Consider the following 57671-nt stretch of genomic DNA (forward strand, 5'->3'; position numbering starts at 1 on the left):
CTGTTGGAGGCCGCTTGCGGGCGAAGGGTGGCCCGGCCGGTTCGCGAGCAAGCTCCCTCCAACAGGCGAATTCATCGCCGGCGCCGGACCGAAGGCCTGTCGGAGGCCGCTTGCGGGCGAAGGGTGGCCCGGCCGGTTCGCGAGCAAGCTCCCTCCAACAGGCGAATTCATCGCCGGCGCCGGATCGAAGGCCTGTCGGAGGCCGCTTGCGGGCGAAGGGTGGTCAGGGCAGTTCGCGAGCAAGCTCCCTCCAACAGGAAAATCAGCCCCGGCGCCGGATCGAAGGCCTGTTGGAGGCCGCTTGCGGACGAAGGGAGGCCTGGCCGGTTCGCGCGCGAGCGCCCTCCAACAGGCGAATTCATCGCCGGCGCCGGACCGAAGGTCTGTCGGAGGCCGCTTGCGGGCGAAGGGTGGCCCGGCCGGTTCGCGAGCAAGCTCCCTCCAACAGGCGAATCAGCGCCGGCGCCGGATCGAAGGCCTGTTGGAGGCCGCTTGCGGGCGAAGGGTGGCCCGGCCGGTTCGCGAGCAAGCTCCCTCCAACAGTCGAACTGAGCGCAGCGCCGGATCGAAGGCCTGCAGGAGGCCGGCGCTGCCGGGCGAACGATCGAGCCCTCGACCTTCAGAGGATGGACGCAACGGCGCAATGGGGCAATGACCGCAACGAACGACTGAACCCCGAAAACTCACCCCAAACCCCAAACCCCTGAACCCTGAACCCTGAACCCTGAAAACTGAACCCTGAAAACTGAACCCTGAAAACTGAAAACTGAAAACTGAAAACTACCAACTGAAAACTACCAACTGAAAACTACCAACTGAAAACTACCAACTGAAAACTACCAACTGAAATCTACCCTTCCCCCCCCTCGCCTAGCCTCACCCTCACCCCACCGACCTCCGCCACAACCCCCAGCAGCTCTTCCTGCGCCACCGACCGCCCGCCGCCCTCGACGCAGCGGTCATCCAGCGCCAGCAGCCGTTCGACGACGACCTCGTCCGGCGTCCCGGCGAGCGCAACCTCGGCCGCCTGCCGGGCCAGCGCGAACTGGTCGAGGACATCGAGGCCGGCCACGTCCCGCTCGCCGACGAACCCGGGCGCTGCTGGCACCGGCCGCTCGTCGTCCTGCCGCCGGTTCAGATCCGCCAGATACGCCAGCAGCGCAACGGCGTCCGTTTCCGTCGTCGGCATCGCTGCCGCCCAGTCGCTGTGCGCCAGCTGCTCGGCGCGTGCCTCGACCGTGTCCATCAAGCTCCGGAACGCCCGGTCCTGCCGCTGCAGGCGCCACCACGCCGCCACGCGCCGCACGCCGACCGCGATCGCGCCGCCCAGCCAGGCCAGCCCACGCACCAGCACGATGACCGCCAGCACCACCAGCTTCACCGCCACGACCACCGCCGAGGCCAGCATCGCCCCGACGTTCATCCAGGCCGCCTTCTTCCCGCGCACCTGCACGCCGAACAGCTTGGCCGACGAGCGCCCCGGGTGCGTCAGGTTCAACCGCCCGACGTCGCTGGCCAGCGACGCCGACAGGCCCGACTTCGACAGATTGAACCGAACCGGCCCGCTGCCGTACACCCCGCGCAGCACGAAGCGCCCGTTCTGCGCCGCCACCTGCGTGCCCGGCCCCAGCGCACTGGACAGCCGCAGGCCCTTCGCCGTGTTCGCCGTCAGCCCGATCCGGCCGGCCCGCACCTCCTGCCGCAGCGCCACCCCGCCGGTCCGGCTCGCACGCAGATTCCGCCCCCGGTGCTCGATCCGCACCTGGCGCCCGTCGCGGTCCTTCTTGCCGAAGTTCCCGATCATCGTCCGTCGAAACGATTGCCCAACCGACAGCGTACGCAACCCGGGTCCAGCCGCCGTCGCGCCGTGCCGGAATGCGCAATGTTTATGCAATGTTTATCGGAAATATAAAAGTTGATAAACATTGCGCAATCACCATACAATAATAATCAATTTCGGAAAAACTGATAAACATGCCTTTCGCTCCACCTCCCGACTGGCAACGCCACTTCTCCGCGCACCGAGAGCGACTGATTTCGCTGCTGGGTACGGGGCGTGTCGGAGCGCTGCCCGACGGCCAATATTTTCACTGGGACAAACTGCGCCATCGCTCGCCGCCGGAAGGCCTGTCGCCCGCAGACTGGTGGGCCGCGGTCAAGGCCGCGCGCTGGCCGCTGAGAAAGTCGGTTCCGATGCACGACCTGGCGGGAAACGCGTTCCACTTCTGCCCGGTCGAGCCGGTCCAGGAGCACCTGCACCGCATCGACAGTCGCCTGGCGGGCCGGATCGGCGCCGCCGAGAACATTGCCAACAGCGCCCAGCGCGATCGCTACCTGTTCTCCTCGCTGATCGAAGAGGCGATCACCTCCAGCCAGCTCGAAGGCGCGGCCACCACGCGGCGGGTCGCCGTCGACATGCTGCGCAGCGGTCGCCGTCCCCGCGACCACGACGAGCGCATGATCTTCAACAACTATCGGGCCATGGCCACGATTCGCGAGTGGCGAGACCGCCCGTTTTCGCCCGAACTCGTTCTCGACCTGCATCGGCAGATCACCGAAGACACCCTGGACGACCCCGAAAGCGCTGGCCGACTCCAGACCCCGGACGACGAGCGGGTCGAAGTCCGCGACAACCGCACGCGCGAGCTGCTCCACCGCCCCCCGCCGGCCGAAGCGCTGCCGGAGCGGCTGGAACGCCTGTGCGAATTCGCGAATCGAAGCCTGAGCGGCCGCGAGTTTCTCCATCCAGTGGTCCACGCCATGATCCTGCATTTCTGGCTGGCCTGGGACCACCCCTTTGCCGACGGCAACGGCCGGACCGCTCGCGCCTTGTTCTACTGGAAAATGCTGCAGTCGGGCTACTGGCTGTTCGAGTTCATCTCGATTTCCACCATCCTGCGGCAGGCCCCGGGGCAGTACAAACGGGCCTTCCTCAGAACCGAAAGCGACGACAACGACCTGACCTACTTCCTGCTTCACCAGCTGGAAGTCGTCGGCCGCGCAGCGGAGCAGCTCGATGCCTATCTTCAGCGGAAGACCGAAGAAGTCCAGTCGGTCGAACGCAGGCTGAGAACCCGCATCCCGCTGAACCACCGACAGATCGCCCTGCTGAGCCACGCACTGCGCAGTCCGCGGGCCGAATATACGTTCAACTCCCATAAGCGCAGCCACAACGTGGCCTACGCCACGGCCCGCAGCGACCTGCTGCACCTGGCCGAACTCGGATTTCTGGACCCGTCTGCCCCGGGCCGGAAACCGATCCGGTTCACCGTCCCTGCGGACCTGGCACAGCGCATCGAGTCCCATGAAGACCGGCACTGACCCCATTCACCTCGCCCCGAAGCCTGCCAGGCCTCTCGACTACGTGCCCGAGTCGTGCGCCACAAACCCGGCATCGCACCAGGTCCCGTCACTCCGGGGCTTGCACAGCCAGAACCCGTAACCTCCAACCCAACCCAGCCATCTTCAATCGTGTCATCCCGCACTCGATGCGGGACCCAGCGTCTTCAATACGTATGATCAAACTCGCGCTGCGCCCGCCGCCAACCGCTCCACGTCCCATCATTCCGGGGCTGGCCCAGCCAGAACCCGGAATCTCATCGAACAACCTCTGCACACCACCGATCCCCTCGTTTTTCCTGAGCCCTGCAACCTGAACCCTGAACCCTTAGTTTTTCACTGAAAACCGAAAACTGCCGACTGAAAACTTCTCTTCTCTTCTCTTCTCTTCTCTCCTCGCCTCTCCGCCCTTCCGCTTTTCCCGAACCCGGAAACCGGAAACCGCAGTTCACCGAGAACTGCCAACAATTGACAAGGAAACCCTCCTTGCTAAAGTAAGGACATGCCGAAGATCACCAGCAAACTCCAGGTCACGCTGCCCAAGCGCATTGCCGAACACCACGGCCTGCACCCCGGCGACGAGATCGAGTTCCAATCCGCCGGCGACGTCATCCGCATCCTCCCCGCCGGCACCGTTGCCGGATCGCAGCCGAGTGCCGCCGAGCGACTTCGTCTCTTCGACGAGGCCACCCGACGCCAGGCCCAGCGCCAGGCAGACCGCCCGACGGCCGGCACAGACCCCGCGCCGCGCGACTGGAATCGCGAAGACCTCTACCGCCGTGGCCACGAAGACTGACCGCCTGGTCGACACCAACGTCCTTGTCTACCGCTTCGATCCGCGCCACCCGGGCAAACAGCAGACGGCGACGGAGCTGCTTCGCGAGGGGCTGGTCCGAAATGACCTCGTCGTGCCCCAACAGGCGCTGATCGAATTCATCGCCGCCACCACCCGACCCCGCTCCGACCTGGACGGCCGCCCACTGCTCGAACGCGACGAAGCCATCGTTGAAGTCGAAGCCCTCATCGCCCAGTTTCCCGTGGCCTACCCCACGGAAGACACGCTGATCACCGCCATGCGCGGCATGGCCACCTACGGACTGTCCTGGTTCGACGCCCACCTCTGGGCCTTCGCCGAAACCCACGGCATCCCGGAACTCCTGTCCGAAGACTTCCAGCACGGCCGTCGCTACGGCCACGTCCGCATCACCAACCCCTTCGCCCTCGCCGAAGGCACCGTCCAGGAACTCCCCCCGCTCTACGCCTGAACTCCGATCTCCGAATCCGCCTTCCACTGAAAACCGAAAACTGCAGACTGCGGACTGCCTTCCTCGCCTTTCCTGAACCCTGAAACCTGGAACCTGAAACCGGCCTTTCCTGTTCACCATTCACCGAAGACTCCGCCAACCACGCGGCTTTGATGCGGCACCCAGCAACTTTCGATGTTCAGGTGTCATCCCGGCCTTGAGCCGGGACCCGGCGGCGTAGTTACGTAGGTGTCATCCCGCACTTGATGCGGGACCCAGCGGCGTTATCGATCAGGTGTAACCCCGACCTCGAGCCGGGATCCAGCCTCTGAAAACTGACGACTGAAAACCGAAAACTCGAGCCTTGTCCCCCTGGCCGATCCACACCCGGAAACTACTCGAATCCGTCGATCCAGCCCGCCTCGACCCATTGTTCTATATTGAAACGCAGTGTCCACCCCAGGAACGAACAGGAAGGAGCATGCGCACCAAACGATCGGAAAGAATCGCGTGGCTGCTCTATCACCTGCCCAGAGCGCCCAAGACCGGTCTCACGGTCAATGAACTGGCCGACCGTCTGGAGCGGTCCGGCTCGAGCGTTGCGCCCAATTCACTCTATCGCGACCTGCAGGACATCCAGTCGGCCCTGGGCCCCGGCATCGTCGAATGCGAGGATCCCGGGAACGGCCGCGCGCACCGCTGGCGGCTGACCGATGCGTCGGACCTGTCCCTGCCCGGCCAGTCGCTCCAGATCGCCGTCGCGCTCAAGGTGCTGGAGCGGGACGGCAGCCACCTGATCCCACCCGGCGTGCTCGATGAACTCGCCCCGCTCTTCGGAAAGGCCGACCGCGTTCTCGACATCCTGAAACGCAGCGATCCGCTGGCCGGGTGGCCGGAACGGGTTCGACTCAACCGTCCCTGGGTCCGCCGGGCGATCGAACGGCACCCACCGTCCATCGACGCCGAGGTCCGGCGCACCGTCAATCGGGCCGTGGCGCGCCAGCAGTGTCTTGCCCTCGAGTATCGATCCCGATCCGCCGATTCTCGTATCGAACTCGTCGTCCATCCGATCGGAATCGACAGCGCGATGACGCAGGAAACGCTTGTCGGCACCGTCGAGCATCCCGACCCGGCACTGCCGGAGAAGTACACCCGCCCCTACGTGCAGCTGGTTCTGCACCGGATCGAGCGAGCGCGCCTTCTCGATCGCCCGATCGACGCCGATGTCTCCAGGCGCTCGATGCGTGAATACTTCGACACCGGTGAGCACAACCTGCCCCGCGGCGGCGGCCGGTTGACGGAAGGCAGAACGATTCGACTGAAGGCGGACCTTTCCGACTGGGCCTTTCGGGAGCTGGACGAATCACCGCTTTCGGACGACCAGATGCTCACCACACTTCCAGACGGCCGTCACGCGCTCGAAGCAACGGTTTCACAGTCCGATAATCTCAAGTGGTGGTGTCTTTCCATGCTGCCGGACCTTGTCGTCACCGGACCGTCGGATTTCAGGCAAGAAATCGCCGATGCGGTGCGCCAGTCGCACATCGCCTATCAGCAGGGCCGATGAAATGACGGCAGAGCTCTGCAAATAGTGCAAACCACATTGGCTATCCTGCGGTCCGGTCGATTGAATAGGAGATCACACATGAGCCTGGGATGGATCATTTCACTACTCGTCTTCATCGGGAGCTTCAAGGCCACCAGCCGATTCCTGGACCCACGCCGATGATCGACCATCAGGAACAACCGCTGGAAGTGCTGGAGCAAGTGATTCCGATTGCGCGCTTGCGGCTCCGGGCATGGTGGGTTTGCGGGAGCGTTTCGACGGTTACTCTCGTCGGAGCGCTGACCTGGAGCACGGAACCGAAGCTGGTGCTGCTTGGCGCGCTGGCTGCATGGGTAACCGCAAAGGGCGCGGAACAGACGGCACTGCATGCAGAGATCATCAGCGACTGCAAGGAGGAAATCGAACGACGCGGCCACCCGGAAAACACCTGAACCGAGGGTAGTGGTGCAAGTGGCAATTCGACACACTGACTTCACGAGTTCGAGCAGCACACTCGCTGCGACAGTGACGAACAACGATCGACAGAGGGCACAGACTTGCGGCTGAAAACACTGAGATTCTTCTACAAAAGTCTCTACGGACGATTCGAACGGAAGATCGACCGACGGCTCGCCTACGCGATCTGGATGGAAGACGAAGTAATGGTGGAGGACGCGCTGAAGAACGGCGCGAATCCCAACGCGAAGGACTTCGATGGAAAACCGATCGCTGCGATCGCGCTGACTGTAGAGCGAAAGCACTGCATGCCCGCCCTCCTGGCCGCCGGACTGCAGGTCGAAGACTTGTCGAAGTGGAAAACCTTGATTCACAGCGTCGCGAGCGAAGGCCATCCGGCACTACTGGCCTGGTGCATTGGGATCGGCGTCGATGTCAACGCGCGAGACAGCCAGGGCATGACAGCGCTCATGTACGCCGCGCAGTTCGGCGACGAGGAATGCTGCAAGCTGCTGCTGGACGCCGGCGCATCGCCGGGCCTGAAGTGCCCGGACAAGAAGACAGCCTCCGATTATGCAGAAGGGATGTGCATGACGGAGAATGCCGAAATCATCCGCGCCGCCGTGAAACGACGTGGGGGGAACGGAAAATGACAACGACTTCAGATACTGCCGGAATGACCCGCCGACCTCGTTGGCTGACGAAATCCCGCTTCGTGCTCGGCATGGAATGCCCGACGAAGCTCTTCTACCAGGGCAAGGAGGCCTACGCGAACCAGAAGCTCGACGACGAGTTCCTGGAAGCGCTCGCAGGCGGCGGCATGCAGATCGGCAAGCTGGCCACGCTCTGCGATCCGGAAGGCATCGAGGTCGAGACCCTTGATCACGAGCGGGCGCTCGCCGAAACCGCCGAGCTGCTGGAACGGGACGAAGTGACGATCTTCGAAGCCGCCCTCGCCCACGAAGGCCTGTTCGTGCGCGCCGACGTGCTCCGCAAGAAGGGCAACCGGATCGAGCTGATCGAAGTCAAGGCCAAGGCCTGGGACAAGGAGTCCGGTCGGATCTTTACCACCAGACGCGGACGGGGGATCGACTCGAAATGGCGCCCCTACATCCGTGACGTCGCCTTCCAGACCCATGTGGCCGAACGGGCACTCGAAGGACACGACATCGTCCCGAGCCTGCTGCTGGTCGACAAGACCTTCTACTGCCCCGAAGACCAGGTGAACCAGCGATTCCTGCTGGTCGAAAAGAACGGCCGTAAGCACGTGGAGCTGGTCGGACCGATCGACACCGAACTCGCCCGGAGCCTGCTCGTGACCGTGGACGTAACCGAAGAAGTCGAACACGTGCGGTCCGAGCCGGTGTCCGACGGGCCACTGGAAGGCCGCTCTTTCGACCAGTCGATCGCCATGCTGCGGGACCACTACATCCACGACACCCGGCCCGAGCACTCGCTCGAGAATGCACCCTGCCGGGCCTGCGAATTCCGCACGACCGAAATGCAGCGCGACCGCGGCAAACTGGACGGCCGATGGGAATGCTGGGCCCGGGCCTTCGGATGGGAGGAAGCCGACCTCCAGGAGCCGAACGTGTTCGACCTGTCCGGACGGCTCACATCGCCGACCCGTTCCGAACTGATCCGGTCCGGGCAGATGAAGCTCGTGGATCTGGACCCGGACATGTTCCATGGACCGGTCGATCTTCTGAAGGCCGCGCTGCAACGGCCGATCGTTCGCCAACGCCTGCAGATCGAAGCAGCCCGGAATGAGCGGACCGGGCCCATCTTCCTTCCGCACGGGTTCCGCAGCCATGCCGACCCGTGGGAATGGCCGCTGCACTTCATCGATTTCGAGACCTGCACGCCCGCGATTCCGCTTCACGCAGGCATGCGTCCCTACGAAACCATCGCGTTCCAGTTCTCGCACCACATCCTCCACGAAGATGGACGCGTGGAACATCACTCCGAGTGGCTGAACCCGGATCCCGGCGTCTACCCGCATTTCGCGTTTCTGCGCAACCTGCGGCAGAGCCTCGGCGAGTCGGGAACGATCTTCCGCTGGGCACCGCACGAGAACACGGTCCTGAACCACATCGCGGACCAGATCGAGCGCGATGACCATGGCGAGCCCGATGCGGCGGAGCTGATCGAGTGGATTCGGCAGCGCACACAGCGAGGGCACGGAAAGGACCGAGTATTCGGCGAAAAGAACATGGTCGACCAGCGGCAACTGGCGATGGAGCTGACCTTCGATCCCGCGATCCAGGGGCTGACCGGGATCAAGCGCGTCCTGCTGAGCACGATCCGGCACAGCGAGCATCTCCAGGACCTGTACGGCAAGCCGGTGTATGGCACCGCAGCCATGCCGAGCAGGAACTTCGAGGCGTTCCAGTGGTTCCAGCCGACCGAGCACGGCATCAGGGACCCGTACGAGCTCCTCCCGCCGATCACCCTCGGACCCGATGGACCCGACATCGCGCACCTGGACGAAGAATTCGAGCCGGCAGATCAGCTCAAGAACGGCGGCGCTGCAATGAGCGCCTATCTCGAGATCGCCGCGCCGGGCACGACGGAAACCCGAAGAGCCAACCTGCGCGTCGCGCTGTTGAAGTACTGCGAACTCGACACGCTGGCCATGGTGATGATCATGCAAGACTGGCTGACACGTTCTTAGACAACATGAAACACGATTCGCCGGGAGCCAGTGTTTGACCTGGCTACGATCGGTATCGATAAAGACACTGACTGGGAGATTTTCATGATCGATGACATCATCAAGAAGGCGTTCGAAAATCAGGAAGGCCGCCTATTCTATATTCTCACGCCGGAGGAGACCGTCGGAAATGGCGCCGAGAATTTGTTCAAGATCGGAGAAGCGAAGGGTAAGGACCTAAGTGCCCTCGCCGGTCGCATCAGTGCAATTAACTATGGGACCAGACCGAACAGCTTTGCGGAAAACGGCTGGGCTCGGGGAAAGTGGAAGGCCGTAAAAGCCTGGTCTTTCGATCGGTTTGGAGTCCCGAAGGAAATCGAGCACCTTGTCAGCAAGGTACTGGTTCAGATGAAGCATGAATCGGTCGGGAAAGATTATTTTATTGGTGATGTTGATCAGGCGATCCACGCAGCTCAAAGAGTAATCAGATTGCTGCCGGAAACCGCTGAACCTCAGGAGATTTCTCTAACTCCAACTCGCGGGGAAAATCATCAGCTGGACCCATGGGGTTCTCGGTTCGACTCTGGGGCCCATGTAATCAATCTGCTGCTCGCCGCTTCGGAATTCCCGATGACGATTTCCGAGATCGAACGTCGATCAAACGCGCTTGCGGATGAGATTGGACTGACCGCGCGGAGGGCTGTCAGAAATCACGTACACAAGCTGCGAGACGAAAATCGCGTGAAAAAAAATGACAACCATGAATGGCAAGCGACGGACCGCGCTCGAATGCTTTGGAAAGCCGAAGAATAAAAGACCGAAACTTTCCCCGCGAAGGCCACGACTGAAGCGAAGAACACCCCAGCTCGACATTCAGCCTCACCAGGGCCTCCTGCGATTGCGAGGGGCCCATTTCACCCCTCGGGGCTGAGAAACTCGAAGCGACATACGTCCGGCACCAATCGAAGAACGCGGCGGGTTGTTCATGTAGCTTAGTCGGGGGGCGGTCGCTGGAAACGACGAGCCCCCAACCTCTGGAACCACGCCCAGCATCTCCTCCTGCGCCACTGACCGACCGCCGGCCGCGACCCGCCACACCTAGGCCAGATTCTCGAGCATTACGTCGGCCAATGTCGCCGGCCAGCAACGCCCCCCCTAAATCGGAATATTCAACCAGATTTGCCCGCTGCCGTCGCCCCTCCGAAGCGCGCGGCTTTCTACATACATCGCACTGGAATCCTTGACCCACCGCGGTCAACAGCCGAGCCCTGTGAGCTTTCGGCGTCACTCCGGCTGCTCTATGGTCGCCACATGATCGACAGCGGCAGCGCAGGCGGGCAGTGTGAAATCCATACAGATCCGAAACGCATCCGGGCTGCGCTGCGCAGCGCACGTCGTCCGGACCTCGAACAGCAGAGCCGAATCCGGCAGCAACGGCGTCAGGACAGAAGGCACGAAGGACTCGAGGTCCTCGGTGGTCATGACCGCATCGAGCCTGTGGAGCACACTGGTGATCGCATCGATCGATCGCTGCAACGCCGAAGCGGCCGGCTCCGGCAGTTTGTCGGACCGTGCATATACCTCGCCGGTTTCGGTGATGGCGAAGAGCAGGAACGGCGAGATCCCGCCTTCGAACGATTGCTCGACGTCCCCGCAGACCGGCAGGCCGGTCAATGGGCAGTGGAAGAGTACGGGATCCCGGGCATGCGGGATTTCCACGACGGTTGCAGTCATCGGATTCTCCAGGTCTGATTCGACTTCCCATTCTCCGGACCGCACCGACCGATCGTGTCGCATCGACGACCCGGACTCGGTGCCGGCAGCGCAGAGAAATGATGCTTCCGGAGCGTCATGCCGCTACCGACAGCTCGTCGAACTCGAAGGTCTCTGACCAGCGCAGACGACGACGCCGTCCGCAGGCGAACTGCTGGTGGGCGATCCGCTGATCGATGCTGACGCAGGTCAAGGGTCCACCACCGTATGCGAAGGTATCGGCGACGATGTTGCCCTCGTCAACGAGCGGAACGTGATCGTGCCGGGCCGTGTGCCCGCAGAAGATGCGCTTGCCGGAGGGATGCAATGGACCCCCATGATTCGTCCGCCACAGGAGGTCCGCCTCGTCCTGATCGGCGATGCTCCTGTGCGAAGCGAGACCACCGTGCACGAAGACCAGGTCCCCGTCCTCGATGCACGGCTCGCAGCCGTCCTCCAGGAAGCGCCAGTGCGCCTCGGGGATGCTGTCGACCCAATCTCCGTTCTCGATCGCCTCCCTCGTTCCCACGCCGTAGGACGCCAGCGTCTCCATGCCGCCCGCATACAACCAGAAATCGAGCGTGCGGGCATCGTCGCGGGCATCCAGCATCATCCGCTCGTGGTTGCCCAGCAGGAATCGCGCCTCCACATCCGGTGCCCGATGGAGTTCGAGCAGGAATTCGAGAACCGCCCGGCTGCCCGGGCCGCGATCGACGTAGTCGCCGAGAAACACGACCCGGTCGGTCGCGGCCGGTGCCACCCATTTCCACAAACACTCGAGCTGAGCGTACATCCCGTGGATGTCGCCAATTGCCAGTCTTCTCTTCATTCGCACTCCTTCCCATCCGGATCTGCCGCGCAGAGCGGCCTTCGATGTCGACCATTATCCCGGCAGGGGCGACGGATCCTGTCGGGTTAGCACCGGTCGGGCCCGGAGCAGGATCGGCGCCACACGAAAAACCCCACGGGCAAACCCGCCGCAGACAGGGCCCTAGGGCAGATTCAGAACGGATCGGCGCCGGATGACGCAACGGCCGGCCGCGACGAACGCCGGCAGCCGCTCTGCTGGCGTTCCAGGGTGATTCTTCACGAGATCCGGCGGAAGCGACAGGATCGGTCGGGTGGCTCCGTACTCTTGGCCGCATCAGGAAACACGAGGAGGAGATCCAGCAACCATGAGCAACGAAAACGACAGCAACGACGGGTACATCTTCCACCCGATCATCCATATCATCTTCGCGCCGGCGGTGTTCTTCGGAATGCTGGCCCATTCCGCGAACAATCCGGTGACCTTTCTGATCGGTATCGGCGGGATGATGGTCTGCATCGGCTTCTATGCGATTGCCGGTACCGCACTGATCGTCTTCATCATTCTCTCGGGCTTCCACATGATCGGGATGATCCTGTTCGAGTGGATGCCATGAAAAACGGGGAATCGAGATCGACGATCAATCACCCGGAGTGGCTTCGATGAACGAGAACACTCCAAATTTCAATGGCCTTCTGCGAACGGCCGACAACATCCTGGGCACCTGGATGAGCGGGCTGGGATGCTTCACCATCCTCTTCTTCCTGGCCTGGCCGTTCGTCGCGATCATCTATCTGATCGGCGTCTATGTCTTCGGACTGCCGGACTGACGACACGCAAAGGGCATCCTCCGACGGCCCCGGAAACCGCAACGGAAAACCTGATTCGCGCCGCACATCAAGAGAAAACAGATCGAACATGAACAACGAACACAACGGACCGTTCCACCCGATCAGCCATATCATCATGGCACCGGCCGTCTGGTTCGGGCTTCTGCCTCATAGCGCCAAAAACCCGCTGACAAACCTGATCGGACTAGGCGGGATGATGTTCTTCATCGGCCTCAACGCGATTGCCGGAACCGCCCTGATCGTCTTCATCATCCTGTCCGGCTTTGATATGCTGGGGATGATGCTGTTCGAATGGCTTCCCTAGAGTGAGAACGGGCACACGGTTGGCGTGAACCCGAGCTCGGATCCGAGATCGAAGCGAGTTGTCAGCGCACCTTGGAGCAGGATGCAGTCGACTGCAAGCGGCTGACCCACTACGCAGCGGGTCGATCAATCACTCCACGTCGCAATGAACTCCTCGCGTAGAGAATCGAGCTCTTCGGGCAGCGGACCGGAAGAAATACCACCAAAGTACGTGGCGGCTCTGGTCGCACCCACATACAGATACTTTCCGAAGAGTTCTGGAAACCGCTGGCGCAGCGCATCGAGACCGACGAAGAACACCGCTTCGAACTCCAGCCCCTTGATGTGGGCGACGTCGAAGACCCGGACGCTGGCCTGTTCCCCGAGCGTCTGGCCTTCATGGCACGCCATCGCCTGCAGGCTGATGTCCTCGAGCATGACGTTCATGGCTTCGGCCATGGGGCCGACCTCGGCCTCGTCGGTGACGAGAATAGCGATCGACGGAATGTTGCCGGGGCCGACCATGCGCTCGACCTCGGCAATCCGCTCGTAGAGCCACATCGCCTGATCCTCGAGATCATGGAGATGCTCGACGAGCACCGGCTTCACCCCGTCGTGAATGACATGTTCGGGGAGCTCGGCCGCAAGGTCGGTATCTCCACCGAAGGTCTCCAGGAGACGGCGCGAGAACCCGTTGAGGTGGCGGCTCTGGCGATACACCGTCTCGATCGAGCGTGTTTCAAGACTGCGGATCGCCCAGTCGAGCTGCTCTGCGGTGGCCGTGCCTCCGGTCCGGATTCGCTGATTGAAGTCACCGCAGGCGAAGAAGGAGTCCGTCTCGGGTGATGCCAGCGCGTGCATGCAGGCGAGCTGCAGCGGCGAGAAATCCGTGGCCTCGTCGACCAGCACCTGCGCACGAAATCGATTGGCGATGGGACTCAGGTACTGGAACGACTGCTCCTCGATCCGCCGGCCCAGCCGCGTACTGCGAACAACCGCCCGTGCGTTATGCAGCATCGCGAGGACGATGGCATCCAGTTCGGTCGGCGAAACGTGTCGTGGGTTGTCAGGAAGCGTCCGATACCAACGCCCATCTCGGTCCTGCTGACGACGGAACATCCGATAATTCACGGGCACATCCATCACGAATCGCTTGTGGGCGTTCAGGAATCGTCCGAGTGCGTTCTGGATGGTGGTCCGTTTGCCGATCTCGACCAGCACATCGTCATCCGGCAGACGATCACCGAGCCACTCCGCGACCGCGGCCGCTGTCGAACCCTTCGGCAGCGATCGTTTTCGTGACCGAGCGCGAGCGATCGTGCGGAGCGTACGGGTGTAGATCCGCTCCGCCTTCTGTGCCGAAGTCTGCTGGATGGGCTCTTCCTCTTCTTCCTCATCGTCGATTTCATCATCGATCGACTCGTCATTGTTGGTACTCAGCGAATCGACGAACAGGCCCAGCTCATCGAGGAAGGATCGATCCTGATTGAAGTTGCGAACGAGCTCTTTCCTGATCTGCTCTCGAGTCTTCTTCCTCGATTCGGCAACGATCGGCTCCAGATCGCGCTCGAGGGCATCCAGCGCCTCGAGGATCGAAACGATCGCGCCAGGACTCCGGCCATCGAAGATGTCCGAAATGCGGGCGAGGATGGTTTCGTCAGCGTCCGCCTCGACCGAGCGAAGAACATCGAGACCCTGCGCGAGTCGATCGAAGATGCGGCCGGTGTGAAAGGCGTGGAACTCGTCGAACCATTCTCTCGGATCACGCGCGGTGGTTTCGTCCAGAAGTTCAAGGCTGTCCTTCAGGACGAACTTCCCCTTGCTGTCCGCGGACTGGAGCACGCCCAATACCTGCCGTGCCAGCTCCATCCGCATCGCTTCCCAGGTCCGGATCTGGCGCTCGGACGCGGGCACCTGCTCCCGATTGAACGCCTCCTTCACGTAGTGCTTCAGCAGCTCGGTCGGCGTGAACATCAACCAGCTCTGGGCGAAGGGGAGTTGCGAGCTGCCCGCTCGATCGGCAATGAGCCGCTCATCGGCGGACAGGAACTCCGGATCCAGCTTCTGCCCGAGGCGCTTGATCAGCGTCGTCGTCTTGCCGGTGCCCGGAGGTCCGAGGATCATCAATCGGCTGTTCAACGGCAGGCGGAAGATCTCGTCCTGGAAGCGGTCCAGGATCGGCTGTTCCCGCAGCGCCATGGCCGACCGGATCTCATGGCGCAGCCCCTCGCTGAGCTCCGAAGCCGCCTCGCCGGCGAGCAGCGCCTCGAGCGCAGCCTCGGCATCGTCCTCGACGACACTGCCCGCAAGCAGCCCTCGCAGCGAGGGGACACTTCGAATGCCGGAGTCGAAATCCTCGAACGACACCGGACAGGATTCCCAACCCTTCGGGTCCTTCGTCGGACGGAACTTGGTAACCTCCAGCACTTCCAGAACGCGCTCCGCACCTTCACGAGGCACGAGAAGTTCCTCCCCAGGCGGCAGACTCGCGAGACGCCCGATCGGAGAGCGGTAGCTTGCATGGAGTCGGCCACCATCGAGCGGAATGCTGGATCGGCCGGAAATGAAGATCGTGATCTCCGTGCCGTCCTGGTCCCGGGCAAGTACCCGGGCAATCGCGGGCTGCTCGGTCAATGCGCGGTATCCGTCCCGTTCCGCCGCACGACTCCGATCCACATTGTCCACGGCACCAGCGCCGGTGAAGGTATTCACCGATGCCATGACATCCGCTCCCGAAGACACCGGCCCCGAAATCTTCTCCGAGGCCTTTGCGGCAATTTCATCGAACACCTGGACCGACTCGCTCGCGATCTCGGTGAAATGCGGATCTACAGCTCCCATTCGGTACCCCTCCTGTGCCATACGCTGAATCGTGCAAGGAGTATGTCCCGCCGTCGCAATGCATGTCCAGTCAGTGCAGAAACAGCCCCACATCGAGCCCGCGCATGGCCGCCTCGGACCCTCGACATCGGCAACTAGCCCGTCGAACCGACCCCGGCATCCGTCGAGACGGGTAGTTCCGAGTTCGCGGAGGTCGCATCCCGGATCATCCCCGCCAGCGTCTCGATGCACACCTCCGGATCGTGCCTTAGCGCACATTCCCAGACCGTCAGCACCCGCCACCCGGCAGCTTCAAGCTGCTCCTGCTTCCTGCGGTCGCGCTCCACGTTGGCTTCGAACTTCGCCTTCCAGAACTCGGCGCGTGTCTTCGGAGTGGTCGCGAACCTGCAGCCCGGGTGGCGGTGCCAGAAGCAGCCGTGGACGAAGATTGCGACCCGGTACTTCGGAAGCACGATATCCGGCCTCCCGGGCAGCTTCCGGGGGTGCAGTCGGAACCGGAAGCCGAGCCGGTGCAATCCGCGCCTGACCACGAGCTCCGGCCTGGTATCCTTCGGCCCGATTGTCGCCATCATCCTGGAACGGGTCTGTCTCTCTACGTTATCGACCATGGAACCCGGAAATCACTGAAATAGCCATGCCACCAATCAGCGCCTCACCACCGATGTACATCGTGGGCCAAACCTACTCTCGACACGACATCTACGAAATTCTCCGTATACCGGAAAACAGGAGAGGCGGCGACTGGTTGAACGGCTATCATCGCCACGGATCGGACTACTACATATTCTGCAATGTCGGCACACCGGGACGAACAGGTGACGACTACGACAACTGCTGGCATGGCGATCGTTTGATCTGGTACGGCAAGCATCGATCCAATTTCGAACAGCAGACGGTAAAGAACTTGATTTCAGGCCACTATCGGATATTGATCTTTTGGCGCGAGTCGAATAAAAACGACTTCATCTTCGCGGGACTCGGAAGCTCAGAGCCTGACTTTGAGACCCGAAATCCGGTTCGCATCGACTGGAGCATCAAACCGATAGACATCGTTACTCCATGATCTCAGCAAGCCCTGACTTTTCTGCTGCGGCTCAAAGTCGATCTCCCATTGGGCTATTGCCGATCAAGCAGACATTTCTAAAGAGCACTTGCGCAGGCCAGAATGACATTCATTGCTAGCCGAGGTGGCACCGCGTCGCCAATCACCTTTGCAAGGTTCGCTCTGCGAAATCCCAACTCGCCAATTCCTTCCCAGTACCAATCAGGAAAGCTCTGAATACGCGCGGCCTCCCTTGCGTTTATGGTGCGTCGTTCAGAGGGATGTATGAACCTACCTCGTCCCGGCGAAGTGAAACCGGTGGTTATGGTTGGCGAGGGAATATCGCCCTTCAGCCGACCATAAACAGCAGGGTACGTGTGATCCTTCTGGTGGCATTCAGGCCGCCGGTCGTTGGGCAATTCATACTCGCCATTTTCGAAAAGGTAGCGTATTCGCTCTACATTTTGAGCAGACAGGTTTGGATTCGACTCAAGGAGATCTTCGTCATAGGAAAGATCCGGTAGGTCACCAATTACATCGTTAACCGACACCTGAGGCAAGGCAAGCGCATTGAGCTCTTGTTCAAGGCCAGGCAGCTCGGCTTTTGAAGCAACAAGGAAATGGCGCTGCCGGCGCTGAGCCACTCCATAATGGGCGGCATTCAAGACAAAATCCGAAACATGAAACTCACTGTTTCGCAAGAGGGCTTTCCCAACCTCCACAACATTCTCCGATGACGACAGAATGGAGGGCACATTCTCGATTATGATCAATCTTGGCCGCAGCGCAATCGCGCAACTGATCATAGAAAAATAGAGAAGATTACGCTGATCTCTTCGGCGAGTGTGGTTGTTCAAGTTCGAATGCCCCTGACATGGGGGGCCACCGACCACGAGATCAACTTTGCCAGCAAACGGAGCCAGCTCCGCATCCGATATTGTCGGTCCGGTAACAAATCCTTCGTGACCCTCACGAAAGGTAAGTTGTGCCGAATACAGGTCGTCAACGGAACAAGCTCTAGGAACCAATGGGTCGAAACGACGCTTAACCAGGGACAGCGCCACGGAGTCCTTGTCGACAGCCGCGATCATCCGAGGCGAGTAGCCCAAGAATCTCAACCCCTGCTCTATTCCAAGAGAGAGACCACCTCCTCCGCAGAAAAGGTCGACGTAAGTGACGCGTCGCTGCCGCTCACTAGCATGGTACTTAACGGGGTGGGCGAGCGCTCCGCGCAAAAACTCTGTGGAAACCTCTTGCTGCCCGGAGCCGTTGGCTGGCACAGTAGCAAGAATGTGGCTTCCATCAATGCTGACGCGGTGCTGAACTACGCCACTTTCCTTACAGAAAGAAGCTGAAATCGGCATTTTCTCAAAGACCCTCGTTGTGAAGGTTTTCTATAAGGGTCGCGCACTCTTGATAGGTCAGATGCGCGAATGACCCTAGAGCAGTCCAAGCCCGCAATGCCGGTATAAGCTTTTTTCTCAGCTCATCACTCGAAAGCTTCTTGGCTTCCAGATAGTCGAGAAACGCCTTTACGAATTCGCGATCTCTTCCGAATTCCTGACGTAGGATATGGGATCGCCAGACATCTCCCCCGCCCTTTTTTGCGTACTCGAGCGGGTCCTCAAGATCGGGATCGTACATCAGATGCCCCCTCAGCCAAGCGCGAAGAAAGTAGACTTCGCGAGCATCGGCAGGCGGAGCTATTCCCCAATTGATCTGCACTTTGTTCGGAAATCGCCAAAGTAGAAATTCCCAGAAGTAACCCCGGCTGGATACAATGCTCAACCAGCGCCAAAATGCAAGATCGGAAAGCGCTTCCACAGGAAGAATCTCAGAAAAGAATCGATAGACGCATTCAACGATCAGCGCATCGAACTTACCGCCTTGCGACTTTGGCAACGCGTCGGGATACTTTTCCATAAAAGGACAAACGATATTTTCGAAATCACGACGGAAGTCCTCAATTTCGAGGTCTGTCAGCTCATCGTCACCCGAGCCGCTTGCGTATATCGACAACTTATCAAACGACGGATCCTCACCAGAAGCGCGAGCGTTCCAAGCGTAGATTGCAGGATCTAGATCAAGACAAGGGTATTTCATGAGGTTCTATATCCCCCGAACCGAATGGTGGCAAGGTCACCACCGACACTGAAGAGAGACTGAACTCGAGCATTCAACATCGCCAGAGTGTTAGCTCGAACCTGGCTATCTTCATCCAGAGCGGCCCGGCGTATCTCATCTGCATCGAGATCAAGCTTCTGGCACAAGGCAAGCACCTGGTAATGGAGCGAATCTTGCTCTGGATCTTTCTCGAAGTTTGCCAACTGAAGGCAACGCCAGGTTATTTCTGAAACGAGAGGTACAGCCATGTTCTTTAGACAGAAGTGCCCGAAATGGCTATTGGATTCCAACCGGACAAACTGCTCTCGCAATCGAAGATTTCCCAGAACTTGAACGACCTCGAAAGAAGGAAGGATAGATACGTTGCTATCCAACCACCGGGTTTTCAAGATGACATTATTTGACTCTCGTGGATCTCCGAAATCGACCCAGTTGACCTGAAAAAGCGCTTCATCATGCGAGATCCTTGCCGTAAATCTCTTGAGAAAAACGACTTGCGATCGATTCCATATTTTGAAATTCGCCCTATCGCGGTCTCTTCTAAGAGTGACAAATACGGAAATCTCGAATCCATTACTGAACGAACATTCAGCCAACTCGTTCAATCGATAATTCAGATCCTGCTCGCCGCCTATCTCTTCAAGCGCTTTCACGAAAAGCACGATCCTTTTGTTAAGGCAGTAATCGGTCAGGACAATCACCACCTGAAGATCCTCTAGATTTACGAGTGAATCGTTGTTTAGCTTGATTGCTTTCGGATTGATTCGAACCTTGAGAACGCATTCATTCTTGAAGTCGAAACCATAGTCCTCTACGCAAAGAGTCTCCTCTTCCGATACAGGCTTTTCCGGATCCTGGCTTACTGCCACGAAACCGTCAAAGCTACCGACATCATCAATATAGAAGTCTTTTCGACGAACGTTGAACGAAATCTCAGACTGCATTTTGGACCTCACTCAACTTGGCTTTGCAGTGGCACCTGACAACGTAATTTCTTTCCCCTGGATTGAAGTACTGAATATAGAAATCCAATGGCTTTTCTTTGCAGAAGTTCGTCATTATTCTTGGCGCAGTTCCTTCCTCAATGACATTGTCTTTGGAGTCAAGAACGCGAATATTCATATGCTTGATGGAAGTAAGCTTGGAGTCGCCCATGAGTGAAATTCGGGGTTCCAAAATGAGTTGGAAAGGTTCGTTCGGTGTGTGTTCATTCTCCACAAGCTGAAGTCTCCACGTGCAATGGGCACCCGATCTTTCCTTTTTTCTGAGATGAACGGAAACGGGATTGTCGAAGTTTTTCTCAGGTTGCGGATCACCAGGTTTCCCGGAGAACGCCTTTGACATCAAGCGGGAGAGAAATCCAACCCTGCTTCTTGATGACTTGACCACGGGTTGCAACGACTGCTGGAACTTGAGAAACCTCGAGGCGATCACGCTATTCAGATGTTTGACGATCTCAGGCCCGACTCCAGGGTGGATTTCCCTCAAACGCTGCGCATGTTCCGACCATTGTGAATGTGCTTGATTTTCCGAGTATTTCAAGTAAGGCTTCACGTCATCATCTGCCTCGAAAACTCCGATCGCCGGCTCATAGGCTTCAGACCCTACCTTGGAATAATTAATGACCATGCCGGTTCCTCGCAGGAGAGCCACCGAATTCTTTCTTGGATTTTCTTGCGAATCGGGATCACAAGCTGCTGCGGCAAACCACCCGGTGTTTTTCCCCCGGCGGCGATTGAGCTTGCTGACAACGAGTTCCGAGTCGTCAACTTCTACCTTTCTCTGAATTTTATGGAAAAGCTCTATGAAGGGCCTCAGATCATCCCGAGAAAGAGGCTCGGGTGGCTTGATCTCGCCCGAAAAGTGATGGAACGAAACTTCGAGCTGCTTGTCGAGAATCGCTGGGAAATAATAATCCTCGATTGCCTTTTTGAGGCTATCGAAGTCAATCCCACAACAGAGAATGAGGATATCCGTTCCGTGTTGATTTTCCGTTCGGTGACAGTCAGACCCGAAGCAGGACATTAGCTCCGACCACTTTGACGAAGCTTCTTCGTTCTGCAGAGGCCTTACGATTTTATCCTCACCATCATTGATCGTCTTTCCAAAGTAAGCGAAGCCACCATATTCGACGCCATCTATGGAGTGTCTTGGATAGACTCCCGAGACCATGAGCCTCTGGAAGGCGCCGTCTTTTTCCTCAGGTTTAAACACAGAGTGATAAACTACGGAGTGAATTTTTGAGTTCCCAGCGAACGCGGTCTTTCCGAGACCGAAGGAACCTCCGGTCTCATCATCGGCGTCGGATTTATCGTCAAGATTGAGCGCACATACCAGTCTGGCAAAATGATCCGTTACTTCGTATCGGTCCCAGCGTCCGCTCAGTCCGCTTGTATTGAAGTCTCGAATAAGTAGAGCTTGCATCTCCTTGCCCGTAGACAGAAACTCCTCGACGGAAGCAACGAAGTTGCTGTTCTTAGGGGACTTCTTGAATGCATCCAACCGTGGTGAAAGCAACTTTTCGAGCTGCAGAAGGTCAATCAACCTCCTCTTCTCGGACGATACAGCCTTAAGCTGATGGAATTCGATCCGTGTGATTCCTGGAGCATCACGGCCAGCATCTCCCGCGTTCTGAGCACTTTCTCTCGCTATCACTTCAGCGGGAGAAAATTCCCGCTGGTCATACGCTGTAAGGAAGCCGCCTGTATGAACGGGATTCTTCCCGTCCATCGTATTTAGCTCCCACGCTTCTTCGTCAATTCCGCTTGTCTTGTTCACTTTTTCTTCCTTATACATGCCTTGATTTCGGACAACACAGACCTCTAACGTTCAAGTGTTTGCCAAGAGTCTATAAAGGAAGCCGAGGGCCGAACCGCCCCACCCCGCTTCCTCGGTTTTTCGATAACGCCTTTGCTGATCAGCGCCGAAATCGCGCTATTCGCAGCATTTCTCAACGTCCGGTTCGCTCGCACGTTCGTCAATGCCAGTGAACCGGCCACGACGCTCGAGCGCTTTCGGGCCTTCGCATTGGGATTGCCGACGAATTCGTTGATCAGGAAGATCGCGACCCGCTCCTGGTGGCCTTTCGAGATTCCCCACTCGCTACGGAATTCTTCCGGCAGTTCCGTCATCGGTCGGGCGAGATCGTTCAGCTCGAAGAACTCGAGATACCGCCCCGGATCGGGAAGTTCCCGCCGGTCGAGAATTCCCAGAATCCCGTCACGCAGGCTGCCCGGGATCCCCTTCGGAATCTGCTCCGCGATCTCGCCAAGCGTGCGAGCGACGCCCTGCCGACTGACCGGAGGCGCGCCCGTCCAGAGGTGAACGAACGACGCAACGATACCGTACAGATCGACGGATCTGTTCGCTCCTCCGACTGCGGCCTCCGGGGGTGAATAGGGAACGCCGCCGCCGGACACCGAATCGGGGCGAAGCGCGAACTCGACCAGACGCGGGCGATCGTCGGCGATGACCAGCGCGTCGGGGCAGATGTTTCCGTGCGCCAGGTCGGCCAGGTGAACCGCCTCCAGCGCCGAAAGCGCATCGCGGAACCATCGGATACCGCGATCGATTTCGACCTTCCGCCCCTCCTCGATCACATCGGTGAGCGCCGGCCCCTCGTGCCACTCCGCGACCAGATAGAAACGATCGTCGCCGGGCACCTGTCGCAGATCGAACGCGCGAGCGACGAGCGGGTGCTGGACATTGGCGATCTCGGCGAAGCGCTGCCGCACTGCTTGCTCGTCGACCACCGGCCCACCGGTGAACTGCAGGGCAACGGGATAGCGACCACGCACGTGCATCGCTCGCCAGGTGGAGCCCGAAGCCGACTCGCCGAGCTCGGCTTCGAGCCGGAAGGTATCCCGAAGGGTCGCGCCCTCCTCAAGCTCGAACGGCGCCTCGGTCTCCGTCGCCGCTCGCGGGCCGGCGTCCGCGTCGGCCGTGCGAAGGACGGCGAACAGCTCGACGAGATCGGGACCCTCTCCCGCCTCCTGTTCGGTGACCGCGTCGAGCCATGCCCGGATACCGGATACCGCCTGCTCTTCTTCAGCGGTTACGGTCCTGAACCATGGGCGGAAGATCGACGCCAGCGCCCGGATATCGTCCTCTGGACCAGGGAGACGTCCATGGGCGGCGTCGGATGGAGCAGCGGCGAAGTCCGCCAGTTGGACCTCGTCCTGTTCGGAAACCACGATGGTGCTCGCATCGATCCCGCCGTGCACGGCGCCGCGGACATGCACATCGCGCAGGATCCGGGCCAGAGCGCGCAGGAGCCCGATCCGGCGCTCGACCGGGATGTCGGCGGGATCGAGATCGGCCAGCATCCTGCCCTCGGGGATCGCCACGGCCAGGGCGATGCGCTCATCGTCCTCGATCAGCGGGGCGGCATACGGAATCCCCGCCACGCCGGACAGCTCCTGGAGGAGCCGGAATTCATCGACCAGCCGGTTCTCGAACCAGCTGGCCAGGCCGCCGTCCGGATCCGCGGACCGGTCGACGATGCGAATCAGGAACCGGCGCTCGAAGTCACCGTGCGAGTAGGTCGCGACGCGGACCTCGTAGGGACCATTGCTGGAGATCACGTCACCCAGCTCGAATCCCTGGATCCGATCCGCCACCTGCGAAAGCCGACCCAGCCCGCCCAGTGCCTCGAGGACGAAGCGGCGCTGCGCTGGCGTGATCGGATCTCGATACCTGCTGCCGACGTACTCGGGATCGGTCAACCGCTCGACGATGTCCTCTGGGCCAGCGACCTGCCCGGCGTTCGGCTCCCGGACGAGCTCGATGTTCCGACCCTGCGCGCCCGTGAGAAAGACGGCTGCCTGGCACCAGGGGATGTGCATCCTGCCAGTCACCCTTTCCTTCAGACGCCCCGCCAGCACACGCGCCTTGTGGCCGGTGAGGTCGAGCGGACTCCTTTCCTGCATGCCATTGCCGATGTCCCAGAGGTGCTCGCCAGCGACGATGCGACCCGTCCAGCCCTTGAACTCGAGCACGTGGACGGCCCATTTTCCGATCAGCAATGCGTCGAGCTCGAGCCGACGGCCGTTGCGCTCGGTGATATCGATGTTCGAGATCAGCAGATCGTCGTCGGGCAGGTTCTTCTTCAGGAACTCGATCGCCCAGCGTTCCGAGGCCGTCCTCGGCCGGCCACCTTCGATGTGCTTCGCCATCAGCGGAGGCCACCGACCGGCCTGCACGTCGCGACGAGAGCCACGCCAAGCACCCATCGCGCCGATGGACCCTGCGCTTTCCCGTAGCCACTACCGTTACCGAAGCTCACGATCCCCCTCCTGTCGCAATCCACGTCCGAACGCTGCCTGCCAGTGCAGCCCGAGCCCTTCCAGCCGACCTCGATGCCCGAGACTACCAGAGAGCCTCTCGCCGCCGGCGCCCTCGGGCCAGTCACCCGGTAGCCGATGCCGCGCTCTCGATTCCGGCCTGGATTCACCATTTGCGTATGCACAGTGTACAGCGTATCATTACGTATACGCAACGCGCAAGGACCATTCGATGGCCGACCAGGCGAAAGAGCTCGAACGGGCGTTCCGGGCACTTAAGCAGGCACTCAAGGCCGCGAACATCGAGGCGCTGGAGCAGGACGCATTCGGCACCAGCCGGGAGCTGACCGGGATCATGGAACAGCTCGCCCGACTGCAGGCGCACGCGGTGTCCTTGTACACCGGTGCGCCGGCCCTCGCGCCGACCGCCCCCGCGCCTGCGCTGTCCGAGGACGCGACCTATCCGCGTTTCTTCCGCACCGGCTCGACACTCTACAAGGAGGGCCTTCGGCAGGATGGCGAATCCATCTACGTCCAGAAGGTCGATCGAAGCGCCTTCGAGGAGATCTTCCGGTCGATCACCGGGCAGAACCGCAGATTCAAGCCGGCGAAACTGATCAAGGAAGGGGCACACCCCAGCTACCAGGTCTACATCCTGCTGAACGTGATGCAGGAGGCGGGACTGGTCGAGAACCCGGAACGCGGTGTCTACCGGCTGACCCCGCAGGCGAAACAATACGATCCTCCTGGTTTCTGGAAGGCGATCGAGGAGCGGACAGCGCACTGAGCTGCCGGAGGGGAGCACGCCAAAGGTGATCGTTCGTTTGTGACGTGTCACAAAGCCATCGCGCATCGCACCCTGGCTTGCCGGCTTGCCGGCTTGCGCAGGCTCTTCCCGGTTGGTCCCTGTGCAAGGCACGCGAGGCTGGCCCGATCCGGCATCCGGGCACTCGAAACCGGTCATCGACAACGACAGGACCCGCAGAAGAGCGACCGGCAGGACCCTTGCGGAAGTCGATTCCGCGACGCGGGATCCGGAATGCGAATTCCTCTTCCTTACCACGAGCGTCGGGCCGCATTCCTGTCGACGACCACAAAGCGACAGGAACCGTCCGGGGCATGTGCAGAATGAAGGGCTGACGTGCCGTGGGGCGGCGCGAAAGCAATGACATCGGGAGGACGACATCATGACCACACGACTGCTCGCCGTCGGCGACATGCATCTGGGCCGCAGACCGTCGCGGCTGCCGGACGAACTGGCGCGCGATGGCGCTGCCTACGGCTCCGCCGAAGCCTGGGAACGGATCGTGCGCCACGCGATCGACCTCGGCGTCGACGCCGTGGCGCTGGCCGGCGACCTGGTCGACCGGGACGACGACTTCTTCGAGGCCTATCGACTGCTGAAGGATGGCATCGCGCGGCTGGGCCGCCACGGCATCCGCGTCGTCGGCGTCGCCGGCAATCACGACGTAGAGGTGCTGCCACGCCTGGTCGAGGAGCTGCCCGATTTCCATCTTCTCGGCGAGGGCGGCGAGTGGGCGAGGCTTGACGTGGGCGAAGGACTGACCCTGCACGGCTGGTCGTTCCCGACCCGACGGGTCGATCGGTCTCCGCTGGCCGGACACGCCTTCGACCGCGGCCCCGGGGTGAACCTGGGCCTGCTGCACTGCGACCGGGACGTGCGCGACTCGCGCTATGCGCCGGTCTCCTCGGCCGAACTCGATGCGGCCGGCCTGGACGGCTGGCTGCTCGGCCACATCCACGTGCCGGATGCGCTGACCGCGCAACGACCCAGCGGCTATCTCGGCTCCATCACCGGCATGCACCCCGGCGAGCACGGCGCGCGAGGCCCGTGGCTGATCCGTGTCTCGGGCGGGCGAATCGAGTCGGTCGAACAGCAGCGCCTGGCGCCCCTGCACTGGGCACGGATGACGCTGGACCTGACCGGTATCGAACGGGCCGAGGACGTGGAGAACCGCCTGCTGCGTGAACTGGAGTTGCTGGATGACGCCCTCGACGGCCACTTGATGCCGCCCGAAGCGCTCGGCATCCGACTGCGTCTGACCGGCAGCACCGACCGGACCAACGACGTGGCCGCCCACCTGGAGGAACTCGAGAAGCGCAACGTGTCGGGCCACGGCACCCGATTCGCGTTCATCGAGAAATTCGAGCTCCACACGAAACCCGAGCGCGACCTGCATCGCCTGGCCGAGGAGACGAACCACATCGGCCTGCTCGCCCGGCGGCTGCTGGCGCTCGATGGTGCGCCCGGGAATGACGCCCGACGCGAACTGATCGAACGGGCCCGGGATCGACTGCGCGGTACGACCGAGGAATCCCGATGGCGCAAGCTGGAATCGCCACCCCTGGACGACGAGGCGATCGCCGACCGGTTGCGTGGCTCCGCTTCCCGTCTGCTGGAGCGTCTGATCGAGCAGCAGAACAAGGAGGTGACGCAATGAAACTGGCCCGCATCGACATCCGCAGCATGCCCGGCATCGGCCGGGGCTTCTCCATCGACGAGTTCGACGCCTGCACCAACTTCATCACCGGCCCGAACGGCATCGGCAAGAGCAGCGTCATCCGGGCCCTGCGCTATCTGCTGAACCCCGGCAAGGGCGACCCGCGAGATATTTCGCTGACCGCTGAATTCCACGACGGCGGATCGATCTGGACGGTCCACCGCAATGGAAGCAGCCCACCTGCGTGGGAGCGCGACGGACGGCCCGCCGAGCCGCCGCCACTGCCGATCGATGCGATCGCCAGCCACCTCATCGGCGTCGAGGACCTGATGAAGGTACAGGGCACCGACGAGCAGCGACTCGCGGCGGCGCTGCTTCGCGAACTGCAGGGCGGATTCGATCTCGAAGCGCTCCGGAACGAGCAGGAGCGGCAATCGAAGGTCGGAACTGCCCAGAACCGCGCGCTGGAAGCTGCCGAGACGCAGCTCAGGGATGTCGAGCGCGAGCAGGCGCAGATCTTCAGGGACCAGCAACGGCTGCCGGAGCTCGAAGAAGGGATCCGAGACGCCGAGGGTGCTGCCCGCGATACCGATCGGCTCCGCCAGGCCCGCGAACTCCTCGTCGCGCGTCGCGAACTGACCGGCCTCGAAGAGCGGCGCCAGCGCCTCCCCGAAGGCATGGACCGGCTGCGGGGCCACGAACTCACTCGACTGGACGAACTGGACGAGCGCCTGCGCCGCATCGCCGACGAGCAGCGCGAGCGGGAACGAACGCTTCAGGACGCGCGGCAGGCCCTCGCATCGACGGATCTCGAAGACGAGCGCCCCGGAGCCGAAGAACTGGACCTGACGCAGGAACGACTGAGGCAGCTCGGGAACCTGGAAGAGAAGCTGACCGAGCAGCGGGCCACCGTCACCGAGGCCCGGACCCGCAGCCGGAGCGCGCGCGAACGCCTCGGTTCGAGGACCGACGAAGCGGCAGCGCTGCCCCGGATCGACGAGGACAGCGTCTCGAAGGCGCGCGAACTGGTCGGCCGCATCGACAGCGCCGAGCGGCGCCGCAGCGAGTACGAGAGCCTGCTTCGGGAGCGGACCGAGGAGACCGCGGGCGCCGACGCAGATTCACTGGTTCGCGGCACCACGCTGCTGCGCGACTGGCTCGCCGCACCCGTAGCGGGCAGCGTGGCCGGGAACCGCCCGCCCTGGCTCGGAATCGGCATCGCGGTGCTCGGTGCGGCCGCTGCGGCAGCGCCGGGCCTGGGCGCACCCGGCTGGCTGGGCCTCGTCGGCGCGGGCCTGGTGGTGGTCGGCCTGGTGCTGGTCGGAATGACGCGCCCGCGCACGACCGCGAGCCCGGCCGACGCCGAGGCGGAAAAGTACCGTGCCCTGCAACTGCCGCAGCCCGAGCGCTGGGACCGCGACTCGGTGCGACAACTGCTGGCCGACCTCGACCGCAGGCTCGCCGCGCGGAAGGTCGAGGACGAACGCGGGCAGCGACGCGAAGGCTGGCGTAAGGAAATGGAACGCGCGGAGCGCGAACTCGGAGCACTGGAAACCCAGCGAGAGGCCCTGGCGACCGAACTCGGATTCGACCCCGCTCTGCTGCGCGAGCACGGCGACTTCCTGGGGCGCCTGCACGCCTGGCAGCAGGCCGTCGATTCGAAGAACGTGGCCGAAGCACGGGCCGAAGCACTGGAGCGCGAGCACACTGGGACGCGAGAACTCGTCACCGACTTCCTCGCCGGCCGACCGGGTGTACCGGAGACGCTGCCGACGCGTCATGACGAACTGACCGCCGTGTTCGAGGAACTGCGCGAGCGCTGCCGTCGGGCCGAGGAGGCGCAACGGACCATCGACAGCACCCGCCGGGAACTGAAGGGTCTGCGCGAACGCGCCGAAACCGAAGCACGGAGCCGCGCGGCCGTGTATCGCGATGCCGGGCTGGAGGACGGTCAGCGCCGCGAGCTGGAGGAGCGCATGGAGCGGCTCGACGACTGGCAGGCGCTCGACCGGGACCTCGACGGCGCCCGGCGCATCGTCGACGATCGGCGCGCGAAGCTCCAGGATCATCCCGAGCTGATCGAGATGGCGGAACGTGGTGCACTGGAAGACCTCGAGCGCCGTCTCGAGGACGCGGTGCGAAAGAGCGAGGGACTGGAAGGACTGAAGGATGAGCGGGCCCGGATCCAGGAACGGGTCCGAGTCGCGGAATCCCGGCACGATCGCGAGTCCGCGCTGGCCGAGGTCCGCGCCCGTCAGGAAGAGCTCGAAGACGTGCGCGAACGTGTTCTGGACGCGGATACCTGGCACTTCCTGATCGAACAGATCGAGGACGAGTACCGTTCCGAGAAGGAACCCCCGGTGCTCGAAGCCGCCCGCGACCACTTCCGCCGGTTCACCCACGGCCAGTGGGAGCTCGACCTCGACAAGGACGGCGACGATGCCTTCCGGGCGCGCGACACCGTGCAGGAGAAGTGGCGCCGCCCCGCGGAACTGTCCACCGCCACGCGCATGCAGCTGCTGCTGGCGCTGCGCATGGCGCATGCGCAGGTATCCGAGGGCCGGAGCACCGAGGACGGGCATGGCGCAGCGCTGCCCCTGCTGATCGACGAAGCGCTGACCACCAGCGACCACGAACGGGCCGGCGTCATCCTGCGCAACTTCGACCAGCTGGCCGCCGAAGGCCGCCAGATCATCTACCTGGCCGCCGGCGATCACGAGCACCGCCTGTGGGCACACGCCACCGGCCACGCGCCGAAGCGCATCGACCTGGGCGAGATCCGGGGACGGACGGATCGGTCCGCTTCGCCGGACTTCGAACCGCCTGCGAAGCGGGAGATTCCGGAACCCGGCGATCGCTCCCCGGCCGACTACGCGAAGGCGCTCGACGTGCCGGCGATCGACCCGGGGGCCGAGCCCGGCGGAATCCACGCCTTCCACCTGCTGCACGACGAACTGCAACTGCTGCACGCACTGATGCAGGACTGGCGCATCGACAAACTGGGCCAGCTGGAATCCCTGCTGGAATCCGCCGCAGCCGCACGCGCGATCCCGGACGGCGATCTGCGCGAAACCCTGCGCGAGCGCTGCCGGATCACCCGGGACTGGGTGGACGCCTGGCGCGTCGGGCGGGGCCGGTCCGTCACCCGTGAGACGCTCGAGCTGGCGAAGGAAGCCGGCGCCCTGTCCGACAGGAACATCGAGGGCGTCGCTCACTGCGCGGAAGAGTGCGGCTGGAACGCCCAAGCCCTGCTCGAACGGCTGGAAGAGCCGTTCGACTGGGACGCGGACACCCATCGTCGATTGAATGCCCCCAAACGCAAGGAACTCGCCGAACTCCTTCGCGAGCAGGGCTACGTCGACGACCGCGAGCCGCTGACCGCCGATGCCCGACGCCAGCGCGTGCTGCTCCGGCTCGATCGGAACACGCCCGTGGCGAGCGCGCAGGCACAGGTGGATTGGTTGGAGGGTGCAAGCCACAACCATGTTCGCCCACCAGCCTGATGCAGGGGGGGGGCGGCTTCGATCGGACGAGAAATCGACGGTGACGCCAACGCAATTCTGGAAAAACCGCACTGCTCCGCGCTACCATGCAGCGGGGAATGGCACCCTCGTCCGGAAACAAGGTGAGTAGCGAAGGGGAAGGCAATGTCGGATTTCAGGCTTCCTGAATGGCAGGAGCTTTCGCGGGACGAGCAGATCCCGATCATCAACCTGCCCACGGACAAGACCTACTTCGTCCGTGGCGGACCCGGAACGGGAAAGAGCATCCTCGCGATCCACCGCGTGGCAAGGCTTCGCGATCTCGAACCCGACACGCCGGTCAAGCTGCTGGTCTACAACAAGCCGTTGCAGCTCCATCTCGATGACGCGCTGAATGCTGTCGGCCTTGGCTCGGGAACCGCTCAGACCTGTCACTCATGGCTCTGGCACATGACCCGATTCAAACCGCCCTCGAATGTCTGGAACTACGATTGGAAGCGGGTCCGCGAAATCATCGACAAGAAGGCCAACGGAAACAAGATCATCGGGCACCTCATCATCGACGAGTGCCAGGATGTGCCCGCTCCCCTGCTGGAAATACTCGCGACCTGTTCCGAGAACGCGACCATTTTCGTGGATGACAAACAGGCCATCAGTGCATCGGCGAGGGAGCATGGACTCTGTCAACTTGCAGAGATCCGTACGATCTTCGATCAGGGGCCGAACCGGACGTTCGATCTCAGTCGCAACTTCCGCAACAGCCAGCCGATTCTCGACGCGGCACACGCACTCCGACCTCCGCAGACCTACGAGATACCCGACAACGCGATTCGAAAGGAGGGTCCGAAACCTTCGCTACGACGAGCGGACATCGATGAGGTCGTCGAGCGGGTCGAGACCTATCATGCGAACAATCCGGCAGACAGGATCGCGATCGCTGTTCCTCGGAGTCGTTCGCGCGCACTTCTCGGCAAGCTCGAGGCCTCGGAAGTGCCGACGCAGTTCTACAGCAACAAGAACGCCAACGATGGCACCTACAGCGCGACAGCCAAAGGGGCAACCGTACTTGCCCACGACATGATGAAGGGCCTCGAGTTCGACGCGGTCTTCATGCCGTTTCTCGAAACGCCGGAGCTTCATGCGGAAACCGACCCGGAACTGGTGGAGACCAACCAGAATCTCGTCTATGTCGTTGCCACGCGAGCACGAAGCTACCTGGAGTTTTCGCATTCGGAAGATCTTCCGACTTCATGGCTGACCCGAGCGCTCGAAAGAGCGTGCTCCGAGGGGCAGATACGCCGAGCTTCCGACTGAAGCGACTTTGTGGACCAACCCGGAATACAAGATGACCCTGATTACCGCCTGGCTGGAGATCGACACCAACAGACTTTCGGACTGCATCGTCGCGATGGTCTTTTCGGTCGATCCATCCTGCCGATCCTGGTCGAGGCTCGTCCTCGACGATACGGCTTCACCCGGAGACGCTCCCCCACTCGCCCATTCTTCGGAAAGCACCGCGATCGTCCGTTTCCAACTACCCGGCGACATGGAGTGCGCGCTGGGCGATACGCTTCGACAGGTCGACTCGGTCGGCAACGCCGTCGGTTCGGCGAAGCCGGAACCATCAAGCAACAGACCCCTTGTGACCGTCGCCGTTCCGTGTCTCCCTGCGGCATTTGCCAACGAGATCCACTTCTGTAACGAAAGGAGCGAGAAAGAGTTTCAAAGCACCCTGAGGCGCCTTCTCCCCGGCCGTGGCGAGTGGATCCGAACGCGCTCTTCGAGCGATGCCGGAAATGACGTTCCAGGCCCGGGTCCAGGTTCCACTTCCCTGCCCCCAGGCACGAGGGATCGAGCAGCGGAGAAACACGAAAGGCTTGCTGCTGCTGCCGCGACGACCGCTCTCCTCGCCAGAACCGAGATCGGTGATGCGCGGACCGTCACCTTCGACATCGGCAGCGTCGCGCTTCTGAGACAGCTCGTTTCCGGCGATCCTTCGGTCCCCAAGCGGAAGCTGCTGGAAGCCGATGCAAAAGAACTCCTCAAACAGTTGCTGGCTGCTGCGAGGAAGCAGGATCTGAAGCCGGGCACAGCGCCGAGGGTGCTGCCGCCGGAAACATCGTTCGGACTGCAGGTTGCCGGGGCGCTCGAAGCCGAGCTGCGCGCAGTGGATCAGCCCGATGGTGCCCAGGCGGCCTTGCTCCCGGCGGACTCGAACAACAGCCGATCAGAGCCCGAATCCGTCGATCAGGCCCTGTTCACCCATATCTTCAAGAGCCTGGTCGACTCGGCGGAATTCCCCTCGACGGCCCGCTTGCTTGAAACCATCCGGTCAGCGGAACAGAGTCTTGCGGCTACGACACTCGATCACCCCGAAGCACAGGGACAGGCGACCGAGGCTCTCTCGGTCATCCTGGAGAACATCGAAACTGCAGAGCAGCGCGTCGACCACTTCGCGGAGCACTTCCATGACTTCCCGGCACTGGTCGGTGTTGCCTACGCGTTCTGGGGATGGTCCAGCAACCCGCTCCAGAATTTCGAACAGCGGGTCCAGCTGCTGAAGGAGAAATCGCCCGGTGCTCATCAGGCCGCGCTAGCTCTTTTCGCGGCTGCCGCAGGCAGCAGCAGACTGCGGCCTGCCTACCTGCGGAGTCGACTCTGGATGGCAGTCTACCGATCGACCTGGACGCTCCTTCTTTCTCACAGGAACGAAGGGGATTCGAAGCGTGCTGGCAAGGCAAGATGGAACGTCACGCATGGAAACCTCGATCTGAAGGAAACCGGACCGGTGGTAGAAGTCAGGCTCGGCGAATTCGAGATTCCGCTCGGCCTGCAGATCATCGATCATCGGCTTGTCGTCAAGAAGAAGGCCGAGGTACTGCTTCGTGGTCCACACGCTGCGGCGAAGGCCGCAGATGCGATCCTCGCCGCCGTAGACGGTGTCCTGTCGGCGTTCACCCTCGACCTCAAGAAACTCGTCCGGAGGGATCTGACGATCGAGCTCGGCCGGAACGTAGTCGGCCGGATCTCCGGGTCCGCGATCACATTCGAGAATGTCGGAGAAAAGGAACTGACGACCGTTCTTCGCTGGGAGGACGCCGAACGGGCCGCAGAATTGCTATCCCGGGGAAAGGCACTGGATCGCATCCTCGAAGGCCTCCCGGACTCGGTGCTCGAGAATCTCGCTTCCGAATTGAACGATCTGGCGCCGAAAACCACCAACTGAGCGACAGGAATCATGGCGAGCGCAACCCCGGCCACGGCGATCGAAACGCTCGAACGACTTCGAGCCGGCGGGCACTGGAAAACCGCGTTCGAGACCGCGCGGGCAGCAGAAGAGGGTGCACGCCCGGAGGGATGGAATGACGCCTCTCTGATCGACGTCTATCAGGAGTGCCTGGTCAGGGGACTGACGTTCGATTCGGATCCGGTCACGTTCCTCGACGCCTGCAGGAGACTGTCCCGACTCCTGTTCCGTTACGGAAGGTCGCGAGAAGCGAGCAACTACCTCCTGCTCCTGCGCGATCTCTCTGCCGACAAGGCAAGCGTTCCGCCGTGGGCGTGGGCGTATTCCGCGAAACTGGCGTATCAGGAGGACCTCGACTACTGCATCCGTAAACCCCGCGAGGTCACCGAGCCGATCGAGAATGCGCTTTCAGCGAATCCCGAAAGCGCCCAGGCGTCAGCGGTGCTGGCCGATTTCATCAACACCGCGACCCGGCGCCTCTCGGAACAGGCCGATGGACGACTGGCCGAGAATCTTTCGGCCGAAGTCACCCGATTTCTCGATGGCCGACCCCTTCCCGACAGAGGGCGGATCGAGGAAGCGCTGGCTCGCCTCGATCGGCTCACCGACGGAATCGAGGGCCCTGCGGCAGAACCGGACATCGAGCCCGATCGGGACCGGACCGAAGCACGGGAATGGCAAGCAGAGGTCGACGCACTCGGGGAACGACTCGCCCGCGCAACCGAATCGGCCGACGAGCTCGAAGCGCGCAATACGACGCTCGAAAACGAGAATCAGGAGCTTCGCTTGCAGCTTCACATGCTGCGGGAACAGGCCGATCAGCGATCGACGTCGGTGGGCCGACTGACCGATCTGATCCTGCGTCTCGAGGATCGCCTGAAGGCACTGGAACACGACTGGAAATCTGCGCAGCAGAGCACGCCCGTCGAAACTCCGCCGGAGGAACCCGCTGCTCCGGAGCCATCGGGGGAGCTCCTGCCTCGACGCTCCCGCATCGTGGTCGTGGGCGAGTCGCGGGTCGCCGAGCCGCAATTGGCCGGCATCTGCAAGAGCCTGGGCATCGAGAAGGACCGGGTCGAGTTCCACCTTTCCTACAAGGCGTTCGACACACTCGATATCAACACCTTGCAGTACAACGATTCCGTAGCGGGCATCCTGATCGGGCCCGTTCCGCACAAGGTGCCGGGAATGGATGATCCCGCTCAGGCCCTGCTGACGAAGGAGGGCTTTCCGCCTACCGTGAAGATCCTGAACAGCAGCGGCGTGCTGAAGATCACGAAATCGTCCTTCCGGGAGTCTCTCCGCGGCCTGCTCACCCTGATCGCATCGGTGGAGCCCGGTGGCAACTGACCGGGAACAGCCCGTACCGAAGGTGACACAGGAATGAGCGGCCCCGACCAGGACCGGCCCGGGACCGAGCTCGCGGCGACGCTGTTCGAACTCGATCCGCCAACCGCGTGGAGCAACGGTCGGGAGTTGCTGGACGCCCTGCTCCATGACTGTGCACGAGCATCGCGAGGCGAGCTCGCATCGATCGACAGCGACCGCCCGACCCTGGTCCTTCCCTCGTGGGGCCGAAAGGACCACCCGACGCTCGGACTCCATCGCCTGGTCGATCTCCGCTTTCGGGTCCTGTGGCCGGCAAGTGACTCACCCGGGCTCGAGGTCTGCGCCGGCAACCGCTTCATGCTGCACTCCGAGCGCGCCGGCACGGGTGCCGAACCGATATCGCCCGCGAAGATCCACGCGCGATTTCCCGAAGCAGCGCAGTGGCTGCGGAGTGCCAGCGACCTCTCCCTGACGACCCATCTGCACGCAGCTTCGGTCTGGTTCCGCGCGGCACGGGCTGCCGGATGGAATCCCGAACGCATTCCGCTGGAGCCGGTCGATCAGCCGGCCCTCGCGATTCGGAACGGCAAGGGTAGCAGTGCCCTGGAGGAACCCTTCAAGTCGATCGTCATCGGCCGCGTACCTCTCCGCAGCCCGAGCAGGGTCGATCTGACGATCGTCGGCCGAACCATGAACGGCCAGGCCTCGGCAGCGATCGAAGCGGCGTTCCGCAAGTGGTGGCCGGACCTTTCGATTTCGATCCGCAAGACCGAGATTCTCCGTGATCGCCTCATGGAACCGCCCGCGATCGGCGTGCTCATGATTCCGGACAACGAGGACATATACGACTCGCCCTGGATCGACTGGCTGCGGGCCAGCGAAGCTGCAGGGCATCGGTTCCGGATCGTGCGCGAATCGACCCTGCGGTCTTCGAGCGCATGCACCAACCTGGCCTTCGACCTGTTCATGCTCGCCGGCGGCATTCCGTGGACTGCTGCCGTGAGCGAACGGGACGGAGCGGTGCTGGGACTCGATGCCGGGCACGATCGAGACCGACGACGTTCCCGCTGGGTGTGTTCACGAGTGGAAATCGACGAGAACGCGATCTCGTGCAGTATCGTCGGCACCGAGCTCGCTGAACATCTGCCGGGGAGCGCCATCGACAGGCTGCTGCCCGAGGACCGCGCTCGGCGAGCGCTGACCGTATTCCGCGATGGTCGCTTCCATACCGAGAGCCGCCAGGAGATCTCGCCCAACGGCATGACCGTATCGGTCGTCAAGCATCCACGGGCCGTGCTCTACCGGAACCGCGACGGAAAGCTGCATCCGGCACGATTCGGTGATGCCCTGATCTATCCGGACAGCCGGTTACTGCTGCAGACCAGCAGCAACAGGGATACCGTCTCCGGCTGGAAGATGCCGATCCGGATCGGCGTGAACGATCCGAACCTGATATCGAGGGCGACCTCGCTCACTACCCTTCTGTGCCGGCAACCTGCGCTGGGCGTGTTCCACCAACCCCGACTGCCTGCGCCCGTCTACTGGGCCGATCTGATCTCGAAGACCACGGCCGATGGCTGGCCCAAGGTGGTCGGGCGTGGCCTGGGCCTCGAATCGATCATTCCCGAGCGCAAGTAGCCATATCCGGGCTTCCGTAAGCGCCACCGCACCTTCACCGTTTATCATCGGACCTTGGACCTCAGAGAATCGGGCATAGGGGCCATCCATGGGGGCACGGCAGTTCCTCGAAGAAATCCAGCTGAGACCGGCTCAGACCGAGATCGGCGCATTCGAACCGATCGGGCTGGCGCTGGGCAACGGCAAGCAGGCACTGGAAGTGCTGGTCGTCCGGGCCGGCACCGTTCCGGCTGCGGGCGCGATCCGAAAGGTCTGGGCCGAGCGGAACGGCGGGCGGGCGGCCCCGCTGCTGGTGGCCGTGCTGGTCGAGGACCGATGCATCCTCTGCGGCCCGGGCGGCGACAATCCGCCTGTCTCGCCGCTGCTGGATGCTGCCCAGGCCGAGCGGATCTGCCTGGCCGCGCTCGAAGCCCCGGACCGCCACGCGGCCCGGCGACTGCTGCAGGAGCTGCTGCCGACGCTCGAACAGGACGTGCCGGGACTTAGGAACGCCGGACTGTTCGCCACCCATGAGCTGTTCCACGGTGCACGTGCGCTACCCGAGTGGGAAACGGCCGAAACGAAGGCCCGCGGGATCCGGGGCCGGCCGGAAGGTGCCGCGCTGCTTCAGGCGTTGGACTTCGAGCTCGAGCACACCGACCGATTGATCAATTTCCTGTATGCACGCGGCAAGCGGCGGGCCGCCGCGGTGGTCCTGAACGCCTCGGAAGCCCCGGAAGCCGACCTCGATCGGTTCTCGGGCCAGTCGCCCGTGGCCTATGCGCTCCACATCGCCGACCGCGAGGGGCTTCCGTACGTCATCGTCACCCAGAAGGGCCGCTTGCGCCTCTATCCGACCGCCATCGACGCGGGCGTCGGGCGGCGCGGGCGGACCGAGACCTTCGTCGAGCTGAACACGGACGTCCTGTCCGAGGAGCTGGCCGCCTATCTCTGGCTGCTGTTCTCGGCCGACGCGCTGTGCGAGGGCGGCACGATCGAGCGGCTGCTGGCCGATTCCGAGCGCTATGCGGGTGATCTGGCCGAGAACCTGCGCGAGCGGGTCTATCACAAGGTGGTGCCTGCGCTGGCCGAGGCGTTGATCGCCGCGCGCGATCTCCAGGAGCCGACCGAACGCGAGCTGGACGAGACCTACCGCATGACCATGCTGGTCCTGTTCCGGCTGCTGTTCATCGGCTACGCCGAGGACAAGGACCTGCTGCCCTACCGCTGGAACGAAGCCTACCGTGCCCGCTCGCTGACCCAGAAGGCCCTCGAACTGCTGGCCCAGCACGAGGAAGGCACGGCCTTCGACGACGACGATTCGCTGTGGCAGGAAACGATGCGGATCTTCCATGCGATCGACCGCGGCCGGACCGAATGGGGTATCCCGGTCTACAACGGCGGCCTGTTCACGTCCGATGTAGCGATCTCCCCGATCGGCCATGCGCTCGAGTCGATCGCGTTGCCGAACACGGCCTTCGGCCCGGTACTGCGCGACCTGCTGCTGATGGACACGGCCGAAGGCCTCGGCCCGGTCGACTTCCGTAGCCTGGGCGTGCGCGAGTTCGGGACGATCTACGAGGGCCTGCTCGAAAGCGAGCTGGCCGCCGCGCCCGAGGACCTCGCCGTCGACAAGGACGGCAGCTACCGGCCGGCGAAGAAGAAGGACGCCGTCGTCGTGGCTCGCGGCGAGGTCTTCCTGCACCGCTCCGGACAGCGCAAGTCGACGGGCAGCTATTTCACGCCCTCCTACATCGTCGACCACCTGCTGGATATGGCGCTGGAGCCGGCCCTGCGCGACCACCTCGCGCGGCTGGAGGCGCTGGACGACGACGAGGCCGCCCGCGCGCTGTTCGACTTCCGCATCACCGACATCGCCTGCGGCTCGGGCCACTTCCTGATCGGCGCGATCGACCGCATCGAGCGTGCCTTCTCGGGCTTCCTCGCCGAGCGCAACCTGGCCGCCGTCCGCAAGGAGCTGGCCGACCTGGCCGGCTCCGCAAGGCGCCAGCTCGGTCGGCTCGAGGACGAGATGCCGATCGAGGACGGCCAACTGCTCCGCCGCCTGATCGCCCGGCGCTGCATCTACGGCGTCGACATGAATCCGGTCGCGGTCCAGCTGGCCCGGCTGGCGGTCTGGGTCCACACCTTCGTGCCGGGCCTGCCACTTTCGCTGCTCGATCACAACCTGGTCTGCGGCAATTCGCTGGTCGGCATCGGCGACGTCGGCGAGATCGAGGACGCACTGGCCGGCGACGAGGCCGACCTGTTCTCGATCTCGACCCGCGAGCTGGTGGGTGATGCGATGGAATCGCTCGAACGCCTCGGACGCATCGCCGATGCCTCCGCGACCGAACTGGACAGCGCCCGCGACGCCCACGAGGCAGCCCGCAACGCGATCCTGCCGGCGAAGCACCTCTGCGATCTGGTCACCGCGACCCGGCTGGAGGGCGAGGACTTCGCGCTGCCCCCCGGTTCCTGGACCCAGGTCCGCGAGGAGATGGAAAAGCTGGCCTCGGAATACGCTTCCGTGGCTCGACTGTCCCGAATGAACCCGCTGCATTTTCCCGTGGCCTTCCCGGAGGTCTTCCTGCGCGAGCGACCGGGCTTCGACGTGATCCTCGGCAATCCGCCCTGGGAAGAGGCGACGGTCGAGGAAGACGCCTTCTGGGCCCGGCACCGGCCCGGACTGCGCGGATTGAAGCAGAGGGAGCAGGAGGAATTGAAGAAGGACCTCCAGCGCACCCGGCCCGATCTGGCGAAGCAGTTCGAAGCAGAGAAGCAGCAGGCAGAAACCCTTCGCAAGGCGCTGATGGCCGGCCCCTACCCGGGCATGGGTACCGGTGATCCGGATCTGTACAAGGCCTTCTGCTGGCGCTTCTGGGGCCTGCTGGCCGAGGGTGGCCGTTTCGGCGTGGTGTTGCCGCGCTCGGCGCTGATCGCCAAGGGGTCGACGGAGTTCCGGCAGCGGCTGTTCTCCAGCGGCGGATCGGTCGAGATCACGATGCTGCTGAACAATCGTCAGTGGGTGTTCTCAGAGGTCCACCCCCAGTACACCATCGGTCTCTGTGCCTTCCGAAAGGCTCCCGGTGAGACCACCTCGATCGAACTGCGCGGGCCGTTCCATTCGCGGGATCGCTTCGAGCGCTTCGGCGGCTTCGAGGGCGAGCGCTTCGACTTCGACGAGATCGGCCGGATGTCGGCCTCCTGTGCGCTGCCGTTGCTTCCCGACGCCCGCTCGCATGGGCTGCCCGCCGACCGCTCGCGCCGGATCATGAGCCGGATGAGCGAGCACCCGGCGCTCGGCGACGAAGACGCCGGCGACTGGTCGATCCGGCTGGCGACGGAGTTCCACGCCACCAACGACAAGAAGCACTTCGACATGAAATCCGTCGACTGCCCGGACGGCTTCTGGCCGGTCTACAAGGGCGCGTCGTTCGACCTGTGGACGCCGGATACCGGGACGTACTATGGCTGGGCGGATCCGGAGCACGTGGTTCCGGTGCTGGAGCAGAAGCGGGCGCGTGCCTCCAGAAATTCTCGCTCGGCCTTCAATGAAATGCCCGAGGACTGGATCAACGACAAAAGCACCCTGCCCTGCCTGCATCCGCGGATCGCTTTTCGGGACATCACGAACCGCACGAATACGAGAACCTGCGTAGCCGCACTTCTTCCGCCTGACGTGGTCTGCGTCAATGCGGCGCCATATCTTCTCTGGCCCCGCGGGTCACAAACCGACGAGGCCTTCCTGCTGGGAGTCATGTCTTCCCTGCCATTCGACTGGTACGCTCGCCGATTCGTCGAAACGCATCTGAACTATCACGTCCTCTACCCGTTGCCGGTACCGCGCCCTGCGCAGGACGATCCGCTGCGCCTTGGGATGATCCGCACCGCTGGCCGCCTGGCCGCCGTCGACGAACGCTACGCGGACTGGGCGTCGGCCATCGGCGTTGAATTCGGCCCACTCGACGAGGCCGAACGCGAGCGGCTGATCCATCGGGTCGACGCGCTGTCGGCCCGGCTCTACGGACTGGACCCCGAACTGATCGAACACCTGTTCGCGACCTTCCACGAAGGCTGGGATCATCGACCCCGGCTGGAGGCCGTCCTCGCGCAGTACCACGAACTCGAATCGGAGTCGGCTCGATGAACGACGCCCTGCAACTCGATCTCGCCGCGCGACCGGCCTTCGTCGACAACCGCGACGGCAATACTCTGGCCGACGCTCTGACGCGGCATCTCGCCGCGGCCCGCCAGCTGGACGGCGCTGCACCGGAGCTGTGCATCGCTTCGACCTTCTTCAACCTCGGCGGCTTCGCCTCGGTGGACGCGGCACTGAAGGGCATGGAAGCGGTCCGCCTGCTGCTCGGCGCCGAGCCGATGCCCGAATCGCACCGGCCTGCCGACCAGACCGAGCGCGAGGCGCTGCAGCACGCCCTCGACGATCTCGACGAAGGTCTGAAGCGGCACCGGGACCTGCTGCCCTTCGATCGACTGACCACCGACCGGGTGCGCCGCCTGCTCGAGTTCCTCGCGCGGGACAGCGTCCGCGTCCGGCTGCTGGACCGGGGTTTCATGCACGCCAAGATGTGGCACCTGCGCAGCCCGCACGGCGGCCTGGTCGTCGGCTCGTCGAACTTCACCGCCGGCGGCATGAAGCGGAATCTGGAGCTGAACCTCGGCCACGGCGACCCGGCGATCGTCAACCGCGTCGCCGACTGGTACGACGAGCTCTGGGCGCAGGCCACCGACTTCGATATCGCCGCCTACTACGCCCCACTGTTGGACTTCCACGCGCCCTGGCTGGTGTTCATGCGGGTACTCTACGAGCTCTACGGCGCCGAACTCGAGGCCGAAGCGCAGGAAGGCGGCATTCCGCTGCTGCAGTTCCAGAAGCACGGCGTGCAGCGCGCGATCCGTCTGCTGGAGCGCTACCACGGCGTGCTGGTCGCCGACGGCGTCGGCCTCGGCAAGACCTACACGGCGGGCGAGCTGATGTCGCGCTACGTCCGCAATCGCCAGCGAGTGCTGCTGGTCGCGCCGGCCGCACTGCGCGACTCGACCTGGAAGAAGTTCCTGTCGAAACACCAGCTGTTCGCCGAATGCGTGTCCTACGAAGAGCTCGGCCGCGATCGCCAGCTGGGCGGCGACGAGGTCAAACTCGACCGGCCGATCGACGAGTACGCGCTCGTGGTGGTCGACGAGGCCCACGCCTATCGCAACCCGTCCGCACCCACCCGCGCCGGTGTGCTGCGCCGTCTGTTGCAGGGCCCGCGCCGCGATCTCGTACTGCTGACCGCGACTCCGGTCAACAACTCGCTGTGGGACCTGTTCCACCTGCTGCGCTTCTTCCTGAAGCAGGACGCCGCGCTGGCCGATCAGGGCATCCTGTCGCTGAGCGAGCGGTTCAAGGAAGCGATGAAGGAGGATCCGTTCGATCTCAACCCCGACCTGCTGTTCCCGATCATCGATGCCGTCACGGTCAAGCGCACGCGCCACTTCATCGCGAAGCACTACCGCGACGACATGATCGAGGACAGCGAGGGCAACCTCCAGCCGATCCGCTTTCCGAAGCCGGTCGCGCGCTCCATCGATTACGACCTGGAAGCCCTCCTGCCGGGCTATCTCGACCGCATCGAGGCCGTGCTGGCGCCGGATTCCGGCAGCGACGGCCTGCGGCTGGCCCGCTACAAGGCCGAGAAGTACCCGGCGGGCAGCCGGCCCGATCCCGAGGACACGGCGCTGGTCGGCCTGCTGCGCTCCCAGCTGCTGAAGCGCTTCGAATCCTCGGTGCACGCGTTCCGGCTGAGCCTCGAGCGGATGATCGAGGAACACGAACGTTTCCTCGAAGCCCTCGCCGGCGGCACCGTCGCGACCAAGGAGCTGCTGCAGGAAATCTCGGCCGCCGACGATCAGGAGGACATCGAATCCCTGCTGGCCGACCATCCCGGCGGGCGCCCGGCGCGCGAATTCAACGTCGAAGAACTGCGCAAGGACGTCGACCACGACCTGGGCCTGCTGCGCGAACTGCTGGACCCATTGCGCGCCGTCCGCGCCGAGGACGATCCGAAGCTTCATCGACTGGTGCAAGTACTCGACCGGATCGCGAAGGATGCGGAGCGCGACGGTCTGGACCCGGCTGCCGCTCGAACGAACCGCAAGGTGCTGCTGTTCTCCTACTACGAGGATACGGTGCACTGGGTCCGTCGTTTCCTGGAACGGCGGGCCGCGGAAGACGATCGGATGAAGATCTACGCCGATCGGATCGTTTCGGTGGCGGGCGACAGTTCGAGTCAGGGCGAGTCGCGCGAATCGGTCGTCGCCTCGTTCGCGCCACGTTCGATGGAGAACCCGGATCCCGAGGACGATCGCTTCGACCTGCTGCTGGCCACCGACGTGCTGGCCGAGGGCGTGAATCTCCAGCAGTGCCGGAACATCATCAATCTCGACCTGCCGTGGAATCCGATGCGACTGGTCCAGCGCCATGGTCGCGTCGACCGGATCAACAGCCCGCACGAGCGGGTTTTCCTCCACACCTTCTTCCCCGACAGGCAGCTCGATCGCCTGCTCCGGCTCGAGGAGCGGGTCCGCCACAAGCTGGCCCAGGCGGCCGCCTCGGTCGGGCTGGACGAGGCACCCATCGCGGATGCGGAGGGCGCGGCTCGATCGTTCACCGAAACCCGTGAAGAGATCGAACGCCTGCACGAGGAAAGTGCCGAGCTGTACGAACGAGGCGGCACCGAGTCAGCAGCCCAGTCCGGTGAGGAATATCGAGAACAGCTCCGCCGCGCACTTTCACGGCGTCGCCGCGAGATCGTCGAACTGCCCTGGAAGGCCGGCTCGATCATCCGGAGCGATGGCGAGAGCGGACACGTCTTCTGCGCCCGGGTCCGCGACCGGACCTATCTCCGCTTCGTCCCGTTGGACCCGGATGCGCCTGTCGATGACGAGATCGGCAGTTGCCTGCGACGCTTCGAGTGCGAGGAGAACGCCGAGCACCTCATGGACGGTGAGCTGATCGACACCGCCTTCGACGCCTGGGCCCGCGCAAGAAGCGATATCCACTCGGCCTGGATGCACGAGACCGACCCTGCAAATCTGCAGCCGAGACTCCGCCCGGTCAGCCGACGCATCGCGGAGCAGCTCTCGGAGCACCCGCCGACGAGGACTCCGGCAGAGCAACTCGAGCGCTGGATGGAATGCGCCGAATCACCGATTCCGCTGCGGGAAGAGCGCGTGCTGCGAGAAATCCTGGATCGAGAAGGGCTCGATGAGGAACAACGGTCGAAGCTCCTCGGCGAGGCGATGGACGAACTCGGACTCGAACCCTTCCATGCACCGGATCCGCTTGATCCCGTTCCGGAGGAAGAAGTGCGGCTCGTCTGTTGGCTCGGGCTTCGATCCAGTCCGACGTCGGATTGACCATGCTCCGGGACATGCTCCAACCCTTCTATTCCTACGGTATTCAAGTCCCGTTCCTGACGAAGCCGGAGAAATGGTTGCTGGCCGGCTGGTTCGGGGAGGAATCCTGGTCGGACGCTGGTCTTTCACGAATTCCACCCGGGTACGATCGATTCGTTCCGGTCTTCAGCTTGGATGCTTCAGGCGTCGAGCTTCCGCTCGCGCATTACGGTTCGACCGAAGCCATGGATCACGCAAGGATCCAGGAACTGATCCGGAAGTTCCGATCGGCAGTCAGACAGTCACTGTATCCCTTTTCTCGATCTGGTGCGATTCGACATCCGGGGCGAGCGAACGACCCGAATCGCTTCAGAGTTCTGCTTGAACGACCTCGAGCTGCCAGCCCGTATTGAATTCATCGAGCAGCTTATGCTGCCGGCGCTCCACGACTTCCGGCGTCCATTCCTCTTCATTCAGAACCTGCGTCGAAATCGCGTAGGAAGACACGCCCTTCCCCGTCGTGAAATAGCGCTTCTTCTTCTCGTCGAAATCGTAGTTCGATGCCTGGGCATTCTTCGCACGGGAGAGAAGCAGCAGATTCCCGAGCCGGTTGACCCAGAGCTCCCGCTGAGCGGGCATCCACGATCTCTTCCATTCGGCTTGAGCGCTCGGGTTCTGCGGAAGCACATGCTCGATGGTGGTGATCCGATGGTCATAGGTCGCTCCCGGGCCCGAGAGGAACGAATCGATGCGGAGCATGATGTACATCCGCAGTTTCGCCGGGTAGGTGTAGATCTCACCATCCAGAAGCTCGAGCGTTCTCTTCGCCTCGTCCGCACTCAGCTGAAGAGGCGATCCGGAATCAAGCAGGTTCTCACCGGCATCGAGCGCCTTCAGCACTTTTCCGAGCCGCTCGATCCTTGGAGTGACGTAGACGCCGCGAACGAACATCGATCCCGCGAGCCTTTCCAGGGCACGAAGTTGTCGCAGGAGCAGCTCCGGATCCGACCGGAACCGCCGCATGAACTCCATGGCGACGGGCACCCAGTCCACGTTGTTCAGTCGATCCATCAATGCCAGAAGGGAATTGATCTCAGCACTCTTCCCCGACCCCGTCCACGCCTGGCGACTGATGATGTCGAAGGCATCGGCATATGGAATCAGGGCGTCATCGACCAGATCCGAAGCGTTTTCGAAAGCAGCGACCACGTGTGCCCTGAACTCATCGAGAACGGAGCGACGTGCTTTCTCCTTCCTGTAGATCATTCTCACATGCGCGATCAATTCGTTGAGACCCTTACGCCCCAATGACTCCTCGATCGTCTCCCAGCGAGCCGTGTACTCCTCCTGGAGATCTGCGGGAATCCTGCCGATGAGCTCTGCCTTGAGAATGTCCGATGTTTCCAGATCGAGCCCCCGATCGTTCAGCACGGAGAAGATCCGGTAGGCCGATTCGACATGGTCCGTAGAGACGACGACCAGGTAGCAGTTCCGAACGATGAACTGTCCGAGCCGAAGCGCGTCGTCCTCCGTGAGCTCCCCCAGCCGATCGCGAAAATATCGGGTATTCAGTGCGATGTTCTTCCGCGGGTCCGTCAGGCCCTCCGGATCGAGTGAAAGCAATCGATCGAAACCACCCGGATCCTGAAGGTGCTGGCGGAAGAACCCGGCATCACGGCGCCGCAGGAAGAGCCGGGGCCTCGCTTCCAGGTTTTCCGCGATGTTACCGGGCTCGACGATATAGGCACGGAAATCGCTGATGCCGGCATGACGGAGCCGTTCATGAATTGCGGCAAACAGGATCGTGAGCGTCGTGATCCTCTGCTGACCGTCGACCACCTCGGCCCGGGTCGAATCGCCCTTGACGAGCACGATACTCCCGAGAAAGTACTTGTCCTCGCCGCCTGTATCCCGCATGAAACCCAGAAGATCCGAAAAGAGCTCTTCCGCCTGCTCTTCCGTCCAGGAGTAAGGACGCTGATAGTCCGGAATATGAAATTCGTAGTCGCTGCAGAGGACCTTTCCGATCCGCTTTTCCTTGGCTTCGATATTGCTCATCGCGAATCCTTTGATTTATCGACCAACCGCTGTGAACGAAGCATACTCTTCACAAGAAAAGGAAAAAGGACTACAAGGACGCCCCCGGTTCTAGGATTCAAGAGCCGACAAGCCAGATCTCCCTCTGATCGACAGCAAGCGGAGGGTTCAACGCCGCAATCACCTTCGGAAACCCGAGACTCTGAATCTCCTCGAGCTTTTCAAGCACATCTTTTCTTGTGCCGCGATGGTTCGGAAAGTATTCCTCGAGGACCAGAACAAGCCCCTGTTCGAAAGTTCGGGCCTTCTGCTCAAGGCCCTGAACCTTCTTGGCCCATCGCCCCTTCATCAGATTTACAATGCCGCTGGGAGCATGGTAGCGAAGCAACCAGTCGACAGCCCGCCAGGCAATCTTCTCGTCCATGTTCGCGAGCTCGTTGCCCGGAACCTCGCGAGCGAGTTCCTTCCAGAGATCGAGTGTATGCCATTGGTAAGGTTCGCCGGGGATCAGACCTTCGCGTCCGTTCACGATCAGGTCGCGAAGGACCGGCGCGAGGCAGGCCGTCTGTTCCAGATCGATGGGAAGATGGCGTGCGGTCGTGAATTCGCTTCGACCGATCTGGAATACCGCGACAGCAACTTCCTCCCGGCCCGATTCCCCCGGGCTCCGACAGAGAATACCGACGGCGTTCCGGATACTTCCCTCTCCTTGATCGAGAGCGAAATCGTTTCGAGCGATTTCGATCAACTCCGAAATCTTCAGCGGTCGTGTCGCTCGCTCTAGGACGGCGGCGGCTGCGGCTTCAATACTGTCGCCGAAGGAAATGATTCGCGGGTCACTCGAATAATCCCAGTTGATCCATTCATCCACGAAGGCCTTGAGGTCGGAGTGGATCGACTCATGGTGGTTGCCCGTGATGTACTGTTCGACCTCGGGAATGAATATGGATCGTGGATCTTCCCGATGAGCCAGTATGAATTCCTTGAGCGAATTCAGAGCATCTCTCAGTTCATCTTCGGACATACCGAACAGGATTCTGGCAGTCTCGCCGCCATCCTCGTCCTGCGAGATCAGAACCTTGTAGTCACTCCCAAGGATCAACTGGAAAAACTGCTTCACGGTCCGGAAGGTTGCACCTCGCAGCGACGGAACAACACATTTCTCTCCGAGCATGATCGGGCCGCCGGACCACCGGATCCTGCTCTCGATTTCGGATTCCAGGTTCGACCGCAGATTCCTGAAGCTCGGATCTTCTCTGAGCCGCATGACGGCGCGGGCCTGAACCTGCCGAATGCGTTCCCGGCAGACACCTCGAGATTTCCCGATCTCCTCCAGTGTTTCACCGCCGTCCGATCGACCCACTCCGATCCGTCGTGTCAGGATCTCCTTCTCGGCATCGCCCGCAACCAGTCGTAGCACTTCGGACCAGAGCCCTTCGAAGCTCGAGAAATCACTCCTCGAACGTTGTCCGAGTTCGAACGATCTGTCGGAATCCTTTCCAGGATCAGCCAACTGGGCCTCGGCATGATCAAGAAGTTCATTCGTGAAAACTTCGCCGATCTTCTGGTAGGTGTTCTTACCGAACGTCTCGATGCGCATCATCTTTTCCAGCGGAACCCTCGAGAGCTCATCGAAGGTCTTGATTCCGGCTCGGGGAAGGGAGTTCCGGCCTCGGGTAGGGAAGCCTTTCAGGCCGAACGGGATGCTCGAAATCCATGGCGGCATGAAAACCGACAGGACCTGAAGATCGGTTCCGCCAGGAGCCTCCTCGTTCGACGACTGCCGCATTCCGTAGCGAAACCGGAATTCGGCAAGTTCCATGCGCTCCTCGGCGGTAAACCGTTCTTCGATCTCCAGGTACTTCGAGTCCGATTCGATGGATTGTTCGGCCAGTAGAGTCGCAGCCTTCGAAGAGCCCGATGCGAGTTCACGGATCCAGCCGGAGCGGTCCACCACTGGAAGCTCACCATCTATCGGGCGGGGCTCATCCACTGACGGCCCCGATGGCCGACTCCCGCCGGAGGGTGGCGAATCTTCCACTTGCAGGGCGGATCCCGGTGAGAAATCGCCAGCGATGAGTGCCTGGAAACCATGCAGTTGATCAAGAATCTCCCGGGCATCGTCGGATGACCAGCTTTCGCCGAAGCGAGCAACGGATGAGCTCTGATCTTCTGCCTGGCGAATCACCCCCTCGAACTCCGAACCCGGCCGCTGCTGAGCGACCAGCTCCTCGATCCGCTGTACAAGCGCCGTCAGAAGCGGCCCACCGCTTTCTTCACTCAGAACGATCCCGACTACGATTTCGCCGGCCGCGAGTTCGGACGTCAGTTTCTTTATCGCCATTTGCATTCCCTCCCTGAAGGCTTTGCGTCATTCTGCTTGTCAGTCGGCCTTTTCGACCTATCGGAATTCACGCGCCGGGTCAATGCAATGAACCGACTCGGGCCCTGTCGACGATCTCCCACTGTCCGGGCTCGCTCTGCACCTTGCCATAGAGAAAGCGCCGCACGGCCTCGCTGCGCTCGAAATCGATCCGCGGGTAACGCGGCTCGAAGTTGTCCATCCAGTCGCCGATGCAGACTCGTCGCCACAGCTGCTGACGCCCCCTGCCCTGTTCCCCGATGACCAGGAAATGCTGCTGGATGAACTCCAGGTCGCGCTGGATGGTTCGGCGGGTGACGACGAATCCGCGGGAGGTCAGGTACGCCTCGATCTCTCGGGTACTGACGGCAGGCTCGTCATCTTCACTCGGAAGCATCTCGACGATCAGCATCACCCGCATCATCTTCTCGGTCGCCGCACGGGACCGGGCTTCTTCCCGGCCCGCCGCGCAATCGACGCGGATCGTCGAATCGTCTGCGTCGGCGGGTTTGCCGGACGAAACGGCGCGCCCTTTTCGCTGCAGCCGTGCTGTCCAGTCCTCGAAGTACGGGCACGTCCAGGAGGGACGTCCGTCGCAATCTGCAATTCTGACGACACCGAACGTCTGTTCGAGGACCCGAAGATCGCGTTGCAACTGTCGTGTACTGACACCAAGCCGATTCTTCTTCAGAAACTGCTGGATATCGGGAAATGCCCCGAATTCGCTATAGCAGAAATGAAGCAGCGCCAGGCGACGCAGGACGGTGATGGATTCGTTGTTGATGTAATCGATGGACATGAGGACCCCTCTCTCGTATTGAATTCGAAGCAGACGTTCCCCCACCGCGGATGCGGCGAAGAACGGAAGAACCAGCGAAAACCGCGCACGGCAACACGCCTCACGCGACGAGAGCTAGAAGGTCGTCCCCGACGTGCCATCGAGTACGCAGGAAGGCATACGGTGGCTGCGGGGTGAGGTGAAAGAGCGTTCGATTGGAAGCACCTCGATCCCGGTTCGGAACTGCAGATGCAGTCGATCGTGGCAGCGGGTGAGATGCAGGAACGTCATAGGGATAATGCTATTTCGAAAAAAGCCACTTGTCAAGAAAATGGCTTGAATTTTGTTCTTCAAGTATGCTAGGAAGCCCGTCAGGCGGGACACGTCGCCGCTCGCAAATCAAGCCTTCCAATCATTCCGCGACGACTCTGGAGTCGCGCCGAAAACAGCTTTCCCGATCCAGTAGAGTCTGACCCGGGCGTTTGCAGGTGTATGAGATCGAATGGCTGAGCTCGAATCATCGGTCGCCGGCAAATAACGAGCGCTGCAGCTTTCAGACTTCCGACTGAACGGCTCACCACTGAAGAGGAAGCCGGTGCGACCCGACACCCGCCCTTCGATCTGCCTTCCAATCGGTTCATCGATGACCGACATCGGTGCGCCGTTCATGCCTGGTCCATGCAGTCTTCGTCCGCGCCCGGCCCTTCGCGATGCGGATCGTTGTGCCCCAGGAGAAACCGGGCCGCCCAGATCCGGAGTGCTCGATTGCGGATGGCCCCCGATCGGAGCGCGGAGAGAACGAGCGGCCGCCCGAGCGAATGGCTGTCCTGGCTCAGCTTCCGCGCCAGGCGGACGCGCTCGTCGGCATCCAGCAGGCGCTCGACGAGCCCGGTGAGGCGGTCGAGCGTCCGACCGCTTCGAAGACGCCTGCCACTCCGGAACAGATGCTCCAGGTCTCTTGAAGTCCCGGAAAAGGACGCCATGCGATCCGCACGTTCCATATCGGTCAGGCGTTCGTAAGGAACGGTCTGCAGGCGGTGCCAACGGTCGATCGAGACCTCGATCATCCGGTCCAGCTCCGCAGCCCATGGGTGGTGAGCAGGCAGCGTGGCCGCGAAGTTCAGCAGGTCGGGAAGTTGCGCGGCGCCGCAGCGGTGAGCCAGGAAACGATCGCAACGGCGCGTCAAGCCAGTCGGCCGACAGGTGAGCAACAACTCGAGATCGTCGACATCGATCCGCGGTCGTCGGAACAAGGAACGCCCCGTCCCCCAGATCGCACGGGCGGACAGAAGCGCATGGCCGATGACAGCGGCTCGCTCATCGCCACGCTGACTGCACTGAAGCAGGCAGCGCAGCGCCCAGATCGCGCGCGGTGGCGCGCCGTCGTGCAGTTGCCGCAGAAGGTGGCGAACGAGAATTTCGGGCTGCTCGATTCCTTCGAGCCATGCCCGGCGCTCCTCGACGGCTTCCTTCGAATCGTCCAGCGCGAATCGAGCCAGGGCGGCGGGATCCATCCGGGCCAGGACACCGATCGGCGCCAGCGGGCCGGTCTTGGCGTCGACCAGTTTCCACATCACCTCGGAAGGGCCGACGCCCCGCCGAAGGTCCTTGTACTGCAGTCCCCGCTCGCTCTGGTCGATCCGGATGTAGCGCTCGATGTCCTTGGCCGGCTCGAGGGCGTCCCCGGGCATCAGGACTGCGCCATCGCAACCATCGATCCGATACAGACCGGCCACCGGATGGCGGGCCACGCAGCGGATCACCAGCTCTTCGATCCGGCCATCGATGCGCACCGATGGAAAGCCGGCGGTAATTTCGATGAAGACCCTCGCGCCCGCTGCCGGCAGCACGACTTCGGGCGGCGCCGTCTGCGCATCCAGGTGCAGCTCGAATCCCGGCCGGCACGCGGACAGGTCGATCGTCTGCAGTTCGGGCATGTCGGACACGCGGATCGTACGGAGGCCGACGAGGTCGGTGGGTGTCGAAAGCGAAAGCTGCCGCACCGGCAGTGCGCGGAATCGACAGACACCGAACACGTCGAGCGTTCTTCGGTCGATGCGGGTCTCCAGCCGTTCGTCGGTTCGCCCGACCCTCATGCGTCGCTCCAGGGTGATTTCCGGTGTCTCCAGCACTTCATCCTGGCCAGCATACGAACGGGTCCGACGAAATCTGTCGCATTGCAGGATTGCACGCCTCACGAGGTCGGCAATGTTGCAGTGCGACAGGATCCGTCGCGGTCGCGTGGATACTGCGAGTCGACGCTGAGGAGGGCTTGCATGAACGAGACGACATTCGAACGGGAACGGAACGAAGGAACACGAAAGAAGGAAACCACCTGCATCCATCCGGCCATCGATGGCTTCATCGGGCGCATCCGGCAGTGGATGCTCCGGATGCTGGTCGATCAGGGCGCCCTGTTCGACGACCGGATCGGCCTGCCCGAAGCCGGCGCGGAGATCGACGCCCTGTTTCCGCTGGACGACGATTCGAAGGTACGCGCCGACGTCATCGTGCAGATGCATCGGTCGATGCCTGCCGAGTCCGCATCCGTCACCGGCGGGCTGGCGGACAACATCGAGCGCCTGTGCCGGCACCTCGGGCTGAGCGCCGTCGAGGCCGATGTCCTGGTCTTCCTGATCGTCTATCGGGCCAGCAACCTGTTCGAGCGCGTCGCCGACCTGGCCTTTCGGAAGATCGACCTGCCGGGCTTCGCGTGGCGACTGAGCGTCGTGACCGGGCATTCTCCCGATGATATCGAAGCCGCGCTTCAGCCCGACGCGGCCCTGGTCGCCTCCGGCCTCGTTCGCCACTGCTCGCCCTTCGGCCTCGGTCGCGTTCCATCGGTCGATGCGCTGGTCGAGATCAACCACCGGGGAATGAAGCTGCTGACCAGCACCGAGTTCGAGATGGTCGATCTCCTCGAGAGCGCCGTGCGACCGGCCACGCGTTCCGACCTCAAGCTCCGCGACTTCGAGTTCATGGCCGAACAGCGGGATCTGGCCATCGATTACCTGCGGGCGCTGCGGAACGAAGGCCTGGCGCGATCGATCCTGTTCGATGGCCCGCCGGGTGTGGGCAAGACGGAACTGGCTCGCCTGCTGGCCTCGGAACTCGACTTCGACGGCTACGAGATCAAGGAGGTCGATCACGATGGCGACGCCGCGGCCGCGGGCGAGCGCCTGCAGTACCACGCGCTGGCACAGAACCTGATCGCGCTCGGCAGCCGGAACGGACTGATCGTCTTCGACGAGGCCGACGCGGTCCTCGCCACCGACATGCCGGCGCCCATGCAGCGGTACCGCACCACGAAGGCCGCCCTGATCCGGCGCCTGGACACGCTCCGCGTCCCGACGATCTGGATCACGAACCACGCGGACGAAATGGACCCGGCGCTGCGTCGTCGCTTCGACCTGGTGCTGCGATTCAGGACGCCTCCGGCACACGCGCGCCTGCGGATGCTCGATGCGCAGCTGCCGTCGGCGCTGCAGCGCGACCCGAAGGTGCGCGCGCTGTGCGCGGAAAAGGCAACCACGCCGGCGCGCATCGAACAGGCCGGTCGGGTCGCGCGCCTGATCGCCGGCCAGGACATCGATCGCCAGGGCCGGGTGTTCTGCCGGGTCCTCGAAGAGAACCTCGGCCTCGAGCTGTCCCTCGACGCCCGACGAGCGTCGGACAACGGGCTGCCCTATCGGCCGGAGATCATCAACGCGTCGGAGGATCTCGAAGCACTGACCTCGGCGCTGACCGCCCGTCCGCAGGCCCGAATCGGGCTGTACGGTCCGCCGGGCACCGGCAAGACGCGCTTCGCGCAGCACCTGGCCGACCGCTGCGGACTGCAGCTTGTCGAATACCGGGCTTCGGACCTGCTGGATCGGTACCTGGGCGAATCCGAAAAGAACATCCGCAGCATGTTCGATGAATGCCGGGGCGGCAGGACGCTGCTGCTGCTCGATGAGGCCGACAGCCTGCTGCGCTCGCGGCAGCATGCGCGGCAGAACTTCGAGGTCAACCAGGTCAACGAGCTGCTGAAGGGGCTGGAGAACTTCGACGGTCTGTTCGTGGCCGGAACGAACCTGATGGACGCCGTCGACCCGGCCGTGCTGCGCCGCCTGGATCTGAAGATCCGCTTCGACTGGCTGCGCCCGGAGCAACGCTGGCGGCTGTTCCTGGACCTGGCGCAGGAAACCGACCTGACGCCGAGGGGGCTCGTCGCGCGCCGCCTGCGCCGGCGCATGGACACCATCGACCACCTCACGCCCGGCGACTTCGCCGTGGTCGCGCGACGCCTGCGCCTGCGCGAAGGTCCGCGTCATGCGGGTGAACTGGTCGACCTGCTGCTGCAGGAAGTCGACCTGAAACCCGAAGCGAAGTCGGCATGCAGCGGCATCGGGTTCACCGCCCCGGTCGGCAGCCGCCCGTGAGCGAACCCGGCATCACCCAGCGGGTTGTCGAACCCCGCACGAATGCGGCCGTCGCCAGTGATCGCCCGCAAGCGGGTGCCGAAGGCCGGCAGTTCCTTACCGGGCTGCGCGGGCACGTCCGGGCTGGAGACGCGTCGATCCGTGCCCTGGCACTCGCCGAGTGCCCCGGACTGGAATCGCTGGACCTGTCCGACTGCAGCCCGGGCCTGTACCTGCAGATCGAACTACCGGCCGGGCTGCGCCAGTTGCGTCTACCGCAGGATGCACCCGGCGCCATCATCCAGATCCAGCTGCCCGCGGCCTTTCGTCCCGTGCAGCCGATCGTCATCGAGGGCGCGCTGGCCGATGTCGGCCTCGAGGCCCCGTGGATGGTCCATCCGTTCCACCTCGACGCGGCGAAGGACCGTTCGCCGTTCCAGGGCCTGCTGCTCGGACCGGCGTTGCATGGACCGGTCGATGCGGCGATCTCCACGCAACTGGTGCTGGGCCGCGCCCGGGCCGCCGAAACGCTGGACCTCGACGCGTGCGGCCTGGAGCGGCTGGTGCTGCTGGGCAGCATGGCCCGCCGGATCCGGCTGTCGAACGCCCGGCTGCATTCGCTTCAGGCCATCGAGTGTCCGCGCCTCGAGCGGGTCGAGGGCGAATTTGCCAGCGATCATGCCGCGTTCGATGTCTGCCGGCGACTGGATACGGTCGAAGGCAGGGGCGAACGACTGGCGATTTCGTGCAGCGGGCGTCGGCAGCTACGAATCCACGGACGCTGGGACAGGATCGAGCTGTCGTATTCCGATGTCCAGCGCGTCGAGCTTTCGAGCGGAACGCGGCTCGAACTGATCAGCCTGCCGGCGGTGCGCGAGGTGCAGTGCCCGGAGCCCTTCGAACTCGGCATCGACGGCAGCATGCGGGCCAGCGACCACCTCGCGGTGCTGCTCGACGAGCCGCCGGGCCGACTGGGCGACCTGGTCGAACGCGAGTGCGACCGCTTCCGTCACGGCCATTCCTTGCCCGGCCACTGGCTGCGATTGATGAGCGGTGGCATTCGCGTCGGCGACGAACTGCCACGCGCCATGGGGCTGCTGAAGGAACTGGCCCGACGCAAGAGCGATCGCGAGGCCGCCTGGCGGGTTCGGTGCCACCTGAATGCCCTGCATCGCGATCCGGACATCGATACCGACGATTCGACCGTGGCGTTCCGATCCGGTTCGGCCGCCTGGTGCTGGTTCGATGGCGCACCCGAGCACCACGGACTCTGGCTCGATGATCTGGCGCTGTATTTCCGGTGCCGCGAGGAACGCGTCACCGCCCGCTTCACCCGCACCCTGGCGCGGCTGGACCGGCTGATCCATGCCGAGGTCCTCGCACTGGCGCTGACCGGCCAGCGCAAGGCCGGCTTCGACCGCGCTGCCTGCCTGAACTGGCTCGCGCAGTGCCTGCAGCGGATCGACGGCGCCCGAGAACTGCGCCATATGAATCGGCTTGCCGCGATCCATCGTCATTGGCGCCCCGTGCGCCACGACCACGATCGGCGATTGACCGAACGGCTACGGCGACTGATCCACGCGCTGGGCGAACTCGAAGCGCCAGGCCTGCTGGCCGCGATGGTCGAGCCGATCCTTTCCACCGGCAGCGCCGCGATCGCGCTGCGCGCCGGCATCGATCTGCTCCGAGTCGAACGGGAAACCGGCCTCCGAGTGATCAGCCGAGGCCTGAGCCTCGACGGCGAAGTCCCCGCCGGACTGCGCGCGGCGGCGCTGCGCGAACTGCTGACGATCGAAGAACGCAACGAACGAACCGGAGACCCCACGCAATGAACACACGCAATCGAAACCAGGCCGCCGCACTGACCGCCCGACCCGAGCAGGTCACCGCCATCCTGTCCCACCAGCTGGACATGCTCTGGGACGACGCATCCAGTGCGCACCATGTCGCGCCCCTGATGCTCTGGGGCCCCCCGGGCATCGGCAAATCCAGCCTGGTCGCCGATGCCTGCCGGAAGAAGGGCATCGAACTGATCGACATCCGACTCGCTCAGCGCGATCCGGTCGACCTGCGTGGCCTTCCGGTGCCGAAGGAGGATCGCGTCGACTGGCTGCTCTCGTCGGACTGGCCGCGCGACCCCGACAGCCGCGGCATCATCCTGTTCGATGAGCTCACCGCGGTCGACCGCAGCCTGCAGGTGGCCGTCTACGAACTGATCCTGGACCGTCGACTGGGCGACCTCTACCAAGTGCCTGACGGCTGGCTGATGGTGGCCGCCGGCAACCGCGGCGAGGATCGCGCGGTGTCGACGATGATGTCCAGCGCGCTGGCCAACCGCTTCTGCCACGTCGAGGTCGAGCCCGACCTCGAGGACTGGTTGCGCTGGGCCGGCGGCGCGGAGATCCATCCCGACGTGACCGGCTTCCTGCGCTTCAGCCCGGAGAACTTCCACGACATGGACGTCGACCTCGAACGCGGCTGGCCCAGCGCACGGAGCTGGGAGCGCGTCAGCCGACTGGTCGAACGCGGGGCGATCGACGAGGCATCGCTGGAACTGATGATCTGCGGCCTGGTCGGCGTCGGCGCCGGCCGCGCGTTCATGGCCTTCCGCGACTGGGCCTCGAAACTGCCGGACATCCAGCAGCTGCTGATGAACCCCGATGAGTTCGACCTCCCGAAGCGCGCCGACCAGCGCTTCGCGCTCTGCTCGGCGATGGTGTACTACCTGGCCCGAGCCGACCATGAGACCTTCGATCGATGCCTCGACGGCTTCATGGAGATCGGGCTGAAGTTGCCGTCGGACTTCGCGGCCATGGTCATGACCGATGCACTGACCCGCCCCGCGAACGACCGCCGACCGCTGGACCGCCTGATCCTGCACGATCGGATGCCGGCCTGGCGCCGGAAGCACGGCCACGCCTTCTCGCTGGAGGAACACGCGGCATGACGCTGGCAGCCGGAAAACCCGGTTTCCGAGCGCCCGACCAGGACGAACAGCACGCCAAGCAGCGTGTTTACCGGCTGCTCGAGCGGGACCGCGCCCGCTGGATGCTGGACCAGCCGTTCCTCGGCTCGCTGGCGATGCGACTGGACCTGGTGCCGGTTGTCGATAGCCGACTGCCGACCGCCGCCACCGACGGCGAGCGGATCTTCTTCAACGCACGTTTCGCCGAGCAGCTGGACGCCGGCACGCGTCGCTTCGTGCTGGCTCACGAAGTCTGGCACTGCGCCGCCCTCCACGTACCACGCCGGGGCAGCCGTGCACCGGACCTCTGGAACCTGGCGATCGATCACGAAACCAACTCCGTGCTGCGCCAACAGGGCTTCGAACTTCCCGAAGGCGTTGTGCATTTTCCGCGCTACGTCGGCAAGAACGCCGAAACCGTCCATGCCGCGCTGCAGTCGGATCGACTGACCGCAAAGCCGCGCGGCCCGCTGGCCGACCTGCACGACCCGGCCCGACGCGCGCGCCATCGCACAGCCGGCGAAAGCGACGGCGACGTCCATGAAGAGACCGGCGATTCATCCGCGTCGGATGACGCTCCGAGCCGACGCGAACCGCCGCAACAGGTCCGCGACCCGGACTATCGCCCCGGCTCGGGTTCGGACGCGAAGACCTGGGCGCGCTGGCCGCGACAGGTAGTCGCTGCTGCCCAGATCCACAAGCGGCTTCACGGCAATCATCCCGGCTGGCTGGACCAACTGCTCGACATCGTCGGCGCACCCAGCGTGCCCTGGCAGGAAGTGCTCCGCCGATTCGCCGAGCGCTGCGTCGGCGACCGGTACCGCTGGACGCGACCGAACCGTCGCTTCGCCGGCCAGGGGCTGTACCTGCCCTCGCGAAGCGCCACCCGACTGCGGCTGGCCGTGGGACTGGATGTCTCCGGCAGCACCCTGGATCAGATCCCCCGGTTCATGGCCGAACTCAACGACATCCTGAGGGCCTTCGAACGCTACGAGATCCGCATCATCGCCTGCGATACCCGGTGCGTCTTCGACCAGCGCTTCGACCAGAACACGCCACCCACCTCCACGATCAACCTGAAGAACGCCGGCGGCGGCACCGAACTGCAACCGGTCTTCGATGCGATCGAACAGGACGATCACGCCGCCCTGGTCTTCCTGACCGACGGCTACGCCAACCCGCCCGAGCGCCCGCGCTACCCGGTGCTCTGGGCGCTCACCGACGACGGCGTGCCGCCGGCGGACTGGGGCGACGTGCTGCGACTCGATCCGCCGGAGCGTCCCTGACGCCCGATACGACAGCATCCGTCTCCCCGATACCTGGAATGAAGACATCCCAATTCGCACAAGGAGAACACCCATGAAACAGTAC

The 57671-nt window shown here is 62.9% G+C and carries 40 protein-coding genes (1 of these 40 running past the window's edge); 26 read left to right on the forward strand and 14 right to left on the reverse strand.

Going from position 1 to position 57671, the window contains the following annotated elements; genetic code table 11:
• Positions 1-850: 850 nt before the first annotated feature.
• Complete coding sequence (locus HFP89_RS07970) at positions 851-1804, reverse strand: DNA-binding protein (protein ID WP_168717128.1); 954 nt, start codon at positions 1802-1804, stop codon at positions 851-853.
• Between the two features lie 170 nt (positions 1805-1974).
• On the opposite strand from HFP89_RS07970, the gene HFP89_RS07975 reads away from it, so the two are divergent.
• From HFP89_RS07975 to HFP89_RS08010, 8 genes are all read left to right on the forward strand, one after another.
• Positions 1975-3321 carry a Fic family protein gene (locus HFP89_RS07975; RefSeq protein WP_168717129.1) on the forward strand — a complete coding sequence of 449 codons (1347 nt, stop codon included), beginning with the start codon at positions 1975-1977 and terminating at the stop codon, positions 3319-3321.
• A 520-nt stretch (positions 3322-3841) separates the two neighbouring features.
• On the forward strand, positions 3842-4135 hold the full coding sequence (locus HFP89_RS07980; RefSeq protein ID WP_168717130.1) for an AbrB/MazE/SpoVT family DNA-binding domain-containing protein: 294 nt from the start codon (positions 3842-3844) through the stop codon (positions 4133-4135).
• Positions 4119-4604: a PIN domain-containing protein gene (locus tag HFP89_RS07985; RefSeq protein ID WP_168717131.1), complete on the forward strand. Its 486-nt coding sequence runs from the start codon at positions 4119-4121 to the stop codon at positions 4602-4604. The genes HFP89_RS07980 and HFP89_RS07985 overlap by 17 nt, the downstream gene beginning before the upstream one ends.
• A 460-nt stretch (positions 4605-5064) precedes the next feature.
• Positions 5065-6150 carry a WYL domain-containing protein gene (locus HFP89_RS07990; RefSeq protein WP_168717132.1) on the forward strand — a complete coding sequence of 362 codons (1086 nt, stop codon included), beginning with the start codon at positions 5065-5067 and terminating at the stop codon, positions 6148-6150.
• Between the two features lie 158 nt (positions 6151-6308).
• Positions 6309-6581, forward strand: a complete 273-nt coding sequence (locus HFP89_RS07995) for a hypothetical protein (RefSeq protein WP_168717133.1) — start codon at positions 6309-6311, stop codon at positions 6579-6581.
• Between the two features lie 105 nt (positions 6582-6686).
• Entirely contained in the window at positions 6687-7238 is a 552-nt protein-coding gene (locus tag HFP89_RS15995; protein WP_168717134.1) for an ankyrin repeat domain-containing protein, read from the forward strand.
• A 1028-nt stretch (positions 7239-8266) separates the two neighbouring features.
• The gene (locus HFP89_RS16000) at positions 8267-9259 is read left to right on the forward strand and encodes a DUF2779 domain-containing protein (RefSeq protein WP_277347495.1); all 993 of its coding nucleotides are present in this window, start codon (positions 8267-8269) and stop codon (positions 9257-9259) included.
• 84 nt (positions 9260-9343) lie between these two features.
• Positions 9344-10051: a hypothetical protein gene (locus HFP89_RS08010; RefSeq protein ID WP_168717136.1), complete on the forward strand. Its 708-nt coding sequence runs from the start codon at positions 9344-9346 to the stop codon at positions 10049-10051.
• Positions 10052-10522: 471 nt separating this feature from the next.
• On the opposite strand, the gene HFP89_RS08015 is transcribed toward HFP89_RS08010, so the two are convergent.
• Positions 10523-10972 (reverse strand): hypothetical protein, encoded by a 450-nt coding sequence (locus HFP89_RS08015; RefSeq protein WP_168717137.1) that lies wholly within the window; start codon positions 10970-10972, stop codon positions 10523-10525.
• Between the two features lie 115 nt (positions 10973-11087).
• Positions 11088-11819, reverse strand: coding sequence for a metallophosphoesterase family protein (locus HFP89_RS08020; RefSeq protein ID WP_168717138.1), 732 nt, complete (start codon positions 11817-11819; stop codon positions 11088-11090).
• A 346-nt stretch (positions 11820-12165) separates the two neighbouring features.
• Here HFP89_RS08020 and HFP89_RS08025 point away from each other — a divergent pair, with 346 nt between their 5' ends.
• The 3 genes from HFP89_RS08025 to HFP89_RS08035 all read left to right on the forward strand — a co-directional run bounded on the left by HFP89_RS08025 (position 12166) and on the right by HFP89_RS08035 (position 12953).
• Positions 12166-12414 (forward strand): hypothetical protein, encoded by a 249-nt coding sequence (locus HFP89_RS08025; RefSeq protein WP_168717139.1) that lies wholly within the window; start codon positions 12166-12168, stop codon positions 12412-12414.
• A gap of 46 nt (positions 12415-12460) precedes the next feature.
• Complete coding sequence (locus HFP89_RS08030; protein ID WP_168717140.1) at positions 12461-12628, forward strand: hypothetical protein; 168 nt, start codon at positions 12461-12463, stop codon at positions 12626-12628.
• A gap of 88 nt (positions 12629-12716) precedes the next feature.
• Entirely contained in the window at positions 12717-12953 is a 237-nt protein-coding gene (locus HFP89_RS08035; RefSeq protein ID WP_168717141.1) for a hypothetical protein, read from the forward strand.
• Between the two features lie 125 nt (positions 12954-13078).
• Here HFP89_RS08035 and HFP89_RS08040 read toward each other — a convergent pair whose 3' ends face one another.
• Entirely contained in the window at positions 13079-15772 is a 2694-nt protein-coding gene (locus HFP89_RS08040) for an ATP-binding domain-containing protein (protein WP_168717142.1), read from the reverse strand.
• A gap of 134 nt (positions 15773-15906) precedes the next feature.
• Entirely contained in the window at positions 15907-16380 is a 474-nt protein-coding gene (locus HFP89_RS08045; protein WP_168717143.1) for a very short patch repair endonuclease, read from the reverse strand.
• Positions 16381-16442: 62 nt separating this feature from the next.
• Between HFP89_RS08045 and HFP89_RS08050 the strand changes: the two genes are divergently transcribed.
• Positions 16443-16835, forward strand: coding sequence for a DUF3427 domain-containing protein (locus HFP89_RS08050; protein WP_206212276.1), 393 nt, complete (start codon positions 16443-16445; stop codon positions 16833-16835).
• 77 nt (positions 16836-16912) lie between these two features.
• Here HFP89_RS08050 and HFP89_RS08055 read toward each other — a convergent pair whose 3' ends face one another.
• From HFP89_RS08055 to HFP89_RS08075, 5 genes are read right to left on the reverse strand one after another with little or no spacing between them, the layout of a single operon-like run.
• Entirely contained in the window at positions 16913-18178 is a 1266-nt protein-coding gene (locus HFP89_RS08055) for a DNA cytosine methyltransferase (protein ID WP_168717145.1), read from the reverse strand.
• Between the two features lie 4 nt (positions 18179-18182).
• Positions 18183-18917, reverse strand: coding sequence for a DUF6339 family protein (locus tag HFP89_RS08060; protein WP_168717146.1), 735 nt, complete (start codon positions 18915-18917; stop codon positions 18183-18185).
• On the reverse strand, positions 18914-19882 hold the full coding sequence (locus tag HFP89_RS08065; RefSeq protein WP_168717147.1) for a hypothetical protein: 969 nt from the start codon (positions 19880-19882) through the stop codon (positions 18914-18916). The genes HFP89_RS08060 and HFP89_RS08065 overlap by 4 nt, the downstream gene beginning before the upstream one ends.
• Positions 19872-21716, reverse strand: a complete 1845-nt coding sequence (locus tag HFP89_RS08070) for a hypothetical protein (protein ID WP_168717148.1) — start codon at positions 21714-21716, stop codon at positions 19872-19874. The genes HFP89_RS08065 and HFP89_RS08070 overlap by 11 nt, the downstream gene beginning before the upstream one ends.
• Positions 21717-21760: 44 nt before the next feature.
• Positions 21761-24112, reverse strand: a complete 2352-nt coding sequence (locus HFP89_RS08075; protein ID WP_168717149.1) for an NERD domain-containing protein kinase family protein — start codon at positions 24110-24112, stop codon at positions 21761-21763.
• A gap of 340 nt (positions 24113-24452) precedes the next feature.
• Between HFP89_RS08075 and HFP89_RS08080 the strand changes: the two genes are divergently transcribed.
• From HFP89_RS08080 to HFP89_RS08120, 9 genes are all read left to right on the forward strand, one after another.
• On the forward strand, positions 24453-25007 hold the full coding sequence (locus HFP89_RS08080; RefSeq protein WP_168717150.1) for a hypothetical protein: 555 nt from the start codon (positions 24453-24455) through the stop codon (positions 25005-25007).
• A gap of 400 nt (positions 25008-25407) precedes the next feature.
• Positions 25408-26682, forward strand: coding sequence for a metallophosphoesterase (locus HFP89_RS08085; protein WP_168717151.1), 1275 nt, complete (start codon positions 25408-25410; stop codon positions 26680-26682).
• Positions 26679-30185, forward strand: a complete 3507-nt coding sequence (locus HFP89_RS08090) for a hypothetical protein (protein WP_168717152.1) — start codon at positions 26679-26681, stop codon at positions 30183-30185. Before HFP89_RS08085 ends, HFP89_RS08090 begins: the two co-directional genes overlap by 4 nt.
• Before the next feature lie 144 nt (positions 30186-30329).
• On the forward strand, positions 30330-31478 hold the full coding sequence (locus HFP89_RS08095; protein WP_168717153.1) for an AAA family ATPase: 1149 nt from the start codon (positions 30330-30332) through the stop codon (positions 31476-31478).
• Between the two features lie 31 nt (positions 31479-31509).
• On the forward strand, positions 31510-33390 hold the full coding sequence (locus HFP89_RS08100) for a hypothetical protein (RefSeq protein WP_168717154.1): 1881 nt from the start codon (positions 31510-31512) through the stop codon (positions 33388-33390).
• Between the two features lie 12 nt (positions 33391-33402).
• On the forward strand, positions 33403-34761 hold the full coding sequence (locus HFP89_RS08105; protein WP_168717155.1) for a hypothetical protein: 1359 nt from the start codon (positions 33403-33405) through the stop codon (positions 34759-34761).
• Between the two features lie 336 nt (positions 34762-35097).
• The gene (locus HFP89_RS08110) at positions 35098-36378 is read left to right on the forward strand and encodes a hypothetical protein (protein ID WP_168717156.1); all 1281 of its coding nucleotides are present in this window, start codon (positions 35098-35100) and stop codon (positions 36376-36378) included.
• A gap of 88 nt (positions 36379-36466) precedes the next feature.
• A complete protein-coding gene (locus HFP89_RS08115; protein ID WP_168717157.1) occupies positions 36467-40507 on the forward strand; it encodes a hypothetical protein in 4041 nt (1346 codons plus the stop codon).
• The gene (locus HFP89_RS08120) at positions 40504-43779 is read left to right on the forward strand and encodes a helicase-related protein (protein ID WP_168717158.1); all 3276 of its coding nucleotides are present in this window, start codon (positions 40504-40506) and stop codon (positions 43777-43779) included. The genes HFP89_RS08115 and HFP89_RS08120 overlap by 4 nt, the downstream gene beginning before the upstream one ends.
• 348 nt (positions 43780-44127) lie before the next feature.
• Here HFP89_RS08120 and HFP89_RS08125 read toward each other — a convergent pair whose 3' ends face one another.
• The 4 genes from HFP89_RS08125 to HFP89_RS08140 all read right to left on the reverse strand — a co-directional run bounded on the left by HFP89_RS08125 (position 44128) and on the right by HFP89_RS08140 (position 51031).
• A complete protein-coding gene (locus tag HFP89_RS08125; RefSeq protein ID WP_168717159.1) occupies positions 44128-45816 on the reverse strand; it encodes a DUF262 domain-containing protein in 1689 nt (562 codons plus the stop codon).
• Positions 45817-45913: 97 nt separating this feature from the next.
• A complete protein-coding gene (locus HFP89_RS08130) occupies positions 45914-48139 on the reverse strand; it encodes a sigma factor-like helix-turn-helix DNA-binding protein (protein WP_168717160.1) in 2226 nt (741 codons plus the stop codon).
• Positions 48140-48218: 79 nt separating this feature from the next.
• A complete protein-coding gene (locus HFP89_RS08135) occupies positions 48219-48956 on the reverse strand; it encodes a hypothetical protein (protein ID WP_168717161.1) in 738 nt (245 codons plus the stop codon).
• A 644-nt stretch (positions 48957-49600) separates the two neighbouring features.
• Positions 49601-51031 carry a hypothetical protein gene (locus HFP89_RS08140; RefSeq protein WP_168717162.1) on the reverse strand — a complete coding sequence of 477 codons (1431 nt, stop codon included), beginning with the start codon at positions 51029-51031 and terminating at the stop codon, positions 49601-49603.
• 180 nt (positions 51032-51211) lie between these two features.
• Between HFP89_RS08140 and HFP89_RS08145 the strand changes: the two genes are divergently transcribed.
• The 5 genes from HFP89_RS08145 to HFP89_RS08165 form a co-directional block, all read left to right on the forward strand.
• The gene (locus HFP89_RS08145; RefSeq protein WP_168717163.1) at positions 51212-53356 is read left to right on the forward strand and encodes an ATP-binding protein; all 2145 of its coding nucleotides are present in this window, start codon (positions 51212-51214) and stop codon (positions 53354-53356) included.
• Positions 53353-55167, forward strand: a complete 1815-nt coding sequence (locus HFP89_RS08150; RefSeq protein ID WP_168717164.1) for a hypothetical protein — start codon at positions 53353-53355, stop codon at positions 55165-55167. Before HFP89_RS08145 ends, HFP89_RS08150 begins: the two co-directional genes overlap by 4 nt.
• The gene (locus tag HFP89_RS08155; RefSeq protein WP_168717165.1) at positions 55164-56282 is read left to right on the forward strand and encodes a hypothetical protein; all 1119 of its coding nucleotides are present in this window, start codon (positions 55164-55166) and stop codon (positions 56280-56282) included. Before HFP89_RS08150 ends, HFP89_RS08155 begins: the two co-directional genes overlap by 4 nt.
• Positions 56279-57586 carry a VWA-like domain-containing protein gene (locus HFP89_RS08160; RefSeq protein WP_168717166.1) on the forward strand — a complete coding sequence of 436 codons (1308 nt, stop codon included), beginning with the start codon at positions 56279-56281 and terminating at the stop codon, positions 57584-57586. The genes HFP89_RS08155 and HFP89_RS08160 overlap by 4 nt, the downstream gene beginning before the upstream one ends.
• A 73-nt stretch (positions 57587-57659) precedes the next feature.
• Positions 57660-57671, forward strand: the start of a protein-coding gene (locus tag HFP89_RS08165) for a hypothetical protein (RefSeq protein WP_168717167.1). It continues 135 nt past the right edge of the window; the window shows 12 of its 147 coding nt (coding positions 1-12); its start codon is at positions 57660-57662; its stop codon lies off the right edge, out of view.

Source organism: Wenzhouxiangella sp. XN79A (assembly GCF_012272825.1).
GTDB lineage: Bacteria > Pseudomonadota > Gammaproteobacteria > Xanthomonadales > Wenzhouxiangellaceae.

Excerpts from the sequence above, each read along its gene's own strand:
- HFP89_RS07980 (WP_168717130.1), top strand. The coding sequence starts at position 3,842 with ATGCCGAAGATCACCAGCAAACTCCAGGTCACGCTGCCCAAGCGCATT.
- HFP89_RS08085 (WP_168717151.1), top strand. The coding sequence starts at position 25,408 with ATGACCACACGACTGCTCGCCGTCGGCGACATGCATCTGGGCCGCAGA.
- HFP89_RS08015 (WP_168717137.1), bottom strand. The coding sequence starts at position 10,972 with ATGACTGCAACCGTCGTGGAAATCCCGCATGCCCGGGATCCCGTACTC.
- HFP89_RS08160 (WP_168717166.1), top strand. The coding sequence starts at position 56,279 with ATGACGCTGGCAGCCGGAAAACCCGGTTTCCGAGCGCCCGACCAGGAC.
- HFP89_RS08110 (WP_168717156.1), top strand. The coding sequence starts at position 35,098 with ATGCTGCACTCCGAGCGCGCCGGCACGGGTGCCGAACCGATATCGCCC.
- HFP89_RS08045 (WP_168717143.1), bottom strand. The coding sequence starts at position 16,380 with ATGGTCGATAACGTAGAGAGACAGACCCGTTCCAGGATGATGGCGACA.
- HFP89_RS08140 (WP_168717162.1), bottom strand. The coding sequence starts at position 51,031 with ATGAGGGTCGGGCGAACCGACGAACGGCTGGAGACCCGCATCGACCGA.
- HFP89_RS08115 (WP_168717157.1), top strand. The coding sequence starts at position 36,467 with ATGGGGGCACGGCAGTTCCTCGAAGAAATCCAGCTGAGACCGGCTCAG.
- HFP89_RS08030 (WP_168717140.1), top strand. The coding sequence starts at position 12,461 with ATGAACGAGAACACTCCAAATTTCAATGGCCTTCTGCGAACGGCCGAC.
- HFP89_RS08020 (WP_168717138.1), bottom strand. The coding sequence starts at position 11,819 with ATGAAGAGAAGACTGGCAATTGGCGACATCCACGGGATGTACGCTCAG.
- HFP89_RS08105 (WP_168717155.1), top strand. The coding sequence starts at position 33,403 with ATGGCGAGCGCAACCCCGGCCACGGCGATCGAAACGCTCGAACGACTT.
- HFP89_RS08135 (WP_168717161.1), bottom strand. The coding sequence starts at position 48,956 with ATGTCCATCGATTACATCAACAACGAATCCATCACCGTCCTGCGTCGC.
- HFP89_RS08095 (WP_168717153.1), top strand. The coding sequence starts at position 30,330 with ATGTCGGATTTCAGGCTTCCTGAATGGCAGGAGCTTTCGCGGGACGAG.
- HFP89_RS08080 (WP_168717150.1), top strand. The coding sequence starts at position 24,453 with ATGGCCGACCAGGCGAAAGAGCTCGAACGGGCGTTCCGGGCACTTAAG.
- HFP89_RS08145 (WP_168717163.1), top strand. The coding sequence starts at position 51,212 with ATGAACGAGACGACATTCGAACGGGAACGGAACGAAGGAACACGAAAG.
- HFP89_RS08075 (WP_168717149.1), bottom strand. The coding sequence starts at position 24,112 with ATGGCGAAGCACATCGAAGGTGGCCGGCCGAGGACGGCCTCGGAACGC.
- HFP89_RS08040 (WP_168717142.1), bottom strand. The coding sequence starts at position 15,772 with ATGGGAGCTGTAGATCCGCATTTCACCGAGATCGCGAGCGAGTCGGTC.
- HFP89_RS07970 (WP_168717128.1), bottom strand. The coding sequence starts at position 1,804 with ATGATCGGGAACTTCGGCAAGAAGGACCGCGACGGGCGCCAGGTGCGG.
- HFP89_RS07975 (WP_168717129.1), top strand. The coding sequence starts at position 1,975 with ATGCCTTTCGCTCCACCTCCCGACTGGCAACGCCACTTCTCCGCGCAC.
- HFP89_RS08035 (WP_168717141.1), top strand. The coding sequence starts at position 12,717 with ATGAACAACGAACACAACGGACCGTTCCACCCGATCAGCCATATCATC.
- HFP89_RS16000 (WP_277347495.1), top strand. The coding sequence starts at position 8,267 with ATGTTCCATGGACCGGTCGATCTTCTGAAGGCCGCGCTGCAACGGCCG.
- HFP89_RS08065 (WP_168717147.1), bottom strand. The coding sequence starts at position 19,882 with ATGCAGTCTGAGATTTCGTTCAACGTTCGTCGAAAAGACTTCTATATT.
- HFP89_RS08010 (WP_168717136.1), top strand. The coding sequence starts at position 9,344 with ATGATCGATGACATCATCAAGAAGGCGTTCGAAAATCAGGAAGGCCGC.
- HFP89_RS08155 (WP_168717165.1), top strand. The coding sequence starts at position 55,164 with ATGAACACACGCAATCGAAACCAGGCCGCCGCACTGACCGCCCGACCC.
- HFP89_RS08100 (WP_168717154.1), top strand. The coding sequence starts at position 31,510 with ATGACCCTGATTACCGCCTGGCTGGAGATCGACACCAACAGACTTTCG.
- HFP89_RS07990 (WP_168717132.1), top strand. The coding sequence starts at position 5,065 with ATGCGCACCAAACGATCGGAAAGAATCGCGTGGCTGCTCTATCACCTG.
- HFP89_RS08120 (WP_168717158.1), top strand. The coding sequence starts at position 40,504 with ATGAACGACGCCCTGCAACTCGATCTCGCCGCGCGACCGGCCTTCGTC.
- HFP89_RS08060 (WP_168717146.1), bottom strand. The coding sequence starts at position 18,917 with ATGAAATACCCTTGTCTTGATCTAGATCCTGCAATCTACGCTTGGAAC.
- HFP89_RS08125 (WP_168717159.1), bottom strand. The coding sequence starts at position 45,816 with ATGAGCAATATCGAAGCCAAGGAAAAGCGGATCGGAAAGGTCCTCTGC.
- HFP89_RS08055 (WP_168717145.1), bottom strand. The coding sequence starts at position 18,178 with ATGCCGATTTCAGCTTCTTTCTGTAAGGAAAGTGGCGTAGTTCAGCAC.
- HFP89_RS08025 (WP_168717139.1), top strand. The coding sequence starts at position 12,166 with ATGAGCAACGAAAACGACAGCAACGACGGGTACATCTTCCACCCGATC.
- HFP89_RS07995 (WP_168717133.1), top strand. The coding sequence starts at position 6,309 with ATGATCGACCATCAGGAACAACCGCTGGAAGTGCTGGAGCAAGTGATT.
- HFP89_RS08090 (WP_168717152.1), top strand. The coding sequence starts at position 26,679 with ATGAAACTGGCCCGCATCGACATCCGCAGCATGCCCGGCATCGGCCGG.
- HFP89_RS08130 (WP_168717160.1), bottom strand. The coding sequence starts at position 48,139 with ATGGCGATAAAGAAACTGACGTCCGAACTCGCGGCCGGCGAAATCGTA.